The organism is Alsobacter sp. SYSU BS001988, assembly GCF_054796215.1.
Genome location: NZ_JBTAMK010000001.1, coordinates 791,524 through 846,731 on the forward strand (window position 1 = coordinate 791,524; position 55,208 = coordinate 846,731).

Here is a 55,208-nt window from a genome sequence, read left to right on the forward strand (position 1 = left end):
TGCGGGGCTTCGGCTCTTCGATGATGAAGGTCATCCTGCCCGCGCCTTCCGCCATCGCGGCGCGCTTCGCCTCGTCCCTGCCGACGCTGGGCGCCGACTTCGTCCAGACCTTCAAGGGCGTGACGGCGGGCTACGTGATGGGCTGCGGGTCGGGCATCCTGGCCGCGATCCTGATCGACCGCTCGCCCTTCCTGCAGCGCGGCCTGCTGCCGCTCGGCAACCTCGTGTCGGCCCTGCCGATCGTCGGCGTCGCCCCCATCATGGTGATGTGGTTCGGCTTCGACTGGCAGTCCAAGGCCGCCATCGTGGTGATCATGACGTTCTTCCCGCAGTTGGTGAACACCGTCGCGGGCCTCGCCTCGGCGGGCACGATGGAGCGGGACCTGATGAAGACCTATGCGGCGAGCTACGGGCAGACCCTGCTGCGCCTGCGCCTGCCCGCGGCCTTGCCGTTCATCTTCAACGGGTTGAAGATCAACTCCACGCTGGCGCTGATCGGGGCCATCGTGGCCGAGTTCTTCGGGACGCCCATCGTCGGCATGGGATTCCGCATCAACACCGAGGTCGGGCGCATGAACATCGACATGGTGTGGGCGACGATCGTGGTCGCCGCGCTGGCCGGCTCGCTCTTCTACGGATTGCTGGCGCTCGCCGAGCGCCGGGCCACCTTCTGGCACGCCAGCTATCGCGGGCGCGCCGGCTGATTTGTTCGTTCGGATGGGGAGGGATACGCGATGAAGAAGCACATCATGCTCGCCGGCCTGGCGCTTGGAGCGCTCGTGGCCGCCCATGCGGCGCAGGCGGCCGACAAGGTCACGATCCAGCTGAAATGGGTCACCCAGGCCCAGTTCGGCGGCTACTACGTCGCCAAGGACAAGGGCTTCTACAAGGACGCCGGCCTCGACGTCACCATCAAGCCGGGCGGCCCCGACGTCGCGCCCCCGCAGGTGATCGCAGGCGGCGGCGCCGACGTGATCGTGGACTGGATGCCGTCCGCGCTGGCCTCGCGCGAGAAGGGCGTGCCGCTGGTCAACATCGCGCAGCCGTTCAAGAAGTCCGGCATGATGCTGACCTGCCGCGCCGAGACCGGCATCAAGACGCCGGCCGATCTGAAGGGCCGCACGCTCGGCGTCTGGTTCTACGGCAACGAATATCCGTTCCTCAGCTGGATGGCGAAGCTCAAGATCCCGACCGACGGCTCGCCCCAGGGCGTGAAGGTGCTGAAGCAGGGCTTCAACGTCGACCCGCTCCTGCAGAAGCAGGCCGACTGCATCTCGACCATGACGTACAACGAGTACTGGCAGGTGATCGACGCCGGCATCAAGCCGGAGAACCTCGTGGTGTTCAAATACGAGGATCAGGGCGTCGCCACCACGGAGGACGGCCTCTACGTGCTGGAGGACAAGCTCAAGGACCCGGCCTTCGTGGACAAGATGGCCCGCTTCGTGAAGGCCTCCATGAAGGGCTGGGAATGGGCGCGCGCCAACCCGAAGGACGCCGCCAAGATCGTGCTCGACAACGACGCCTCGGGCGCCCAGACCGAGAAGCACCAGACCCGCATGATGGAGGAGATCAACAAGCTGACGGCCGGCTCCGACGGGACGCTCGACGAGGCCGACTACAAGCGCACCGTCGCGACGCTGCTCTCGGGCGGCTCCGACCCGGTGATCTCCAAGGAGCCCACGGGCGCGTTCAGCCATGTGGTGACCGAGAAGGCGAAGACGCTGAAGTAAGGCCGCCACGACGCCGGCGCAGCGCCCCGCTGCGCCGGTCCCGCCTCAGGACCGCCGGCCTCAGGCTCGCCAGCGCAGGCGCCGCACGCGCGGGGCGAGCCCTCGCGGCGCGGAGCGGCTCAACAGGGAACCCCATGTCACCCTTGACGATCCTCCTGCCGCTCGTCGCCCTGCTGGCCGCGACCGCGCTGCCCGTCCAGGCGGCCCTGAACGCTCAGCTGGCGCGCGGCGTCGGCAACCCCATCCTGGCGGGGGCCATCTCCTTCGCGGCGGCCGCGGTCCTGCTCGCCGGGATCGTCGGGCTGTTCGTCCGGGACTATCCCAGCGCCGAGCAGTGGGGCCGCGTCCCGCTCTGGCTCTTCGTGGTCGGCGGCGCGCTGGGGGCCGTCTATGTCTGCGCCAACATCGTGCTGGTGCCGCGCCTGGGCGCGGCGACGCTGATCGCCTTCGCGATCGCCGGCCAGCTCATCGCGGCCCTGCTTCTCGACCAGTTCGGCCTGCTCGGCCTCGCCATGCGCGAGATCTCGCTCGGGCGCGTCGCAGGCGTGGCGCTCGTGCTGATCGGGGCCGTGATGGTGCGGGCGCTGTAGGGCCGATCAGTTCCCGAACCAGACCGGGCCGCCGAAGGGCATGACCGCCGCCCCGGGCGGCGGCTCGTTCGGGCGCGGCTCCGGGCCGGCCAGGACCATGGCCCAATAGAGCGTGGGCCCGCGCGCGCCCTGGCCCGTGGCGCGCGCCAGGCCGATCCGGGTGGCGCCCTTCATCAGCAGGTTCTTGCGGTGTCCGGCCGAGGCTTTCCACGAGGCCATCGCGTCCGCGAGGTCGGTCTGCCCCATCGCGACGTTCTCGGAGGCCATGTAGGCGCGGACGCCGGCGGACTTCAGGCGCGACGGAAAGGACCCGACGACCTCATGCGACATCTCGCCACGGGCGGCCATCCCGTTCGCCTGGAACTCGGCCGCGCGCACCAGCGCCGGGTCGGACGTCACCGGTCCGAGGCCTTCGGCCTTGCGGAAGGCGGTCACCGCCTGGGCGGCGCGGGCCGACTCGGAGGTCGCCGCGGGCCGTTTCGCGTGGCCGGGTTTGGCGGGAGCGGGCGCCTGCGCGGCCGCGTCGGTCGCCCCGCCGGCCAGGATGAAGCAGAGCAGGGCGTGGGAGACGAGAGGTTTCATGCGGGTCTTCTGGCCGATGATCCGGGCGGGTTTGGGGCGCACAACCTTCAGTTGTAATGTTCAAAGCCGCTCGCGAAAACTTAGTTCTTTTCATCAAAGGTCGGTAAAAATGATACTTTGCAAGGGGGCGACTGAAGGTTATCTTATCGCATTGCCCGATGGCTCTGCGCGTTAACCAATATTCGTGGCGCCCGTCCGTGAGGACTCCTCATGGTAAAGAAAACGTTCTAGATTAACACCAATAAGCGGACTTCAGGGCAGCGTCGTTGAGAAGTTTAACTTGGCCGGCGCCGAGCGCGCCGCCACGCCTTGGAGCGGTTTGCGTATGAACCAGATCATTCAGCCTCGCGAGATCTCCGAAGCCGAGCGTCTCAAGCACGTCGATGCGGCCGATTCCGTGCCGCGGCGGGCCAAGCCGCGTTCGGACGTCGGCACGATCGTCCTGCACTGGGCGACCGCGGCGGCGGTGGTGGTCAGCCTCGCCACCGGCCTGCGCATCGGCGGAGACGGGCTCGATTCGGTCGTCGGCCGCGCGCTCTGGTCGGTTCTGCCCCAGGGCGAGGTGTGGACCTGGCACTTCGTCGGCAGCCTCGCGCTGTTCTTCTGCGCCACCGCTTATGCGGTCTACATGGCGCGGGCGGGGCTGCTGCAGCGCATCGCTCCGTCGCGCATGCGCGTCCTGACCATGCCGGCCTCCGCGCGGCTGCGCTGGAACGCCGTGAACGTGGCGCTGCACTGGGCGATCTACGCCATCCTGGCGGCCCTCACGGCGACCGGCGTCGCCATGTATCTGGGCTTCGGCGGCTGGGTGGTCACGGTCCACGGCCTGCTGGCCACGGTCACGCTCGTCTATATCGGCGTGCACGTCTTCACCCACTTCATGTATGGCGGCCTCGACCAGCTGCTGCGCCTGTTCAAGCCGAGCCGGCTGGCCAGGACGGCCGCCGCGCGGCCCCGGCCCTTCGTGGTCGCGGCCTTCGCCGGCCTGCCGATCGCCATCGGGGTCGCGGCGCTGGACTACGGGACCCGCGACACCCTGACCGTGGCGCATGTCGCGACGCCGCCCACGGCGGACGGCAAGCTGGACGACGCCGCCTGGGCCAACGCCCGGCCGGTGCGGGTGCGGACGGAGCAGGGCGCCAATCTGGGCGGGACCGGGACCTCCACCGTGGAGGTGCGGGCGGTCGAGGACGGGCGCAAGATCTACTTCGCCTTTTGGTGGGAGGACCCGACGCGCTCGCAGATGCGGCTGCCCCTGGTCAAGCGCGAGGACGGCTGGCGGTTGATCGGCTCGAAGGCCGACACGGCGGACGTGGTCGACTATTACGAGGACAAGCTCGCCGTCCTGTTCACGCGCTCGGACGCCTTCGGCAACGGCGGCTCGACCCATATGGGCCCCGCCCCGCTGCCGGGGCAGCCCAAGCCCCTCCACGGCCGCGGCTATCACTACACCGCCGACGGCCTCTACGCCGACGTGTGGCAGTGGAAGGCGTCCCGCGGCGGTCTCCTGGGCCGCGTCGACGACATGTATTTCGGCCCGCCCAACGAGGCGAACGAGGCCATGAAGGCCGGCAAGGCGCGCTACCAGGCCGGCTATGACAGCGATCCGGGGACAGGCTTCTACGTCTACAACTACAAGTCCGAGGCGCCGGGCGGCTATCGGGGGCCGGTCACGCTGAGCAAGCTGCCCAAGGACTATGCGGCGACCGTCAAGGCGATGGGGACGCTCCACCTCGACGTCAACAAGAGCAACGACGAGGGCTCGCGCTGGTGGATGACCGAGGACGAGGTCGTCCCCTACAGCAAGGAGGCCGACGACAGGATCCCGGTCGGGACCGTGATCCCGGGCGTGCTGATCCAGGGCCAGTATTCGGGCGACCGGGCCGACCTCATGGGGGCCGCCCAGTGGAAGGACGGGTACTGGACCTTGGAGACCAGCCGCGTCCTCGACACCGGGAGCAAATACGACATCCCCTTCAAGAAGGGAGAGCCGATTTACATGTATCTCTCGGTCTTCGATCACACCCAGACCCGCCACACCCGGCATATGCGGCCGATCGTGATCGCGCTGCCCTGACGCCCTGAACGATGCGGGACCGGCGGCGCGCCGGTCCGCCCTCTCGACCCCAGACGCCACGACCCGGGAGCGTATCCCGCTCTCCGAAGGAGGTTGCATGTCTTCGAAGTGCCAGCTCACCATCAACGGCAGGAGCGTTTCCGCCCTGGTCGGCGCCACCGTGCTGGACGCCGCCCTGGCCGCCAGAATCGCGATGCCGCATGACTGCTGCACGGGGCAGTGCGACAGCTGCCGCGTGAGCGTGGAGGGCGGCGTCGACGACCATGGCACCCGTGAAGGCGCCACCGTGCTGGGCTGCCAGGCGACCCTGACCGGACACGCCTCCATCACCTTCGAGGAAGCGCCCGCCGTCGGCGCCCGCATGGCGAGCGTCTCCTCCATCCGGCCGCTCTCGCCCGACATCGACGAGGTGACGGTGGAGCTCAACAGCCCGCTCCGCTACCTGCCCGGCCAGTATGTGAAGCTGTCCTTCAAGGGCCTGCCCGAGCGCGACTACAGCCCGACCGTGGGACTGGGCGGCGAGGCGGACGTGAACCGCCTCTACTTCCACGTCCGGCGCTACCCCATGGGCCGCTTCTCCTCCGCGATCGGCCAGACCATCAAGGTCGGCTCGCGGCTGAAGGTGCGCGGTCCTTACGGCCATGCGTGGCTGCGGCAGGGGACCGGCCCGCTGGTGCTCGTGGCCAGCGGCACGGGCTTCGCGCCGATCTGGTCGATCGCCGTCGCCGCCCGGCTCGGCCAGCCCGACCGGCCCATCACGGTGATCGCCGGGGCCCGCAATCCCGCCGACCTCTATATGCGCCAGGCCTTCGCCTGGCTGTCGGCCCGCGGCGTCCGGGACCTCGCCCTGACGACGAGCGGCGGCCCGGCCTTCGCCGACATGCGCGCCGGTCGCCCGACCGACGCGCTTCCGGCGCTCGGTCCCGACCACACCGTCTATGCGGCGGGCGCGCCCGCCATGGTGGCGGCGGTCAAGCGCATGGCCCAGGACGCCGGAGCGGTCTGCTACGCGGATCCGTTCGTCATGAACGAGACGCCCGCGTCGCTGACGCAGAAGCTCGGCCGCTTCTTCCAGATGACCAATTGGGGATCGCGTCCCGGCGAACCGGGCGCCGCCGCTACGCCGCGGCCACTTCGGTCAGGAACGATTTGACCGCGATGTCCATCTGCTTGGCCTCCTCGGCCATGCGGGCGGCCATCGCCACCATGTCGACCGTGGCGTCGCGGGCGTTCTCGACCGTGGAGCTCAGATTCTCGACGCTGGCGCACAGGGCGCCGGTGCCCTCGAAGGCGGAGGAGACGCTCTCGGCGATCTGCTCGGTCGCCTGAGACTGGTCGGCGACGACGTGCCGGATCGTGGTGGTCTCGGCCAGCACGTCCGAGAAGGACTGGGCGATCATGTCGATCGACCGGACCGCGTCATTGGTGGCCTCCTGGATGGCGGCCACTTTCCCGGCGATCACCTCGGTGGCCTTGCCGGTCTCGCCGGCGAGGGCCTTGACCTCGTTGGCGACCACGGCGAAGCCGCGCCCCGCCTCGCCCGCCCGCGCCGCCTCGATGGTGGCGTTCAGGGCCAGCAGGTTGGTCTGCGCCGCGATTCCCTCGATCATCCGCACCACCGCGCCGATCTGGCTGGCGGCCTCGAGCAGCCCTCCCACCTTGCGGGTGGCCACCAGGGCCGTGTCGTTGCCGCGCACGATGACCTCGGCCGCGAGGCTGACCTTATCGGAGACGCTGCGGATCGCCGTGCTGAGCTGCCCCGTGGCGGCGTCGACCACCATCACGGACGACGTCGTCTGCTTGGACGCCCGGACGGTCGAGCTCGCCTCGTCCTTGGCGTGGCGGGAGATGCCGTCCAGCCCCTGCGCCGAGGCGTTCATGGAGCTGACGCAATCCTGCACGCTGCGCAGGACGGAGCGCATCGTCCCGTCGAAGCGCTGGATCGCGGCGTCGAGCGCGGCGCTGCGGCGGCGCACCGCCTCCGCCCCGGCCACGTCCGAGCGCAGCTTGTCGCGCTCCTCCATGGAGCGCTGCAGCAGCAGCACGGCCCGCGCGATGGCGCCGACCTCGTCCCGGCGCTCGGATCCGCTGACCTCGGCCCGCCAGTCGCCCTGCGCCACCGCCACGACCGCGCCGGTGATCTGGGAGATCGCCCGGCTGACGCGCCGGGACACCATGAGGGCCAGTCCGCCGACGAGCCCCAGGGCCAGCAGGCCGGCCGCGACCAGCCACGCCTTGAGGTCGGCCGCATGGGCCTCGCCGATCCGCACCGTCTGGTCGCGCAGGGCGTAGACCTCGCCGCGCTGCGCCAGGGCGCAGATCCGGACGTCCTTCAGGAGGTCGACGCAGTTGGCCACGAAGCGGCCGCTCTCGCTCTCCAGCAGGGTGGTCTCGGGCATGCGGCGCAGGCGCAGGCCCTCATTGGGGGCGCCCGAGACCGACACGGCCTCGCCGTTGACCTGGATCAGCACGGCCGAGCCGGTCAGGCGGGCGAAATCCTCCAGCACGGCCTCGGACGGCTTGATGCTGCGCAGCCCGACCAGGGCCGCGACCGTTTCGCCGAAGTCGTCGAAGACCGGCTCCACGAACGCCATCACCAGGACGGAGGTGGACCCGATGTCCAGCTTGGCGGCCATGTCGGCCTCGATCCAGACGAGGTCCTGCCAGGTCGTCGGCTTGGAGCGGTCGTTCGCCGCCACGATGGAGCTGACGCGGGCCAGCACCGGGCTGGCGCGCAGCGCCTGGTCCATCTGCACCAGGTCGGCCCGCTTCGACGACGTCCCGATCACCCGCGACTTCAGGTCGATGACGGCGATCATGTCCAGGTTCGCGGCCCGGACGGCGGCGTCCAGCGGCTCGCTCATGGCGACGACGTTGCGCGACTGGATGGCGCGGAAGATGTCGACCCGCTGGGCCACCACGCCCAGCCGCCGGGCCGCGTCGCGCTGCAGCGTGTCGAGACGCGCCTTGGACAGGTTGGCCTCGGCGCGCAGCGTCTCCGACAGCTTGGCGACCGACAGGCGGGCCAGTTCCTGGGACTGCTCGCTCAACCCCCGCTCGACCCTGATCAGCGTGCCGCCCACGAGCGCGACGAGCGCGACGCTCGTCGCGATGAGCATCACGCTGATCAGTTTCGCGCTGAGGGAGCGGAACAGCATCCTGCTATTGCGCCATGGGCACGCCGCCCAGGTCGTTCACCACCTGCTTGGCCTTGTCGCTGGAGGCGAACTGGATGAAAGCCTTGGCGTCCGTCGTGACGGTCTGGGGCTTGTGGATGAGGCCGACCACGACCGCGCTCGGATAGTCCGGGGCGGTGGGCGCCTTGCCGTCGATGCTGAGCACGACGACGCTGTCCTTCAGGGCGGACGAGAACGGGCCGAAGCCGACCGCGCCTTCCACCGCCTGGACGGTCTCGACCGCCTCCTGGGTGGTCGTGGCGGTCTTCGACTTGCCGGTCAGGACGAGGTCCTTCCAGCCCGGCATGGAGCCGCGCAGCACGCCCAGCGTGCTGTCGCCGTCCTCGCGGCGGACCACCTTGATCTTCAGGTCGGCGCCGCCGACCTCCTGCCAGTTGGTGACCGCGCCGGAATAGATGTCGGCGATCTGCTTGCTGGTCAGCGCCGTCACCTTGGCGTCCGCATGGACGAAGAAGGCCGACGGGATCTTGACGATCGGCGTCAGCACCAGGCCCTGGGCCTTCTCGGCGTCCGACAGCGGCCGGGCCACGCGGCCGACGACCTCCTGGTCGGTCGAGACCGCCACGACGGCGCCGCCCGAACCGATGCTCGGCGGCACCTTCACGGCCACGGCCGGATGGTCGGCCGAGAAGGCCGCGCCCACCGCCTTGAGGATCTCGATGCCGTCGCCCGTTCCGGGCACGGTCAGGTCCGCGCTGAGGCCCGGCGCCACGAGGGCCGGGGTGAAGGCCGCCGCAATCGCGCCGGCGAGGAGCATACGAGGGAAGGTCATGGAAGCCTCGGCTAGCCAATTCTTGCCGAAGCATAAGACCCTCTGATTAAGAGAGCCTGAAAAGCACCCGTTCATCTGGCGCGGTTGCAACTTAAGGCTGTAACGCCACGATTGGCTCGCCCGCCGACAGCCAGTGGATGATCTCGACCAGCGCCAGCCCCAGCGCGGCCCCGATGACGACGCCGGCCAGTCCCACGGCCGCGGCCACCAGCAAGGGATGGGCCGCGAAGCCCCCTTTCGGCAAAAACCTGTGGGAATACAGCGCGCCGGTCGGCATGGTCCGCTCCACCGGCGGCCGAACGAGGCCGCCCGCTCACCATGGCCTGCGGCCGCGCCCCGGGGCGTGACGGATCGCACATCGTGCGGCCCGGGCGGACGCGGCGCCGGGGACGCGTCAATTCACCACGGTCAGGCGGCGGCCGCGGCGCGCCGGCGGGGCTTCGAGGGACGCAGTCGGGCCCAGACCCGCCAGCCCAGCAAGGCGGCCAGCAGGGCGGCGTAGATCACCGGCCAGGTGACGTCCCGCTTCACCAGCCACCAGTAGTGCACCACCCCCAGGATCGCGATGGCGTAGATGGCCTGGTGCAGCCGGGCCCAGCGGGGGCCGCCGAGCCGGCGCACCCAGCCCTTGGTGGAGGTGACGGCCAGCGGCGTCATGAGCACGAGGGCCGCGAAGCCCACGGTCACGAAGGGCCGCTTCAGGATGTCCTTGGCGATGGCCCCGGCCTCGAACACCATGTCGAAGCCCACATAGGCGAAGAGGTGGACCACCCCGTAGAAGAAGGCGAACATCCCCAGCATGCGGCGGAACTTGATGGGCCAGTTCCAGCCGCTCAGGCGCCGCAGCGGCGTCACCGCCAGGGTGATGAGCAGGAAATGCAGGCACCAGTCGCCGGTCGCGTGCTCGATGGTCTCGGCCGGATTGGCGCCGAGCATCTCCGGGTCGGCGAACACGCCATAGACCAGGCGCAGCGCCGGGATCAGCGCGGCGAGGAAGACGACGGGCTTGGCGAGGCGCACCCAGTCCCGGCGCCGCGCGGACGCCGGCGGGGCGGCCCGGGCCGGGGCCGCTGCGCGGGACGGGGTCTTCTCCGTGACGCTCATCAGTGGTCGATCTTCAGATCCATGCCCGCATAGAGCGAGGCGACCTGATCCGCGTAGCCGTTGAAGAGCTCGGTCTGCCGGCTGGCGAAGAGCGCCGGCAGCAGGCGTTCGCGCTTCTGGCTCCAGCGCGGATGGTCCACGTCGGGATTCACGTTCGAGTAGAAGCCGTATTCGTTGGCGGCGGCCTTGTTCCAGGCCGTCCCCGGCTGCTGCTCGACGAACTCGATCTTCACGATCGATTTCACGCTCTTGTAGCCGTATTTCCACGGCGTCACGATCCGCACCGGGGCGCCGTTCTGGTTGGTGAGGGTCTCCCCATAGGCGCCCACCGTCAGCAGAGTGAGCGGGTGCATGGCCTCGTCGATGCGCAGGCCCTCCACATAGGGCCAGTCCAGCACCGGGATGCGCAGGCCCGGCATGGTCTCCGGCTGCATCACGGTGGTGAACTTCACGTATTTGGCCTTGCTGGTCGGCCCCACCCGCTTGGCCAGCTCGTTGAATTCGAGCCCGACCCACGGCACCACCATGGACCACGCCTCGACGCAGCGGAACCGGTAGACCCGCTCCTGCAGCGACATCTTGAGGATGTCCTCGACGCCGATGGTCATCGGCTTTTCGACCTCGCCGCCGATCTCGATGGTCCAGGGGCGGATCTTCATCTGGTCGGCGGACGCCGCCGGGTCGTATTTTCCCGTGCCGAACTCGTAATAGTTGTTGTAGCCCGTCACGATCTTCTTGGTCGTGGGCTCGGCGTTGACGCTGAACTTGGCGTTGCGCGGCGCATCGAGCTTGTCCAGGGCGGGGGCCGCCGCGAAGGCCGGCGCCGGCAGTCCCATGGCGGCGGCCGCCCCGAGCCCCGCCGCGGACTGCACGAAGCGACGGCGGTCGAGAAACACGTCGCGGGGGGTGATCTGCGAAGGAGCGATGGTGGGATAGCGGAACGGCATCTTGGTTCTCCGACGCGCAAGGCGGCATTTGGCGGCGAGCGCGCCCTGCAGCCCATGGCAGATCGGGCTTGCCCGGTCGCAGTCAAGCGCCGTGCGGCGATCACGACAACTCACGATCCCGCGTGAGGCCGGGCGCCGGGAGGAGTTCGGTCAGCCGGCCCGGCCCAGGAAGGCCTCGACGGCCTCGCGCCGGGGCAGGGGCGCGACCGCCCCGTAGCCCAGGGTCGACAGGGCCGCGGCCGCATTGGCGTAGTCCGCGGCCTGGAACGCGTCGCCGCAGCGCAGCCACTCGGACAGGAACGCGCCGTCGAAGGCGTCGCCCGCCCCGGTCGCGTCCACGGCCTCGACCTTGTGGGCCGGAATGACCCGGCGCTCTCCCGGCAGCGCCACCATGGCGCCGTCGGTCCCCATCGTGAGGGCCACGATCCGGCACCCCAGGCGGAGGTAGAAGTCGCAGATCTCCTCCGGACCCTGCAGCCCGGTCAGCTGCCGGGCGTCGTCCAGGCCGGGACGGGCGATGTCGCTCATCGCCACCGCGGCGTGCGTCACCGCCCGGGCCCGCTCCAGCGGCCACAGGCGAAGCCGCAGATTGGTGTCGTAGCTGATGGTGGTCCCGGCCTCGCGGGCCAGCTTCAGCGCGTGGAACACGGCGTCGCAGGCGCAGGTCGAAATGGCCTGGCTGATCGCCGAGACGTGAAGAACCCGCGCCGACGCGATCTTCGCCGCCGGCACCTCCGACGCCATCACGAGGCTCGCGGCCGACCCCGCCCGGTAATAGCTGAAGTGGTGGCCCTTGGCGTCGTGGCTGATGAAATAGAGGCCGGTCGGCGCCCCGGCCCGGGTCAGGACGGACGAGCGGTCGACGCCCTCCCGGTCCCACAGGTCGGCGATCTGGCGGCCGAAGGCGTCGTCGCCCAGCGCCGTGAAATAGGCCGCCTTGGCGCCGTTGCGGGCCGCCGAGATCGCGGCGTTGGACGTATCCCCGCCATAGCCCGGCAGGAACAGCATCTCGCCCTGGCGTTCGACCTGGTTGAACTCTACGAGGGGCTCGCCCATCGCCAGCACGTCCAGGGTTTTCATCGGCTGTCCGCTAAATCGTTTGAAAGATCACGCATATTGCCCGTTGCGGCGCGCACGCGCAACTTCCGATCGAATGGCCGCATCGGAGAATGTGGCGGCGGAAGGGCGATTGCGCCGGGCTCCGAAAAGGGCTTTTCTACAGCCCACGCTGTCCAAAGACGGCCGCGGCCTCGCTGGCCGCGAAGAATGTGACACGAGGGGAAGTCGATGACACGCACTACGATCGCCAAGGGCCTCGTCGGCCTTGGGCTCGCCGCCCTGTTGATGGGCTCCACGGCCGTTTCGGCCAAGACGCTCGTCTACTGCTCGGAAGGCAGCCCGGAGAACTTCACCCCCGCCCTCAACACCACTGGCACCAGCTTCGACGCGGCGCGCCCGGTGTTCAACCAGCTGACCGAGTTCGAGCGGGGCTCCACCACGGTGGTCCCGGGCCTGGCGGAGAGCTGGACCTTCTCGGACGACGCCAAGACGATCACGTTCAAGCTGCGCAAGGGCGTCAAGTTCCACGCCACGAAGGACTTCAAGCCCAGCCGCGACTTCAACGCGGACGACGTGCTGTTCTCCTTCAACCGCCAGTGGAAGGAGAACCATCCCTATTTCAAGGTGTCCGGCGGGAAGTATGACTACTTCAACGACATGGACATGCCCAAGCTGCTGAAGAGCATCGAGAAGACCGACGACTACACCATCGTCATGACGCTCAACGAGCCGAACGCGCCGATCCTGGCCAATCTGGCGATGGATTTCGCCTCCATCCACTCCCAGGAATACGCCGACTTCCTCACCAAGCAGGGCAAGCCCGAGGTGATGGACCAGATCCCGGTCGGCACCGGCCCGTTCATGTTCGTGAACTACCAGAAGGACGCGGTGATCCGCTTCAAGGCCAACCCGGATTATTTCCACGGCAAGGCCGCCATCGACGACCTCGTCTACGCCATCACGCCCGATCCCACCGCCCGCCTCGCCAAGCTGCGCAAGGGCGAGTGCCACCACATGGCCTATCCGCGCCCGGCGGACCTGGAGGAGATCAAGAAGGACGCGGCCCTGCAGATGATGCAGCAGCCCGGCCTCAACATCGCCTACTGGTCGTTCAACGTGCAGAAGCCGCCCTTCGACAAGAAGGAAGTGCGTCAGGCGATGAACATGGCCGTCGACAAGGCCGCCATCATCCGCGACGTCTATCTGGGCGCCGGCGAGCCGGCCAAGAACCTGATCCCGCCGACCATCTGGTCCTACAACGACAAGGTCGTCGACTATAAGTTCGACCAGGCCAAGGCCAAGGAGCTGCTCGAGAAGGCCGGCGTCAAGACGCCGCTCGACATCGACCTCTGGTACATGCCGGTGCAGCGCCCCTACAACCCGAACGGCAAGCGCATCGCCGAGATGATGCAGTCCGACCTCGCCAAGATCGGCATCAACGCCAAGCTGGTGACCTATGAGTGGGGCGAGTACCGCAAGCGCATGCAGCAGGGCGAGCACATTACCGGCCAGCTCGGCTGGACCGGCGACAACGGCGACCCGGACAACTTCTTCTTCCTGCGCGGCTGCTCGGCGGCCCGTCCGGGCGGCCAGAACCTCTCCAAGTGGTGCAACAAGGAGTTCGACGACCGCCTGAAGAAGGCGGCCGCGATGGCCGACAACAAGGAGCGCGCCAAGCTCTACGAGGAGATGCAGCTCATCCAGAAGGAGGATGCGCCCGACATGACCATCGCGCACTCCGTCGTCTATGAGCCGATGCGCAAGGAAGTGACCGGCTACAAGATGAGCCCCTTCAACCGCCACGAGTTCTACGGCGTCGACATGAAGTGAGGCCGTCGGGAGGGCTGGGCCCTCCCGACTGAGGCGTCGGCGTCCGGGGACGGTGGTCTCCGGGCGCCCCATGCCGCTCTTGCGCGACGGCCCCCACGTCTTCGAGAGCCGCATCCACCCCTCCGCCGACATCCCCGGCGCGCCGCAGGCGCGGGATGGGGATCCAGCGGGACCGCGCCGAAAGAGTCTGGATCCCCTTCCCCTCCGCGGCTGCGCCGCTCCGGCCGGGGATGTCGGCGAGGCGGGCGTGCGACGCCGGCGTGACGCGCAGGACCCCATTGCGGCCAAGCCATTCTCAGCTGGGCTGAGCAGGACCCCATGATCAAATTTCTCCTGAAGCGTGCGGCGCTGACGTTGCCCACCTTCTTCGCGCTGATGTTCGTGACCTTCGTGGCGATCCGCATGGTGCCGGGCGACCCCGTGGAGGTGCGCACCGGCGAGCGCGGCATCTCGCCGGAGCGCCTGGCGCAGTTCCGGCACGAGCTCGGCCTCGACCAGCCGATCTGGAAGCAGTTCGCCGACTATGTGTGGGCGCTGCTGCACGGCGATTTCGGCACCTCGGTGGTGACCAACGAAAAGGTGCTGACCGAGTTCTTCACCCTGTTCCCCGCCACCCTCGAGCTGTCCGCCGCCGCCATGCTGTTCGCGGTGCTGCTCGGCGTGCCCGCCGGAGTCGTCGCCGCCGTCAAGCGCGGCAGCTGGTTCGACCACACCCTGATGGGCGCGGCCGTGACCGGCTTCTCGATGCCGATCTTCTGGTGGGGCCTGCTCCTGATCATGCTGGTGTCGGAGCGCTGGGGGCTGACCCCGGTGTCCGGCCGCATCGACCTGATCAACTACTATTTCGAGCCCGTGACCGGCTTCATGCTGATCGACGCGCTGAAATCGGACCAGCCGGGCGCGTTCTGGTCGGCGCTGCACCACCTCATCCTGCCCACCATCGTGCTCGGCACGGTGCCGCTGGCCGTCATCGCCCGCATGACGCGCTCCTCCATGCTGGAGGTGCTGAGCGAGGATTATGTGCGCACCGCCCGCGCCAAGGGCCTGTCGCCGTTCCGGGTCATCGGCCTGCACGCGCTGCGCAACGCCCTGATCCCGGTGGTCACCATCGTGGGCCTGCAGGTCGGCACGCTCCTGGCCGGCGCGGTGCTGACGGAGACGATCTTCTCCTGGCCCGGGGTGGGCAAGTGGCTCATCGAGGCGATCGGCCGGCGCGACTACCCGTCCCTGCAGGGCGGCATCCTGCTCATCTCGTCCATGGTGATCGTCGTGAACCTGGTCATCGACGTGCTCTACGGAGCCATCAACCCGAGGATCCGTCATGGCCGTTGACGCTCTCGCCTCGCCGGCCGCGCAGCCGGCGCCGCCCGGGCCGCTGCGGGCCTTCTGGGCCGCCTTTTCGGAGAACAAGGGCGCGGTGGGCGGCCTCGTCGTGCTGTCGATCATCGCCTTCCTGGCGATCTTCGCCGACCTGGTGTCGCCCTATTCGCCGTTCGAGCAGTTTCGCGACTTCACCAAGCTGCCGCCCGCCTGGGAGCAGGGCGGAAACTGGAAATTCGTGCTCGGCACCGACGCGCTGGGCCGCGACACGCTGACCAGGCTGATCTACGGCGCGCGCATCTCGCTGTTCATCGGCGTCGCCGTGATGGCCACCTCGGTGGTGATCGGCGTGCTGCTCGGGCTCGCCGCCTCCTTCATGGGCGGCGTGGTCGACACCGTGGTGATGCGGGTGATGGACCTGATCCTGTCCGTCCCCGGCCTCGTGCTGGCCATCCTGGTCGTCGCCGTGCTGGGGCCGAGCCTCACCAACACCATCGTGGCGGTCGCCATCGTGTATCTGCCGAGCTATGTTCGCCTGGTGCGCGCCTCGGCGCTGGGCGAGCTCGGCAAGGACTACGTCACGGCCTCCAAGGTGGCCGGCGTCGGTACGCTGCGGCTGATGTTCGTCACCATTTTGCCGAACTGCCTCGCGCCGCTGATCGTGCAGGCCGCGCTCGGCGTCTCCAACGCCATCCTGGAGGCGGCCGCCCTGGGCTTCCTCGGACTCGGGGCGCAGCCGCCCACGCCCGAATGGGGCTCCATGCTGGCCGACAGCCGCGAATTCATCCGCTCCAATCCCTGGATCGTCACGCTCCCGGGCCTCGCCATCCTGATCACCGTCGTGGCGATCAACCTGATGGGCGACGGCCTGCGCGACGCGCTCGATCCCAAGCTCAAGAGGAGCTGAGCCGTGGGCCTCCTCGACATCCGCAATCTCTCCGTCACCTTCGCGACCCGCTCGGGCCAGTTCCGGGCGGTGGACGGGGTCGACCTCACCGTCAACCAGAACGACGTCGTCTCCATCGTGGGCGAGTCCGGCTCCGGCAAGTCCGTCGCCATGCTGGCCGTGATGGGCCTGCTGCCCTGGACCGCCACCGTGACGGCCGACCGGATGAGCTTCGACGGGCGCGACCTCCTGACGATCTCGGACCGGGAGCGCCGCTCCATCGTCGGCCGCGACATCGCGATGATCTTCCAGGAGCCGATGACGTCGCTGAACCCGTGCTTCACGGTCGGGTTCCAGCTCGGCGAGACGCTGAAGACCCATCTCGGCCTCGACCGCGCCGCCCGCAAGAGGCGCGCGATCGAGCTCCTGGAGGAGGTCGGCATCACCGATCCGCAGCGGCGGCTGTCGGCCTTCCCGCACCAGCTCTCGGGCGGCATGAGCCAGCGCGTCATGATCGCCATGGCGATCGCCTGCCGGCCGAAGCTGCTCATCGCCGACGAGCCGACCACGGCGCTGGACGTCACCATCCAGGCCCAGATCCTCGACCTGCTGCTGCGCCTGCGCCAGGAGACCGGCATGGGCCTCGTGCTCATCACCCACGACATGGGCGTGGTGGCCGAAACCGCGCACCGGGTGGTCGTGCAATACGCCGGCCAGCAGGTGGAGCGGCAGGAGACGGTGGGCCTCTTCGCCGACCCGCACCATCCCTACACGGCCGCCCTGCTGGCGGCGCTGCCGGAGCGGGCGACCGGGCGCATCCTGCCCAGCATCCCGGGCGTGGTGCCCGGCCAGTTCGACCGGCCGGCCGGGTGCCTGTTCTCGCCGCGCTGCGCCTTCGCGACCGACTATTGCCGCGCCGTGCCGCCCAAGCCCGCCGCCCCCGAACTGGGCCATGCGCTGTGCCACTACGCGCTGGTCAAGGGCCAGCCCACCAACCGGGAGCGCGCCGCGTGACCGTCGTCCTCGAAGGCCGCAACCTGACGCGCGACTACAGCGCCCGGCGCGGAATGTTCTCCCCCGTCGCCACCGTCAAGGCGCTGTCGGGCGTGTCGTTCGACCTCGCCTCCGGCAAGACGCTGGCGGTGGTGGGCGAATCCGGCTCCGGCAAGTCGACGCTGGCGCGCCTCGTCACCATGATCGAGGAGCCGACAGCCGGGACGCTGAAGATCAACGGCGTCGACATGGTCGCCGCCACGGCGGCGGACCGCAAGCGCCTGCGCAGCGAGGTGCAGATCGTCTTCCAGAACCCCTACGGGTCGCTCAACCCGCGCCAGACCATCGGGGCCGCCCTGGAGGAGCCGCTGCTGGTCAACACGACGATGCCGGCCGCGCAGCGCCGGCAGGCCGCCCGGGACATGATGGCCCGCGTCGGCCTGCGGCCCGAATATGTCGAGCGCTACCCGCACATGTTCTCCGGCGGCCAGCGCCAGCGCATCGCCATCGCGCGCGCCCTGATGCTGCGGCCCAAGATCCTGGTGCTGGACGAGCCGGTCTCGGCCCTGGACGTCTCGATCCGGGCGCAGGTGCTGAACCTGCTGGCGGAGTTGCAGAACGAGTTCCAGCTCGCCTATCTGTTCATCTCGCACGACCTCTCGGTGGTGCGGCACATCGCCGACGACATCATGGTCATCTATCTCGGCCACGCCGTGGAGGTGGGCAGCCGCGAGGCGATCTTCTCCGCGCCCCAGCATCCTTACACGCGGGCGCTGCTGTCGGCGACGCCCGTGGCCGAGCCCGGCGCCAAGAAGGAGCGGATCGTCCTGCAGGGCGAGCTGCCCTCGCCCTTCAACCCGCCGAGCGGCTGTCCCTTCAACCCGCGCTGCCCGCTCGCCTTCGCGCCCTGCCCGGTGGAGATGCCGCCCTTGGAGCAGAAGCACGGCCGCAAGGTGGCGTGCTGGGCCGTGGAGGCCGGGTGAGGCTGCGCGCGCCTTCAGCTCCGCGGCCTTTCGGCCCGGAGGTGAAGGGTGGAGGGCGGCGCGGAACGGCGACGCTGATCAGCCCCACGGCGGATGTGGGGAGGTGTGGGGAGAACCGCGAGGCCGCCAGGCTCTCGCCGTTCCGCGCATGGCGTTTGAAGATCCACCGGAGCGCCTCGGGGCGCTGTCAGCCCCTTGGCGCTTCCGCTCGTCGGGCTCTCCGACGGATCGCCTCTGCGAAACGGCTGTCACCCCGCCTCGCCCAGGCCGCCACCCCCGGTCCCCATCCGTGACACTGCAGATGTCCCTCCGCGGACCGGAGCATGGTCAGAGATATAGGAATTTTATCCGATTGTCAAGGCCGCGCCCGCTCGCCACCTGAAGCGCCACCCCCCGTCATCCCCGGCCGGAGCGGCGCAGCCGCGGAGGGGAAGGGGATCCAGAGAGGGTCCGGAAGAAGGCGCCCCTCGCCCGGCCTCTCCGGATCCCCTTCCCGCGCCTGCGGCGCGCCGGGGATGACGGGGGAGCCGGCGCGCTTCGGGCTCGGTCGTCCCGGCGGGGCGGGGGACCCGGGGGTCCGCCGCCCTGGCCGGGGCGTCAGCCCGCGAAGGTGTAGGCGGTCTTCACGGTCGTGTAGAACTCCCGCGCATAGGCGCCCTGCTCGCGCGGGCCGTAGCTCGAGCCCTTTCGGCCGCCGAAAGGCACGTGATAGTCGACGCCCGCCGTCGGCAGGTTGACCATCACCATGCCGGCCTCGCTGTTGCGCTTGAAATGCGTGGCGTATTTCAGGCTCGACGTGCAGATGCCGGCCGACAGGCCGAACTCGGTGTCGTTGGCGAGGCTGAGCGCCTCGTCATAGTCCTTGACCCGGATGACGTTGGCGACGGGGCCGAAGACCTCCTCGCGGGAGATGCGCATCTGGTTGGTGGTCTCGGTGATCAGCGCCGGCTGGAGGTAGAAGCCAGGCGTTTCGCGGGTCAGGACCTCGCCGCCCCAGGCGAGCTTGCCGCCCTCCTCCTTGGCGATGGCGATGTATTTGAGATCCTGGTCAAGCTGGTTCTGGTCCACCACGGGGCCGATATGCGTGCCGGCCTTCAGGGCGTCGTCGATGACGAGGCCCTTGAGGCGCTCGACGCAGGCCTCGACGAAGCGGTCATGGATGCCGGCCTGCACGATGAGGCGGGACGAGGCCGTGCAGCGCTGGCCGGTGGAGAAGAACGCGCCGTTGACCGCCACCTCGACGGCGACCTTCAGGTCGGCGTCGTCCATGACCACGAGCGGGTTCTTGCCGCCCATCTCGAGCTGCAGCTTCTTCATGCGGGCGCCGCCGACGGCGGCCGCCGCGACCTTGCGGCCGGTCGGCACCGAGCCGGTGAAGGTGATGGCGTCCACGTCCTTGTGCTCGAGGATCGCCTGGCCCACCTCCGAGCCGCGGCCCATCACCAGGTTCAGCACGCCCTTGGGCAGGCCGGCGCGGTGCAGGATGTCGACGATCGCCCAGGCGCAGCCCGGCACGAGGTCGGCCGGCTTGAACACCACCGTGTTGCCATAGGCCAGGGCCGGGGCGATCTTCCAGGACGGGATCGCGATGGGGAAGTTCCAGGGCGTGATCATGCCGACCACGCCGACCGGCTCGCGGGTGATGTCGACTTCGACGCCCGGGCGCACCGAGGCGAGCTTCTCGCCCGACAGGCGCAGGCACTCGCCGGCGAAGAACGCGAAGATCTGGCCGGCCCGCACCGTCTCGCCGACGCCCTCCGGAAGGGTCTTGCCCTCCTCGCGCGACAGCAGCCGGCCGAGCTCGTCCTTGCGGGCGAGGATCTCGTCGGAGGCCTTCTTGAGGATCTCGTAGCGCTCCTGCGGGGTGGAGCGGGACCAGGCCGGGAAGGCGGCCTTGGCGGCCGCGATGGCCTCCTCGGCCTGCGCCTTGGAGGCGCGGACATATTCGCCGACCACGTCCTTGGTGTTGGACGGGTTGATGTTGGCGTTGGTGGAGGATCCCTCGACCCAGTCGCCGGCGATGAGGTTCTTGAAGGGAGCGTTCATGGGGATGTCCTGTTCTTGAAGTCGGGGCTTGGCGGGATCAGAGGACGCCGCGGCGGGCCAGGTTGCGCATCAGGTGCGAGGCGCCGAAGGTCCAGGGCGGGCATTTGTCGGTGTGCTGCATGCGGTTCACCAGACTGCCCAGCCAGGGCGTCGCGATCGTGACGATGTCGCCGATCTTGTGCGTGAAGCCCTTGCCGGGCGCGTCCCGGTCCTCGATGGGGGCGAACAGCGTGCCCGTGTAGAGGATGGCGCCGTCCGGATACTGGTGGTGCTCGCCCAGCATCTGGCCGGCCAGGTCCTCGAAGCTGCGGCTGATCTTGGCCAGCGAGGAGCGGCCCTCCAGACGATAGCCCTCCGGGCCCTCGACCACGAGCGTCAGCTCGGCCTGGCGCAGATCCTCGATCGAGAAGGTGTCGTCGAAGAAGCGGATGAACGGCCCCACGGTGGCGGAGGCGTTGTTGTCCTTGCACTTGGCGAGCAGCAGCGCCGAGCGGCCCTCGACGTCGCGCAGGTTGATGTCGTTGCCCAGCGTGGCGCCGACGATGCGGCCCTTGGAAGACACCACCAGAACGGCCTCGGGCTCGGGGTTGTTCCAGGTCGACATGGGATGCAGCCCGCCGTCGACGCCGGTCCCGACCGCCGACATCGGCGGGGCCTTGGTGAAGATCTCGGCGTCCGGGCCGATGCCCACCTCGAGATACTGGCTCCAGGCGCCCTGGTCGATGAGGGTCTGCTTCAGCCGCATCGCCTCCGGTGAGCCGGGCACGAGCTTGGAGAAGTCCTCGCCCACCATGGCGACGATGCCCTCGCGGATGCCGTTGGCGGCCGCCGGGTCGCCCTTGGCGCGCTCCTCGATGACGCGCTCCAGCATGCTGATCGCGAAGGTGACGCCGGCCGCCTTGATGGCCTGCAGGTCGTTGGGGGCCAGCAGCCAGGGCCGGCCCTCGTCGCGCCCGTCGGGCGGCGTGTTGGCAAGGAGGTCGTCCAGCGTGCAGACCAGCTCGCCGGGCTCCTCGGCCAGCGCCCGGGCGGGATCGGGCGACTCGCACAGGTCGCGCATCGTCGGATAGGCGCGGGTGACGTCGAAGACCCCGACGCCGCCGCCCTGGGGGCGGAGCGCCACGATCGAGGGGCCCGAAACCTCCGGCCGCCAGATGCGGGCGGCGAGCGCGCCACGGGCGCCGTCGCGCGGCAAGGTCGTGGCGCTGTCAAGCTTGAGGCGTGTCACGTGACGCTCCCTAAATCGGTTATTATCTGCGCGTAGTAGCACCACGCCCGCTCCGTGGCGAGGCGCCATCCCGGCCCGGGGCGCCACCCTGGCGTGCGCCGCATGGCTCTGGCCCGCGGCGCCAGGCTCCGCCGACCCCCTTCGATCCGCCTTACCGGACCTGCGCGCCGTCGCGCCGGCGGTTTCGGTACGTGAGCGACCCAGGACGCGAGTCTGATGGGCCGCCGGAACGCAAGCACAACCGGACTGTTGAAGACGAACATTCTACAATGAAAGATTCCCGCCGATGACCCTTCGCGCCGACCCACATTCGTCGTCTTTCGCCGCTTCTTGTGAAAAAAATCTCCAGACCGACAAAGCCGACGTCATCCTGTGCCTGTCGCATCTGCGCTGGAATTTCGTGACGCAGCGGCCGCAGCACCTGCTGACGCGGGCGGCGCGCGACTATGAGGTCGTGTTCGTGGAGGAGCCGATCTACCGCGAGGGCGCCGAACCCTCGCTCGAACGCTCCACGACTCCCGAAGGCGTCACGGTCGTGGCGCCGGTCCTGCCATGGGGGCTGGACTCGGTCCAGGTCACGCGGGCGCAGCGGCGGCTGATCACGGCGCTCGTCGACGGCTTCGACGCGGAACGCCTCATCGCCTGGTACTACACGCCGATGGCGCTGCCCTTCACGCGCCACCTCGCGCCCGACGTCGTGGTCTACGACAACATGGACGAGCTGTCCGCCTTCCTGGGGGCCCCGCCGCGCACGATCGCGCTGGAGCGCGAGCTGCTGCGCCGCGCCGACGTGGTGTTCACCGGCGGCGTCAGCCTCTACGAGGCCAAGAAGGGGAGGCATGCGAACATCCACCCTTTTCCGAGCAGCATCGACAAGGCGCATTTCGGCCAGGCGCGCGGCCATGCGGGCGAGGAGCCCGCGGACCAGAAGCCCATCCCCGGGCCCCGGCTCGGCTTCTTCGGCGTCGTCGACGAACGCATGGACCTCGACCTGCTCGCCCGGATGGCGGACCTGCGGCCGGACTGGTCCTTCGTGATGATCGGACCGGTGGTCAAGATCGACCCGGATAGCCTGCCGCGCCGTCCGAACCTGCACTGGCTGGGCGGCAAGTCCTACGCCGAGCTGCCGTGCTACCTGGCGGGCTGGGACCTCGGGATCATGCCGTTCGCCATGAACGAGGCGACGCGCTTCATCAGCCCGACCAAGACGCCGGAGTTCCTGGCCGCCGGCAAGCCGGTCGTGTCCACCCCGATCGTCGACGTGGTGCGCTCCTATGGTCGCCAGGGGCTGGTCGCCATCGCCGCGACGGCGGACGAATTCGTGCAGCGCGCCGAAGGCCTCATGTCCGCTCCGCGCGGCGAATGGCTCTCGGCGGTCGACCGCTGCCTCGCGACCCTCTCGTGGGACCGCACCTGGGCCGAGATGGACGACCTCATCCGCGCCGAAACGCGCATCGCCGTCCGGCCCCGCGCCGCCCGCACCGGAGAGGTCGCCGATGCCGTACGCCTATGACTGGCTCGTCGTCGGCGCCGGCTTCGCCGGGAGCGTCCTGGCCGAGCGCCTCGCCTCGCAGCGCGGCGAGCGCGTGCTCCTGATCGACCGTCGGCCGCATGTCGGCGGCAACGCCTATGACCGCCTCGACGAGGCGGGCGTGCTGATCCACCAATACGGCCCGCACATCTTCCACACCAATTCCGAGGCCATCTTCGACCACCTGTCGCAGTTCACGGCCTGGCGGCCCTACGAGCACCGCGTGCTCGCCAGGGTGGACGGGATGGAGGTCCCGATCCCGATCAACCTCGACACGGTGAACCGGCTCTACGGGCTCGACCTCACGTCGGAGGAGCTGGAGGACTGGTTCGCGGCGCGGGCCGAGCCGGTCGACGAGATCCGCACGTCCGAGGACGTGGTGGTGAGCAAGGTGGGGCGCGAGCTCTACGAGAAGTTCTTCCGCGGCTACACCCGCAAGCAGTGGGGCGTGGACCCGTCGCAGCTCGACAAGTCCGTGACCGCGCGGGTGCCCACCCGCACCAACCGGGACGACCGCTATTTCGGCGACGCCTTCCAGGCGATGCCGGCCGAGGGCTTCACGCGCATGTTCGAGCGCATGCTCGACCACCCCGCCATCACGCGGCGGCTCGGCGTCGACTACGCCGACGTGAAGGCCGAGAGGCTGGCTCCGCGCACCATCTTCACCGGGCCGGTGGACGAGTTCTTCGGGCATCGCTTCGGCAGGCTGCCCTACCGGTGCCTGCGCTTCGACCACCGCACCCTGGATCAGGAGCGGTTCCAGCCAGTGGCGGTGGTCAACTACCCGATGTCGGAGGACTACACCCGCATCACCGAATACAAGCACCTCACCGGCCAGAAGCACCCGATGACGAGCATCACCTACGAGTATCCGACCGACGTCGGGGACCCCTATTACCCGATCCCGCGTCCCGAGAACGCCGAGCTGTACAAGAAATACGAGGCGCTCGCGCTGCAGACGCCGGACGTGTGGTTCGTGGGGCGGCTGGCGACCTATCGCTACTACAACATGGACCAGGTGGTCGGCCAGGCGCTGGCGACGTTCCGCCGGATCGAGCAGGCCCTCCCCCGGTCGAACGCCGCCCAGGAGTCCGGGCCGGAGCCGGCCCTCTCGACGGCGCTCTGAGGAGGCCTCAATTCGCCTCGCCAGGCCCGTCCTCGCCCAGGGGCGAGCTGCCCCAGTGCATCATGGCCGGGTCGTCGTTGTCGACGCCGTGGGTCTGCAGGACGTCGTGGATGTCCTTCAGGCGCGCGTTGACCTGCGGGCCGCGCCGCAGCCCCACCATCACCATGACGATCTCGATGATGAGGAGCTGCACCACATAGGCTTCCGTGCCGACCCGCATGGTCGCGTCGCGCGGGACGTCGGTGCTGAGCACGACGTCGGCGAGATCCGCCAGCGGGGTGCGGGTGCGGGTGAGCGCCACCACGGTCGCGCCGCGCGCCTTGCCGAGCTGCACGGCCTCCAGCAGAGCCGGCATCCGGCCCACGAAGGAGATCGCGAAGAGCACGTCGCCCGGCCGCATCGTGGCCGCGCCGACGAGCTGGAAATGCGCGTCCGAGAAGGCGTTGGTGACGAGGCCCAGCCGGAACAGCCGGGCCTGCAGGTCCTGCGCCAGGAAGTTGGAGGTGGCGCCGGCGCCGTAGCAGTCCACCCGGCGGGCCCTGTGGATCGCCTGGGCGGCGCGCTCCACCTCGGCGGGGTCGAGCCGGCGCTGCCACTCGGCCAGCACCGAGGTGAGGCTGCCGACGACGTTGCGGACCACGTCCCCGGTGCTGTCGCCGAGCGCGACGCCCCGGTGCAGGTAGGGCGTGCCGAGCGCCAGCGCCCCGGCGAGCTTGAGCTTGAAGTCCTTGAGGCCGTCGCACCCCACCGCGCGGGCGAAGCGCACGATGGTGGGCGCGCTCACGCCGGCCCGGACCGCGAGATCCTCGACATTGGTCTGCACGGCCCAGCCCGGGTTCTCCAGGATCATGCGGCCGATGCGCCGCTGGCCCTCCGACATGCCGTCGAGGCCGAGCCGGATGGCGCGCAGGATGTCGGGCGCGCCGTGGTCCGGGCCGTCGCCGGCTCCCGCGGGGGCGCTCACGCCGCCCCCGGGGCGAGAGGCGCGTCGTCCAGGAGGCAGGCCGAGGCGCTTGCGTCCGGATGGCTGCGCAGGGGCGGGACGATCCGGGCGCAGGCCTCCATGGCGTGCGGGCAGCGCGTGCGGAAGACGCAGCCGGAGGGCGGCGCCACGGGGGACGGAATGTCGCCCTTCAGGACCCGGGCCAGACGCGGCGCGTCGGGATCCGCCTTCGGCGACGCGGCGAGCAGCGCCTGCGTGTAGGGATGGCGCGGCCGGGACGAGATCACCGCCGTGGGACCGATCTCCATCACGCGCCCGAGATACAGCACCGCGATGCGGTCGCACATCAGCTCCACGACGTCGAGGTCGTGCGAGATGAACAGCATCGCGAGGCCGAAGCGGGACCGCAGGTCCTGCATGAGGTTGAGCACCTGGGCCTGCACGGAGACGTCCAGCGCGGACACGGGCTCGTCGGCCACGATCAGCTCCGGCTCCACGGCGAGCGCCCGGGCGATGCCGATGCGCTGGCGCTGGCCGCCGGAGAACTCGTGCGGGAAGCGCGACATGTGGGCCGCCGGCAGGCCGACGGTCTCCAGGAGCTCGCCGACGCGCTCGCTGCGGCGGCCGCGGGCCAGTCCGTGCGCGTCCAGCGCCTCGCCGACGATGTCGCGCACCCGCAGGCGGGGGTTGAGGCTGGCGTAGGGGTCCTGGAACACCATCTGTGCCCTCCGGCGGAAGGCCTTCAGCCTGCGCGCGGGCGTCTGGGCGATGTCCTCGCCGCCGAAGCGGACGACGCCTCGCGTGGGATCCAGCAGCCGCAGGACCAGCCGGCCGATGGTGCTCTTGCCCGAGCCGGACTCGCCGACGAGGCCCAGCACCTCGCCGGGCTGGATCGCGAAGCTCACCTCCTCGACGGCGCGGACCGGATGCGGCCCGCCGCCGAAATGCTTGGTGAGCCCCTGGACGTCGAGAAGCGGCGCGCTCACGCGATCTCCCTCCAGCGCAGGCAGCGCACGACGCCGTCCGGGGCCGCCTCCAGCGCCACCGTTCCGACGCGGCACGCGTCGACCGCGTAGCCGCAGCGCGAGGCGAAGCCGCAGCCCTGCGCCGCCCGGGAGACCTGGCCCGGGATGGAGCGCACGACCCGGCGCCCGTCCTCGCCGCGGACGGCCCGCGCCGGCAGGCAGTCCAGCAAGGCCCGCGTGTAGGGATGCCTCGGCGCATGGAAGAGCGGCCGCACCGGCGCGCTCTCCACCACCTCGCCGGCGTACATCACCGCGACCCGGTCGGCGATCTCGGCCACGACGCCGAGATTGTGGGTGATGAACAGCATTCCCATCCCGATCTCGCGCCGCAGCCGCTCGATCAGCGCCAGGATCTGCGCCTGGATGGTGACGTCGAGCGCGGTCGTCGGCTCGTCGGCGATGAGCAGCGCCGGGTCGCACGCCATCGCGACCGCGATCATGACGCGCTGGCGCATGCCGCCCGACATCTGGTGCGGGTAGTTGTGCACGCGGCGCCGGGCGTCCGGGATCTCGACGAGGTCCAGCATCGCCTCCGCCCGGCGCATCGCCTCGCCGCGCCCCATGCCGAGATGCAGCCGGGCGGACTCGGCGATCTGCTCGCCCACCGTCATGACAGGGTTGAGGCTGGTCATCGGCTCCTGGAAGATCATGGCGATCTCCGAGCCGCGCAGGCGGCGCATGACGGGGGCCGGCGCCTGGGCGAGGTCGACGCGGTCGCCGGCGCGCCGCCGCAGCCAGATGCGCCCGCCGGAGACGCGGCCCGCCGGCTTCGGCAGCAGCCCCATGACGGCGAGGCTCGTGACCGACTTGCCGGACCCGGACTCGCCCACGAGCGCGACGGTCTCGCCCGGCCGCACCGCCAGCGTGACGCCCCGCACGGGCGTGACCACGCCCTCCTCGGTGCGGAAGCTGACTTCGAGGTCCTCGATGGAGAGCAGAGGCTCCGGGGTCGCGTCCATCTCAGAGCGCTTTCCGGAGCTTGGGGTCGAGCATGTCGCGCAGGCCGTCGCCGACGATCTGGAGCGACAGCGCGGCCAGCACGATGGCGACGCCCGGGAAGAGCACGACCCAGAAGGCGTCGTCCGCGAATTGCTGGCCGGAGGCGATCATGGTGCCCCAGGTCGGGGTCTCGGGCGGCACGCCCGCCCCCAGGAACGACAGGCCGGCCTCCGCCAGCACCGCATAGGCGAAGATGAAGGTGGCCTGCACCAGCACGGGGGACGCCACGTTGAGGAGCACATGGACGCCGAGGATGCGTCGGGTCGAGACCCCGAGCGCCCGCGCCGCCTCCACGAAGGGCAGCTCCCGGACGACGAGCGTCGAGGCGCGCACCACCCGCACCACGCGCGGCGTGTAGACGATCGACAGCGCGAACACGACATTGGCCGCCGAGGCGCCGAGCACGGCGACGAGGAAGATCGCCAGCAGGATGTCGGGCAGCGCCATCGTGGCGTCCACGACCCGCATCACGGGCGCGTCGAGGCGGCGGAAGTAGCCGGCGAAGAGCCCGATTGCGGTCCCGATCGACATCGAGATGGCGACCACCGCCGCCCCGATGCCGAGCGACGCGCGGGCGCCGAAGATGATGCGGGAGAGAATGTCGCGGCCGAACTCGTCCGTGCCCAGCCAGTTGGCCTCGCTTGGCGGCTTCAACCGGCGCGCCAGCCGCATGGCGTCGGGCTTGAAGGGCGTGATCCAGGGGGCGAACAGGGCGCAGAGCAGCAGCAGGGCCAGCGTCAGCGCGGCGGCCAGCACCAGCTTGCGGCGGAAGAGGCGGCGGAAGAACAGCAGCGCGGGCGAGAGCATCGGCTCAGGTCCGCACGCGCGGGTCGACCAGGGTGTAGATCAGGTCGATCACGAGATTGATGAGGACGTAGACGCCCGCCACCACGATCAGGGCGCCCTGGATCACCGGGTAATCGCGCCTCAACACGGCCGAGACCACGAGATTGCCGATTCCGGGCAGGCCGAACACCGTCTCGGTGACGATCGCGCCGCCGACCAGCAGCGCCGCCGTGAGGCCGACCACCGTGACGATCGGGATCAGCGCGTTGCCGAAGGCGTGGCGCATCACCACGCGGGCTTCCGAGACGCCCTTCGACCGGGCGGTGCGGACATAGTCCTCGTTCAGCACGTCCAGCATGCTGGCGCGGGTGAAGCGGGTGATCAGGGCGGAGTTCACCACCCCCAGCACGCAGGACGGCAGGATGAGGTGGCCCAGCCTGTCGGCCAGCGGCGCGCCCGGGTCGCCATAGCCGGCCACCGGGAACCAGCCGAGCCGGACGGCGAACAGCTGGATGACGATGAGCCCGAGCCAGAAACTTGGAACATTGGCGGCCAGCATGGCCAGGCCGCTCACGACCTGGTCCACCGCCCTGCCCCGCCACACGGCGGAGGCGACGCCGGCCGGGATGCCGATCAGGGCCGCGATCGAGACCGAGAAGAGGGTGAGGAAGAAGGTGGGCTCGGCCCGCTCGGCCAGCGCCTGCGTGACGGGCCGCTGCAGGAAGATGGACTGGCCCAGATTGCCGCTGGCGAGCTCCTTCAGCCAGAGCGCGAACTGGACGAGCACGGGGCGGTCCAGCCCGTAGACGGCCCGCAGCCGCGCGATGTCCTCGGCCGTCGCCTGGTCGCCCAGCATCAGGGAGGCCGGATCCCCCGGCGCGAGGCGGGTGAGGAAGAACACCATCGCGGCGACCAGCAGCATCACGATGATGAGCCCGCCGATCCGCCGCCCCAAGGTCAGCCACATGGCTCGCGCTCTCCGTACTCGCCAGGTTGCGCCGAAGCGCTCGCATTCGAGGGGGCGCCCCCTCATCCGGCGCTCCGCGCCACCTTCTCCCCGTGCGCGGGGAGAAGGGCGAAACGCCGCCGCAGCCGCGATGGACCCCCTCTCCCCGGAACGGGGAGAGGGCTGGGGTGAGGGGCGTTCGCGCCGAAGCGGCGCCCCGCCTCAGTTCAGCTCGACGTTCCAGAAGGCCGGGAAGGGCATCGGGGTGTAGCCCTTCATCTTGGCCGAGACGCCCGAGAGCGCGCCGAAATTCCCGGCCCGGATATAGGGGACCTCGTCATAGACGACCTGCTGCACCTTGGCCCAGAGCGGGCCGCGCTTGGCCGGGTCCGGCTCGCCGTTGAAGGCGGCCAGCGCCGCGTCCTTTGCGGGCGTCTTCCACCAGCCGGGCGCGCCGTCGCCGAGCTGCGGGGGCGACAGCATCGGCTCCGGGAAGAAGGCCGAGTGCGTGATGTAGACGTCCCAGAGCGCCGGGTCGCCGCGGCGCTGCACCAGCGTCGCCCAGTCGACGACGTCCAGCGTCACGGTGAAGCCCGCGGCCTTGAGCTGCTCGGCCATCACCAGCGCCATGCGGTGATGGAAGTCGTACTGCTTGGAGTTGAGGATGCGGATCGGCGCGCCGTCGTACTTGGCCTCCGCCAGGAGCTTCTTGGCGCCGGCGGCGTCGCCCTTGCTGTAGCGCTCCGCGCCGGCTTCCGAGAAGAAGGGCGAGCCCTTGGGGAAGTGGGACGGCGCCAGGGCGAAGAACTTGGGATCGCCGAAGCCGGCGAGCAGGATCTCCTCCTCGTCCAGCGCCATCTGGAAGGCCTGCCGCACCTTCAGGTCCGCCATCGGGCCCTGCTTGGTGTTGGTCGGGAAATAGGGGAAGCCGTACGGCATGGTCAGCACCGCCTTGGCGGCGCTGGAGGACGACAGCTTCTTGCTGGCCTCCACCGGCAGCTGGTCGGCGAAATGGTACTGGCCCGCCACCACGCCCTCGACGCGCGTGTTGGCGTTCGGCGCCGGGATGAAGCGCAGCTCGGCGATCTTCGCTTCCTTCTTGCCCGCGTAGCCGTTGGCCGGCTCGGAGCGCGACACGTAGCCGTCGAACCGGGTGAGCACCACGAACTGGTCGGGCTTGCGCTCGCGGAACTTGTACGGGCCGGTGCCGACGAACTCGACCAGCGGATTGGCGATGCTCTCCTTGGCCATGATGCCCGCATAGCCGGACGGCAGCGCCAGATGGGCGAGCAGCGCCGGCTGCAGGTCGCTGAGCGCGATCTCGACCGTGCTCGGGCCCTTGGCGGCGATCGACGTGATGCTCTTGGCCAGCGCCTTGCCGCGCGGCGTCATCTCGACCCAGCGCTTCAGCGACGCGACGACGTCCTCGGCGTCCAGATCGCGGCCGTTGTGCAGCTTCACGCCCTTGCGCAGCTCGATGGTGTAGAGCTTGCCGTCGGCCGTGATCTTGGGCGTCTCGGCGGCGAGCATCGGCTGCACGGCCCCGTTCGCGTCGAAGGTGAAGAGCGGCTCATAGACGTGCTGCATGATGATGCTGACGAGGTCGGCGGTCGACGCCATCGGGTCGAGCGACTGGGGCTCGCCCACCATCGCCAGGTTGGCGCTCTGCGCCCCCTGCGCGGCCGCCATCTCGGGCGCCAGGAGGGTCGCCGCAAGCGCGCCCATGCCCGCCTGGAAGCCGCGGCGCGTTGGCGCCCAGCCGAATGATCCGGAATCCGTCATGCGTCCCTCCCATTCCCGCCAAGGCCCGCCGTTCCCGCAGCGGGCTCTACCCTGAATGAAAGTTTATTAAGCGGCAAATTGGCCTGTCAACGCCTGTTTGCAGGGCCGGGCCCTGCCGTTACCGTTCACGACAGAACCAAACAGATCGCCGTTGACCCCCGGGCGGCGGTCAATGTAACTTTTTTCCGCCTGCGCTCCGGCGCGCGATCAAGGTTGAGGCCATGGACTACGAACTCGTCGTAAGCGGGGGCCGGGTGATCGACCCGTCCCAGGGCGTCGACCGCGTCACCGACGTCGCCTTCTCGGGCGGCAAGGTCGCGGCCGTGGGCGACGGCCTGGCGTCGCGCGCGGCGCAGCGCGTCGACGCCGCCGGCCGGATCGTCACGCCGGGCCTGATCGACCTGCACACGCATGTCTACTGGGGCGGCACCTCGCTCGGCGTCGATCCGCTGATCCTGGCCCGCGGCGGCGCGACCACGCTGGTCGACACCGGCAGCGCCGGGCCGGGCAATTATCCGGGCTTCCTGGAGCACGTCATCAAGCCCGCGCCGATGCGCATCATCGCCTATCTCAACGTGTCCTTCGCGGGCATCTACGGTTTCTCCAAGCGCGTCATGGTGGGCGAGAGCGGCGACCTGCGCCTGATGGCGCCGATCGACGCCGTGGAGGTCGCGGAAGCGAACCGCGACACGCTGGCGGGCATCAAGGTGCGGGTCGGCATGAACGCGTCCGGCGCTTCCGGCCTCGTGCCGCTGCAGATCGCCCGGCAGGTCGCCGACCGCATCAAGATGCCCATGATGGTGCATATCGACGTGCCGCCGCCGACGCTGGAGGACGTGCTCGCCCTGATGCGGCCGGGCGACGTGCTCACCCATTGTTTCCGTCCGTTCCCGAACACGCCCGCCACCGGCGACGGCAAGGTCCTGCCGGCCGTGCTGGAGGCGCGCCAGCGGGGCGTGCTGTTCGACATCGGCCACGGCATGGGGTCTTTTTCGTTCAAGACCGCTCGGGTGATGCTGGCCAACGGCTTCATGCCGGACACGATCTCGAGCGACGTCCATGCGCTGTGCATCCAGGGGCCGGCCTTCGACCTGCTCACCACGATGTCCAAGTTCCTCTGCCTCGGCGTCGATCTCCCGGCCGTGGTGAAGGGCGCGACGCAGAACGCCGCAGCGGCCCTCCAGCGGGAGGATCTGGGCACGTTCAGGGCCGGCGCCGCCGGCGACGCCTCGATCCTGTCGCTCGACCACGGCGCGCATGATTATGTCGACTCGACCGGGGAGCATCTGCGCGGCGAGCAGCGGCTCAACGCCCGGGGCGTCGTGATCGCCGGGAGGCTCTGGCACACGGCCTGATCAGGCGGCGGCTTCAGCGGCGTCCCCGACGGCGCGGCGCTCCTGGAGCAGCTGCGCCGCGAAATCCTCGTCGGGGGAGCGGCGGTCGGTCCCGCAGAACAGGCCGACCCGGCAGGTCCGATCGTCCTCCCACCCCGGATAATCGAGGATCGGGTACAGGCAGACGGCCTGGAGAGGGACGCCCGCCCGGCGGGCGGCCCGGGTCTCGAGCCCGACATAATGGAGCCAGCTCGCGCGCGCCGTGCCTTCCGCGCCGGTCTCGGCCAGCAGCATCGGCCGGCGATAGCGCTCGTGCGCCTCCTTCAGAAGGGTCCGCAAGGGCCGATAGGCGTGGTTGCCGAGGGGGATCACGTCGCCGCCCAGGCGCCACTGGTTGTCCGGGTAGTAGTTCAGGCCGACGATGTCGAGCATGGCGGGGGAGCCCCCGAGCTCCGGCTCCAGCGCGCCGCCGAGCATGTCGAGCGCCTCGAACTGGGCCGCGTGATAGGCGTCGGCGGCGTCGACGGCGGCCCTGTCGCGGCCGTTCGGGGCGACGTGGATCAGCGGCTCGGCGGTGATGAAGCGCGCCTGCGGGGCGACGGACCGGATCGCCGCGACCGCCTCCACGCAGGCCCGGACGAGCTGGCGCTTCAGCTCCGCCCCGCGGCCGAACGCGACGGGATGGAAGCGGCCCTGGTCGCCGCCGGCCCAGGCCCAATAGGAGATCTCGTTGACCGGACAGAAGAACGGCGCGCCCGCCGTCTCGCGCCGCACGACCTCGGCCGCCCGGGCCGCGAACGCCGCGAAGCGCCGCGGGAAGTCCGGGCTCCAAACGTCCACGTGATCGGGCAGGCCGTAATGGCACAGGTCCCAGACGACCTGGACGCCATGGCGGCGCGCGGCCTCCAGCATCGGGAGGAGGCTCGACCAGTCGTAGCCGCCGGGGCGCGTCTCGATCAGGTGCCAGCGGACGCCGTCGCGCACGCTCCTGAGGCCATGCGCGGCGGCCAGTGCGTAGTCCCGGTCGACATGGGCGTCGTGGCGCGTCGCGGCGATCAGATCGAGGCGCCGGCCGTCCGCCCGGCGATGCGTCGAGCACTCGAAGCCGGCCATGAAGGCGCTCCGGAAGGGTCCGTCATTCGCCATGGGCGGCCACCACGCGGAGCCGGGCCTGGCCGGCGGCCGCCGGCGGCGCGGACAGCCCGCCGCTCTGGCGCCGCCACATCGCCCGGAACGGGCCCTCGCGGGCGAGCAGCGTCGCGGGCTCGCCGTCCTCCACGATCGCGCCGTCCATCATCACCAGCACCCGGTCGAAACCCGCGATGGTGGAGAGCCGGTGGGCGACGGCGATCACGGTGCGGCCGCGCATCAGCCTCTCGAGCGCCGCCTGCACCTCCTGCTCGGACTTGGTGTCCAGCGCCGACGTGGCCTCGTCCAGCAACACCACCGGGGCGTCCTTGAGGAGCACGCGCGCGACGCCGATGCGCTGGCGCTGCCCGCCGGAGAGCTTCACGCCGCGGTCGCCCACATGGCTGTGGTAGCCATGCGGCATGCGCCGGATGAAAGCGTCGCACTGCGCCGCCGCCGCGGCTTCGCGCACCTCCTCGTCGGTCGCCTCCGGCCGGGCGAAGCGGATGTTCTCCATGATGGTGCGGTGGAAGAGGGCGACCTCCTGCGGCACCACGCCCAGATTGGCCCGCAGGCTGTCCTGGGTGAGGTCCCGGATCGGAACGCCGTCGAGCAGGATGCGGCCGGATTGCGGGTCGTGCAGCCTCTGGATGAGGTTGACGAGCGTCGACTTGCCCGCGCCCGACGGGCCGACGACGCCGACCCTCTGGCCGGCCGGGATGGCCAGGGCGACGCCGCTCAGCGCCTCGCGCCCGTCCGGATAGGAGAAACGGACGTCGCGCAGGGTCAGCTCGCCCCGGCAACGCGGCGCGGCCACGGCCCGCGGACGGTCCTCCACGGCTCGCGGCGCGCCGAGGAAGCGCAGCGTCTCGCCGATGAAGCTGAATTGCTGGGCCGTGTCGACGAATGCGAGAGCCAGGTCGCGGGAGCCGTGCAGGATGCGGAAGGTGAGCGCGCTGACCACCACGACGTCGCCGGGCGTGACGCGCGACTGCGACCAGAGCCAGACCACCCAGGCCAGCATGCCGGCCGCCATCGCCGTCAAGGCGAGGTCGTGCAGGGCTCGCGCCTTCTCCAGAAACATCCAGCTGCGCCGCTGCGCGCGGGCCTCGGCGTCGAAGGCCCGCGCCAGGCGCGCCCGCTCGCTGCGGGCCGCCGAGAACGCCTTGACGTTCCAGATGTTGGCCAGCACGTCGACGAGCTCGCCGCCCGCCTCGCCGGCCCGCTCGGCGTAGGCCTGGTGGACGGGCCGTCCGCGCCGGCCGAGCGCGACGAGGCTCGCCGTGGTCCCGGCGGCGAAGAGCGCCATCGCGGCGGCCATGCGCCAGTCCACCATGGAGAACACGATCAGCGCGCCGACGAAGTCGACGCAGGGCGGCGCGACCCGCCACACCATGGCGTTGACCAGGGCGCCGAAATGTCCCGCCACCGCGGTGATCCGGTGCCCCAGGGAGCCGGCGAAGCGCTCGGCGAAGAAGTCCATGCCGTGACGGCCGAGATGGGCGAAGAGATCGAGCCTGATGTCGCGGCCGGCGGCGATCGTGACGCGGCATCCCGCCCAGCCGCTGGCGCGCCAGAGCAGGCTCTCCACCAGCACCAGGCCGAGAAACGCGGCCAGGGCGGTCCAGACCGCCCCGCTCCGGGCCGGCCCGCCCGCCATGCCGTCGACCAGGAGCTTCATCATGACCTGGACGCCCACCGCGCAGGAGGCGGCCGACAGCGCGAGAGCGCCCAGGGCGGCGAACCAGAGCGCACGGGCCCTGACATAGCCGCCGATGAAGGCGAGCGGAGACCGCGTCAGGTCGGACCGGGCGGGGTCCGTCCGATGGGTCGAAGTCTCCAGCATGAACGTCCTCGGGGCCGGGGGGTCGACAGGGCGCGGTCGTCCGCCGCGGCGGATCCAGCCGGTCTAATGCGTGGCGGGAAGCCGCGGCGCAAAGCCCCGTCGTGAGGTCCGAAAGCGCGCTCTGCCGCCCCGCAGGCGAGTGGGACGGGCCGGCGCCGCGCGCCGGCGCCTCAGGAGCCTTGCGCAAACGCCACGTGCGCGCTCCGGCCGTTCATGCATGATCCCGCTCTCCGTCGACAGAGGACAGACCCCCATGCCCGACCTCTCCACCTTCCCGATCACGAAGCGCTGGCCCGCCCGGCATCCCGAGCGGCTGCAGCTCTACTCCGTGCCCACGCCCAACGGCGTGAAGGTCTCGATCATGCTGGAGGAGATCGGCCTCCCCTACGAGGCCCACGCGGTCAATATCGGCCAGAACGAGACCTGGACGCCCGAATTCCTGTCGCTCAACCCGAACGGCAAGATCCCGGCGATCATCGATCCGGACGGGCCGGGCGGAAAGCCGCTGGGCCTCTTCGAATCCGGCGCGATCCTGCTCTATCTGGCCGAGAAGTCGGGGCAGCTGCTGCCGGTGGACCCGGCGCTGCGCTACGAGACGATCCAGTGGGTGTTCTGGCAGATGGGCGGCCTCGGGCCGATGTTCGGCCAGCTCGGCTACTTCCACAAATTCGCCGGCCGCGAGATCGAGGACAAGCGGCCGCTGGAGCGCTACAGGACGGAGTCGAAGCGCCTCCTGGGCGTGCTGGAGACCCGCCTGGCCGGGCGCACCTGGATCATGGGCGAGGCCTTCACGATCGCGGACGTCTCGATCCTGGGCTGGGTGCGCAACCTCATCGGCTTCTACGGCGCCGGCGACCTCGTCGACTACGGCTCCCTGTCCCAGGTCCCGGCCTGGCTCGAGCGGTGCCTGGCCCGCCCGGCCGTGGAGCGCGGCCTCAACATTCCGCCCCGGCCCTGAACGAGGCGCGGGGCCGGGCGCGGCTCATGAGGCCGCGCGCCGGCCCTGGGCCGTCGAGACGCGAAGACGGAGCGCCGGGTCAGGGATTGCGGCGGATGCGGTCCTGGTGCTCGGACTCCTCGACCGTCTTGAGGATCAGGCCCAGGCGCGTGACGTCGCTGGGGGTGATCTCGTCGAGCGGCCGATTGCACACCGAAGACAGGTAATTGTAGTAGGCGTTGACGATGCGCGTCACCGCGAGCAGGCGCTTGTGATCCTGCTGGTTCGTCCTGCCGAACTCGCCCGGTCCCTGCTTCACGTCCGAGAACAGGGCCCGGCTCAGCCCGTCGATGATGTTGGAGTCCTGCACGCCGGGGGCCGGGCGGTGCATCGGCGCGTCGGTCCCGGAGCTGACCGGCAACGCATGGGCGTCGGTCTTCACGGTGGCTTGATCAGGCATGGGGGGTTCCTTCGAGAGAGCGATCACAATCAGCGGTTGATATCATCCAACTTGGACAAGTTCAGCTTGACAAGCAACTCGAATCATCCGCAGGGGCCGCGAGCGCTAGCGTACGCCTCAGTCGGGAGGGGGTCCGGCGGGCCCGGGCCCGCTCCTCGGCGGGTGCATGGCGCGTCTGCGCGCTGAACTTTCCTGCTCCATGAACCATCGTCCTCATCGCGAATTGCTGTCTTGTGCGTTGCAAAAAAGGTGAGCCACGATGCTGAACTGGATGAAATACTCGCTCGACGCCGCCATGCTTACGCTCGACGCCCAGCGGGTCATCGGGTTGCGGCTCGCCAAGCTGGGCGCCGGCGGACCCACGGCGGCCGCCGAGGCGTCGCTGATGGTGAACGAGAAGATCGCCGCGGCCCTGGAGGCCGGGGCCACGATGGCGGGCGGCGGGTCCGCCCACCAGGTGGTGCGCGGCTACCGCAAGCATGTCAGCGCCAATATCAGGCGGCTGGGCCGCAGCCGCTGACGCGGGCGAGCTCGTCGTCGCACGAAGAAAGGGCCCGCGTCATGGACGCGGGCCCTTCGTGTGTCGACCGGGATGGGCGGCTTAGCGCAGGGTGTAGGCCGGCGCGCCCTTGAGCTGGTCCTTGGTCATGCTGATCTTGCCGTGGTCCGGATAGGACCGCTCGGCCGACCCGGCGCGCGCGACGGTGCCGGTGGTGTCCGTGCTCGGAGCCGTGGCGCCGGCGCCCGCGGCGGTCGAGTTCGTCGGAGCCGCGGCGGTGTTGTTGGCCGTGTTCACGCCGGCCGACGTGCCCGCCGCAGTCCCGCTGGCGCTGCTGCCCGAGGCCATGGAGGCGTTGCGGGGCGTGTCGCTCCACTGGATGGAGCTGAACGGCACGGCGACGTCCTTCTCGCCCATGCCCAGGAAGCCGCCGACGCCGATCACCACGCCCTTGATGGCGCCCTGGTGGTCGAGAATGATCTCGTTGACGTCGCCGACCTTCTCGTCATTGGGGCCGTAGATGTCGACGCCCATCAGCTTGGAGGCGCGCCACTGGGAGCCCTGCTCGTTGCTGATGAACTGCATCGAGCCGGAGCCCGAGGCCGAGGTGGACGGGGCCACGGTGGCGGACGGAGCCGTCGAGTTCATCGTGCCCGAGCTCGTGCCCGAACTCGTCTGCGCCATGGCGGTCCCGGCCAGAAGGGCTGTGGCGATGACGCTGGCGGCGATCTTGGTCTTCATCATGATGGTTCTCCCAAATCATTGAAATCGGATGCGCATGTGGCGCTCTCTCCATAACGTCGACCTTGGGGCGATGGTTCGGGGATGATTTCGATTCATTCCGTAATTCGTCGAGCGGCTACAAAAAACTTGAGCTTCACCGCGCTGTTCTTGAGCTTCACTTTGCGCATCACTGCGAAGTCGTGGTCGGCGCCGGCCGCCGTCCAGGCGTTCAGGCCACGCTCGCGCGGCGTCTCCGACGGACGGAACCCGCCGGAGGCGCTGGCGTTCTCGATCCAGCGGGGGCTTGACGACACACGAGGATTCTCATGGACACGGATCGGATTGGCGGAGCCGTCACCAACATCGCCGGCAAGATCGAAGGCGCGGCGGGCCGGGTCACCGGGGATCTCGGGACGCAGGCCCAGGGCCTGGCGGACCAGGCGTCGGGAACGGTGCAGAACGCCTATGGGCGGGCCAAGGACGCCGTCCGCGACGCGGCCGAGGACGCGCCCGAAACCGTTCGCCAGGGCGCGGACGCGCTCGCCAGGCAGGTCCAGGCCAACCCGCTCGGCGCGATCGCGATCGCGGCGGTGGCCGGATACGCCCTCGCGGCGCTGATGCACGGCCGCCGCTGAGGCGCGCCGGCGCGGCGGCCGTCCTCAGAGGGCGGCCACCTTGGCTTCGTACTCGCCGCGAAGGGCCCGGTAGAACCCGGTCTGCACCGGCCACCACCAGATGTCCTCGATGACGCCCGGGTTGGGGTAGATGCTGTGGAACGACGCCTTGGCGCCGGGCGACAGGAACATCTCCGACCCGGCGGCGCAGCTGTTGTAGCCGGTCGATTCGGCGAAGGCGGCCCCGGTCTGCGGCTCCAAGAGGAAATCGATCAGCGCATAGGCCTGCTCGAGATTGGCCGCGCCGGAGGGGATGCCGATGGTGTCCGTCCAGCCGAGGCCGCCCTCGCGCGGCATGCCGTAGCGCCAGCGGCTGTCGACGGTGCGGTTGAGCAGCACGCCCGTCGTGTCCCAGGTCTGGCCGATCAGGCAGCCGTCCTGCGTGAAGCCCTTCATGGCTTCGTTCGCGTCGTTCCAGCGCGCCCCGATGGCGCCACGGCGCTCCGTCATGAATTTCAGGCACGCCTCCATCACGCGCCGGCAGTCCGCCTCGCTGCGGTACATGTCCATGCCGCGGTTCGACCGCTCCTGCCCGGTCGCGTCCAAATGAAGGGCCACCCCGGTGAGGGCGGATTTGGGCCGGATCATCGCCTTGCGGCCGAGGGACGGATCCCAGAGCATGCCGTAGGACAGCTCTCCCGAGCGGTACGGGAACCGCTCGCTGTCATAGGTGATCCCCTCCGTGCCCCAGTCGAACGGGATCAGGTAGCGGCGACCGCGATTGGTCGCGCCCAGCGTCACGGACGTCTTGTAGATCGACGGGATGACGCGGTCCCCCTGGAAACGCCTTTCGTCGATGGGTTGCAGCAGGTTGGCCCGGTAGTAGTTCGGGGCCGTGTCGATGGACGGGAACACGATGTCGTAGCCCCGCCCCTTGCTGGCCGTGAGCGTCGCCTCCAGGTCCTCGTTCGACCCGAAGACGGAGAGCTCGGGCTGGATGCCGGTCTTCGCCATGAAGTCGTTCAGGATGGCGTTGCGGTCGAAGAAGCCCTTCCAGGCGTGGACCTTGACCCGGCCCGACGTGGCCAGCGCGTCTGCGGCGCGCAGGATCGCCGGCGCGGCCAGCGCGAGGCCGAGGCCGCGGAGGACGCCGCGCCGGCTGGTCGGGGGAGTGCGTTTCGGATCCACCATTCGGGTCTCCGGGTGCGCGCGGGCTCGCGCCGGTTCGGCCGCCGCACCCTATCCAGTCCTCACGCCTAGGTTATGTGAACACGTTCACACAACCCTGCCGTCGCCTGCAAGCGATCGGGCTTCGGCGCCGGGGTTCCACAACCAGATCCGCATCGGCTCGTCGACGTTCTTGAGCACGCGCTGTCCGGCGTCGATCAGGGGCGCGTCGACGCGGCCGCGGACGAACTGCCGGACGATGCCGGTGAGCGCGATGCAGCCGGGCTCGGCGTTCTCCTGGATGCGCACCGCGATCGTCACCGTCTCGCCGAAGCGGTCGGCGTGCTTGAACACCACCTCGCCGGCCGCGATCCCGATGCGGAACCGGATGTCCCCGGCGGCCAGCCGCGAGGCGGGATCGCGCGCGATGGCCTCCTGGAAGCTGACCGACCACTCCACCGCGTCGACGGCGCTCTGGAACTCCACCAGCGCGCCGTCGCCCAGCACCTTGAACAGCGTCCCGCGCCGTTGCGCGATGGTGGGCGTCATGACCTGGCCGAAGATCCGGTCGATGGCCGCCAGGGTGGCGGGCTCGTCGTCATGGATGAAGCGGCCATAGCCGACGAAGTCGAGCGACACGATGGCGGCGAGCCGGCGCCCGGTCTGGGCGTTGCGGGTCCATTTCTGCCGGCGCAGGACCGAGCGGATGCGCGCCAGCAGCTCGCGCAGCTCGCAGGGCTTCGACACGTAGTCGTCGGCCCCCATCTCCAGACCGATGACGCGGTCGACGGAGCTCGCCGTCGCGGTCAGCATGATCACCGGCGTCGGGAAGGTCTGCTTCACCCAGCGCAGGGTGGAGAGCCCGTCCTCGGCCGGCATGTTCAGGTCGAGCACCACGAGGTCGGCGGCGCGGCTGACCAGCACGGAGCGCAGCGACGCGCCGCCGTCGCACAGCGTCACCTCGAAGCCCTGCATGCGCAGGTAGTCCCCCACCATCTCGCGGGCCGGCGCCTCGTCGTCGACCACCACGATGTGCTGGCGCTGCGTCATTCGCGCATCCCGGACGACGGCAGGCTGACCACGAAGGTGCTGCCCCTGGCGGGGCCCTCGCTGGAGGCTTCGAGGCGGCCCTCGTGCAGCTCGACGATGCGCTTGGCGATCCACAGCCCCAGCCCGGTCGAGCCCTCGCCGGCGGTGGGCTTGGCGGAGAGCCGCTGGAAGCGCCCGAACAGCCGGCCGACATCCTCGCTGGAGAGGCCCGGCCCGTTGTCGCGGACCCGGATCACCGCCTCGCCGTCCTCGATCCGGCCGGAGACCTGGATGCGCTCGCCGATCGGCGAGTATTTGATGGCGTTGCTGACGAGGTTGTCGATCGCCTCCTCGAGCCGGTCGGGATCGAAGCGCGCCGGCAGGGAGAGCGGCACGTCGACCTGGATGGCCTGCTGCTTGCGCTCGGCCATCGGCCGGTTGGCGTCCACGACCTGCCGCAGCAGCGTGGCGAGGTCGTGGGGCTCGCGGCGGATGCTGATGTCGAGCGCATCCGTCATGGCGTCGGCGATGAGGCGGTCGACCAGCGTGGTCAGGTAGCGCGCCGACTTGCGGATGTGCTCGACCTGCATCTCCACCGCGCCGGCCGGCGGCTGGTCGGCGGCCAGCAGCTCGCCCAGGATCTCGGTCCGGCCCAGGATCACGCTGAGCGGGTTCTTGAGGTCATGCGCCACCGTGCCGAGGAGCTCGGACTGGAAGGCGTTGGCCCGCCGCAGCCGCGCCCACTGGGCCTGCAGGCGCTGGTTGGCGGAGGTGAGCTCGCGCGTGCGCTGCTTGACGCGCTCGTCCAGGAGGGCGTTGGCGTCCTGGAGCTGCTGGTAGAGCAGCACGTTGTCGAAGGCGATGGCGAGCCGGCTGCAGAACACCTCGACGAGAGCCCGGTTGGTGCTGGAGAGCTCCTGCCCGGCGTCGAGCAGCACCACCACCTCCCGGCCGCTCGCGGTGCGGATGTAGATCAGGAAATGGCGGGGCAGGTATTCGGTGCGGCCGCACGCGAAGGCGTGCTCCACCAGCTCCCGGACTTCGGGGTCGAGGGAGGCGAGGCCGCCCTGCCGCACATATTGGCGATAGCACCCCGAGCCGGCCAGCACGCTGACGCCGCCCTGGTCGGAGCCCGTGTCGCGCAGCACCAGGATGCCGGCGCAGTCCACGTTCAGGATCGACCCGATCTGCGTCAGCACGCCCTCGGCCAGCCGCTGCATGGACTTGAAGTCGAACAGCGTGGAGGCCGCGTCGACGATGATCTCCAGCCCGCGCCGGGTCTCCTCCATGCGCTGGATCTGCTGGTGGCTGCGCAGCGCCGCCGTGAGCGAGGTGAAGAGCTTGTCGGCGGTGAGCTCGGTCTTGGCCTTGTAGTCGTTGATGTCGTAGTCGAGGATGACGCGCTTCTCCGGCGCCTGGCCCGGCTGGCCGGTGCGCAGGATGATCCGGATGGAGTCGTTGCCGAGGTCGCGGCGGATGAAGTCGACCAGCTCGAGCCCGGCGGTCTCGCTCTCCATGACGACGTCGAGCAGCACCGCCGCGATGTCGGGATGCGCCCGCAGCAGGGCGCGGCCTTCCTCGGCCGAGCGGGCCGAGACGATCTCCAGCCCCATGCCGCCGAGCGAATAGTCGGCGAGGGCGAAGCGCGTGCCCTCGTGCACGGCCTCGTCGTCGTCGATGACGGCGATCTTCCAGCGCTTGCCGCGCTGGTCCGGCGCCGGGGCGTCCCGGTCGTCGATGAGGGTGAGCAGGTCGTCGCTGTCAGCCATGGAGGGCGCCTTTCGGATCCGGCGTCTCGTTGTGCGCGTCGAGGGGGGCGGCGGCGTCGCGGACAAGCTCGCCGGGGGCGACCCGCGGCAGCGTCAGCTGGAAGGTGGCGCCCCGCCCGGCCTTGGAGGTGAGCGTGATGCGCCCGCCCAGCCTTTGGGTCACGACGTTGTAGACGATGTGCAGGCCGAGCCCGGTGCCGCCCTGGCCGCGCCGGGTCGTGAAGAACGGGTCGAAGGCCTGGCGCAGCACGTCGTCCGGCATTCCGACGCCGTCGTCCGAGAACAGGACCTGGACGTTGTCGGGCCCCATCGCCCGGCCGGTGACGCGGATCGTCCCGCCGCGCCCGTCCGGATAGGCGTGCGTCATGGCGTTGAGGAAGAGGTTGGTGAGCACCTGCCCGTAGGCGCCGGCGTCGCCGTCCATGGCGAGCCCGTCGGAGATGTCGACGTCCAGCGCCAGGCGCCGCAGCCGCAGCCCGGGACGCAGGCTGGCCAGGATGTCCTCGGTGGCGAGGCGCAGGTCGAACCGGCGCCGGTCGGCGTGGCTGCGGTCCACCGCGACCTGCTTGAAGGACTGGATGAGGTCGCCGGCGCGCTGCAGGTTGGCCACGAGCTGCCGGGCGGCGTCGCGGTTCTGGTCCACGAAGGCGGCGAGCTGCGAGCGCCGCAGCTGGCCGGCGGCGAGGTCCTGCTCGAAGGCTGAGCAGCGCTGCGCCAGCGCCGAGGCGACGGTCAGGCTGATGCCGACGGGGTTGTTCACCTCATGCGCCACCCCGGCGACGAGCCCGCCCAGGGCGGCGAGCTTCTCCGCCTCGATCAGGCTCTGCTGCGTGGCGCGCAGATTGGCGAGCGCCTGCTCGGCCTCCTCCTTGGAGGCGCGAAGATCGGCCTCGGCGCGCTGCTTGGCGATGGCGTTGGCGCGGAACACCTCCACGGCGCGGGCCATGACGCCGATCTCGTCCCGGGCGCCGAGGCCCCGCACGCGGCGGGTGAGGTCGCCCGCCACGATCGCCCCCATGGCGTCGCCGATATGCTCCAGCGGACGGCTGACGCTGCGGGCCACGATGGTGCCCAGCACGACGATGACGCAGACCAGCGCCAAGGTGAGCACCCCCACCCAGGCGAACACCTCGCGCAGCACCCGGTCGAGCCGGCCCTGCGCCTGCGCCTCGCGCTCGGCCGTGCGCTGGGAGATCGCCTGCGAGGCCTTCTCCATCTCGGCTCCGCTGCGGTCCACGGTGTCGCGCAGCAGCCGCGCCTGCAGGTTGAACGCGGTGGCGAGCTTGTCGAGGCCCTGCGCCAGCTTGTCGGCGCGGTCGCCGAGCGCCCGCAGAGCGTCCTTCTGGAAGTCGGTCTCGGCCAGGTCGAGCATGACCGGCACGGTCTTCTCGATGGTGGCGATGTTGCGGAACGCCTCCTCGGCCGAGTCGTAGGCCAGCGAGAAATAATAGGCGTTCGCCGCGACCAGCGTCGCCGAGAAGGCCTCGCGCGACTTGCCGAGGGCCGGCAGAACGAGCGAGCCCTTGCCGTCCGTCGCGCCCTGCAGGATGGCGTAGAGGCCCGCCATCTCGCGGGCCGAGCGCAGCACCTCGTCCTCGTAGATCTGCGAGATCTGCTGGCGCACGTCGCGCAGGGCGTCGAACCCGGCCAATAGCCGCTCGGTGATGAGGGTCAGCGACCTCGCTTGCTGGGTGATCGCCGGATCGGCCCCTTCGTGGCTTCCGAGCGCCTCGGTCAGCGTCGCCTTGCGGCGCTCGATCTCGGTCAGGACCTCGGGATTGGGCTGGGTGAAGTAGCGGTGGATGAGGCTCTGCAGCTTGCCCGCCTCGCTCTCGACGGTCAGCAGCAGCCGGTCGGACTGGCGCACCTGGACGAGCTGCTTCCAGGTGGCGTTCAGCACCTGCGCGCCGTCCCAGATGACGACGGCGAGCACCACCACGATGGCGGAGTTGATGCCCGCGATGGACAGGATGCGCCAGCGGATCGGCAGGCGGCGGATGAGGGATTCGAGCCGCGTGCGCTGCGCCGGGGGCTGGTTGGCGGCGCGCGGCGCGGTCGCGTCGGCTTGCACCGTCATGGGACCTGCCGGATGCGTTCGACGAGGCTCTTCAGGGCCGGGTCCGCCATGGTCGTGTCGAGAAGCCCGGCCGTGGCGGCCTGGAACTCCGCCTTGTCGACGTCGTCCACCACCGCGTTGCCGGCGTCCAGCGCCTGCCTGCGGGCGCGCTCCTCCCAGACCGTCCAGAGCTCGTGCATGAAGGCGCTCGACTCCCGCGCCGCCTGCCGGAACACGGCCTGGTCGGCCGCGTCGAGGCTGCTCCAGGCCTTCTTGGACATCACCAGGACCTCCGGCCCCATCGTGTGCTCGGTGAGGGTGATGAACCGCGCCAGGTTGAAATGCGTCGTGGACACGTAGGAGGGCCAGTTGTTCTCCGCGCCGTCGATCAGATGCGTGGCGAGAGCCGGCGTGACCTGGCCGTAGGGCAACGGGACGGGCTCGGCGCCGAGCGCCCGGATCATGGCGATCGCCATGTCGGACTGCTGCACCCGGATGCGCAGCCCCTTCATGTCGGCCACGCGGCGGACGGGCCGCACGCTGTTGTAGATGGACCGGGCGCCGGAATCGTAGAAGGCCAGGCCGACCAGGCCGTAGGGCTCCAGCGAGGCGAGGAGCTCTTCGCCGATCGGACCGTCCAGGACCCGGCGCAGGTGATCGCCCGACCGGAACAGGAAGGGCAGGACCAGGACGGAGAGCGGCGCGGCCAGCCCCGCCAGGGGGGCCACATTGGTGCGGTTGATGTCGATCGCGCCCGCGCGGGTCTGCTCGATCGTGTCCTTCTCCTCGCCGAGCTGGCTGGAGGCGAAGACCTTGACGCCGTGGCGGTCTCGCGTGCGCTCCGCCACGAGGCGGCTCATGAACTGCAGCGCCTGGACGGTGGGATAGGTCTCGACCTGGTTGTCGGCGGCGCGGAACTCACGCGCCTGCGCGGCGGGGCCGGCGCTCAGCGCCAGCCCCGTCAGGACCAGCGCGACCGCTGCTCGGCGGCCAAGGCCGGCGGCGGGCCGCGTGGCGCTCGACATTCCTGTTCCCCGGTTCATTGCAACCGAGGATAGTACTGGGGTTCGGGATCGCCAAGCGCGCCGATCGAACGCGAAACGGCGGCCGAAGCCGCCGTTCGCCGCGCCTCCGCGGTGCGGAGATGGCGGTCAGTCGCAGACGCGGACGCGCTGCATGCGGCTGTAGCCGTAGCCGTCATAGACCTCGCGGGTCGTCCAGTAGCAGTCGCCGCCGCGCGAGCCGGCCGCCAGCGCGCCGAGCGCCAGGCCGCCGATGGCGCCGGCCGCAGCCGCGCCGCCCCAGTTGCCGCCGCGATGGCGGTTGTAGTAGCGCGGGCCGCCGCCATAAGCGTGACGGCCATAGCCGCCGCCATATCCGCCGCGATAGACGCCGCCCGGATAGGCGCGCCAGGTCCCGGTGCTGGCGCCGGCCTCGGCCGGCGTCACGGTGGCGGCGGAGACGCCGAACAGCGCCGCGGCGGCGGCGACGGCCGTCAGAAGGGGCTTGCCGAAAGTGCTCATGGACATCGTCATCCTCCTTTGCACGCAAGTGAGTGCTTCAGTTGAGAAGACAACGCGGTCAGGGCGAGTCCGTTCCGGCCCAGCCCAAGTTCGCGACCAGACGCCGCCTCGGATCGTGGCGCTCCGGACCCGTTAAGCGTGATCGGCGTCAGGGTCGCGCGGGATGCAACACTTGAGGCGGAGATCGCGTTGACGGGGTGATCTTCACCTCACCATCGGAGAACGCGCATGAGAGTTCCGTCGATTAAGTCGTCCGCCGTGGCGGTCGCGGCCGCCGCGGTCGCTGTGTTCCTCGGCTTCGCCGGTTCGGCCGAGGCGCGGCCTCATGGCCATCATGGCTGGCGCGGCCACGGCCACCACTATGGCTGGCGCGCCCATCCGCCGCGCCACTATGGCTGGCGCCGCGGCCATCATTATGGCTGGCGCCACCACGGCCCCCGCCGCCACTACTTCTAAGCTTCTCGATTTCCGACATCCCGACAGCGAGGCCCCGGACGCGTTCCGGGGCCTTTCTTGTCGGCGGGTCAGGCGCTCTGGGCCTCTTTCAGGGCCGGCCGCGCCTCGGGCGCGCCGTCCGCCTTGGCGGCGGTCTCCGGCGTGGGCGCATGCAGCACGCCCTGGGCGACCGCCACGGCGTCGGCCAGCGTCGTGACCAGGGTGGCGGGCGCGACCACCTCGCGCAGGCTCTCCAGGTGCTCGCCGTTCTCCTGCAGCCAGTAGCCGACCACGAAGGCCGCCTTCGGCGCCTTGCGCCGGAGCCGGCGCAGGGCGTAGCGGATGTGGACGGGCGAGGACGTCTCGAACACCGACAGGCAGATCACGTCGACGCCGCGGGTGTCGAGCCGAAACAGGTTCGCCATGGCCATGGACTCCAGCCCCAGCGCCTGGGTGGGCAGGTTGCGGCGCGTGGCCAGCAGCCGGAACAGCTGCGCCGCCGCCTCGTCGAGCGGGTTGCGCACGCCGATGCAGAGCACGCGCGGCCGCACGGGCTCGTCCGGCTCACCCTCGGTCCAGGCGTCCGGGATCGCCGACGCGTCCGCGTCGACGACGCTCAGCTCCTCCAGGTCCTCGACGAGCTCGGCCACCGAATCCCGCACCACAGCCATGCGCTCGGGCTCCAGGGCGCCGCGCGTGGCGTCCTGCGCGCCGAGCCGGATGCCGGGCAGCGCCACCGTGTCGAGATAGTCCGCCATGCTGGACTCCTCGAGGCAGATCTCCGCCTGCTCGACCGCCTCGGTGGGGTCGGCGGCCAGCATGCGCTGGTAGAACATCTCGGGCGCCGACAGCACGGGCTGGTCGCCGAACATCACGTCGAAGACGGCGAACTGCTCGATGTGCCGGCCGAGGACGACGAGGCAGACCGTGAGGGGCGTCGCCATCACGAGCCCGATCGGCCCCCAGAGCCATGTCCAGAAGGTGGCCGCCGTCACCACCGCCACCGGCGACAGCCCGGTGCTCTGGCCATAGACCAGCGGCTCGATGACATGGCCGACGATCGGCTCGACGAACAGGAACAGCGCCCCGGCGGACAGGAACATGGTCCAGCCCGGATCCACGGCCGCGGCCAGCGCCATCGGCAGGATCGCCGAGATGGCGGCGCCGATATAGGGCACGAAGCGCAGGATCGCGGCGATGATGCCCCAGAGCGCCGGGCTCGGCACGCCGATGAAGAACAGCCCCACCCCGATGACCACGCCGAAGCTGGCGTTGAGGGCGAGCTGGACGAGGAAATAGCGGCTGAGCCGGTGCGCCGCGTCGTCGATGGCGGCGGTCGTTCGATGCAGGTCCTGCGCGCCGGCGAGGCGGATCAGGCGATTGCGCAGGTCCTCGCGCCGCATCAGGATGAAGATGACGAAGATGATGATGATGCCGGTCGTGGCCAGCGGGTGCAGCAGGGGGCCGACGAGGTCGGTCATGGTCCGGAAGGCGCTCGACTCGGGCGCGCGCAGCTCCACCGGGATGGGCTTGCTGTCCGCCGGCTCGCGGCTCAGCGCCGGGTTGGACACCGCCTCGGGCTTCTGCAGCTCCTTGCCGAGGTCCTGCAGCACGTCGGCGGCGCGCTCCAGCGTGCCGTTGCCGGCCGCCATGCCCCGGATGCTCTTGATCTTGTCGCGGATCGTCCGCTCGTAGGACGGCAGGTCGCTGGCGAGCCGGGTGACCTGGCTGGCCATGATCGTCCCGAGGCCGGCGATCAGCAGGAACGCCATCAGGACGACGCCGATGACGGACAGCGCCCGCGGGACCTTGACGCGCTGGAGCAGCCTGACCAGCGGCGCGAGCACGAAGCTGAGCAGCACCGCGAGCGCCAGCGGAATCAGGATCTCGCGGCCGAAATAGAGGGCGCACGTCACCACGACGGCCACCAGGATCGCCAGCATGACCGACATCGTCCGCTGGATGTCGGTCGCCGAGCTCGTCGGGACGGGAGTGGGGGCCATGATGTTTCCGCCGGCGCAGGACGATGCGCGCAACATCGAACAACGATGTCCAGCCCAAGGTTCCCGGGCGTCCCCTGATGCGCGCCCGCGCGCCGACACAGGAACGCCGCAAGGGAGGGTCAGCATCCCGGGCGGTTCACCACGAGGGAGGCCGACATGGACGATCCATCCTGGACGCTGGAGAGCGTGCACGCCCTGAAGCGGCTGGCCGAGGAGCGGGCGCCCGCCTCGGTGATCGGCTTGAAGCTGGGCCGGGAGGCGCACGAGGTCCGCGCCAAGCTGCTGCAGCTCGGCCTGTCGGCGGGGCCTGACGCGGAGAGCCCCGAGCAGGCCGGCCCCGAGCGCGCCGCCGACGAACCGCGGATGCACAACCTGTAGAATCGCCGATGTGCTGAGCTGCAAGGCTCTAGGCGCCGGCGCCGTTTTGCGCTCCGATGCGCCGGACGGACAAGGACCGTTCCGGAGCCGCCGTGTCGATCGCTTTGATGTCCGACATCCATGGCAACCGGGAGGCCTTCGAGGCCTGCCTGGCGGACGCGCGCCGGCGCGGCGTGGAGCGTTTCGTGCTGCTGGGCGACTATGTGGGCTACGGCGCCGACCCGGGCTGGGTGGTGGACGAGGTCCGCGACCTCGTCCACCATGGGGCGATCGCCCTGAAGGGCAACCACGACGCGGCCGTGCGCGACCCCGAGATCCGCATGAACCCCGTGGCCGAGGCCGCGATGGCCTGGACGCGCGGGCGGCTCGACGAGGGGCAGGGCGCCTTCCTGGCCGGGCTGCCCCTCTCCGCCATCGACGACGACCGGCTCTATGTGCACGCCAATGGCTGGGCTCCGGGCGACTGGGGTTACGTGCTGACGCCCGTCGAGGCGGAGCGCAGCATGCGCACCACGCCCCAGCGCTACACCTATTGCGGGCACACGCACTGCCCGATGCTCTACCACATGTCGCCCCAGCGGCCGGCGGGCGAGTTCCAGCCGCTGTCGGGCAAGCCCGTGCCGCTGTCGCCGTCGCGCTGCTGGCTCACCGTTCTGGGCTCGGTGGGGCAGCCCCGCGACGGCAATCCGGCCGCCTGCTACGGGCTCCTGGAGTTCGCGCCGCTGCGGTTCACCTCGGTGCGCGTCCCCTACGCCACGACGGCGGCCGCGGCCAAGATCCGGGCGGCGGGCCTGCCCGAGAGCCTCGCCCAGCGCCTGCTGGAAGGGCGCTGACCGTCATGGGTCCGATGCGACAGCAGGTCGGCGACGTCATCGACGGATTCGTCCTGGAGGAATGCGTCCACCGCACCGTGATGAGCAGCCTGTGGCGGGTGAGCCGCCCCGACGCGGGCGAAGGGCAGCCCCGGCTGGTGATGAAGATTCCGGCGCTGAAGCCCGGCGACGACGTGTCGGCGATCGTCGGCTTCGAGCTGGAGCAGATGATCCTGCCGCGGCTGAGCGGCCCGCATGCGCCCCGTTTCGTCGCCGCAGGCGATTTCACCCATGTGCCCTACGTGGTCATGGAGTGGGTGGAGGGAGAGAGCCTGCTGGCCATCGCCAGGACGGCGCCGCTCCCGGCCGACCGCGTGGCGGAGATCGGCGCCCGGATCGCCCGGGCCCTGCAGGACCTCCACCGCCAGCACGTGATCCATCTGGACCTGAAGCCCGCCAACATCCTGCTGCGCCCGTCGGGCGAGGCGGTGTTCATCGATTTCGGCCTGTCCCGGCACGACGAGCTGCCCGACCTGCTGGGCGAGGAATCCGACGTCCCGATGGGCACGAGCCCCTATATCTCGCCCGAGCAGGTGCTGGGCGTGCGCAGCGAGCCCAAGAGCGACCATTTCGCGCTCGGCTGCATCCTGTACGAGCTCGTGACCGGCAAGCAGCCCTTCGGCGAGCCGAGCGGAAAGGCAGGGATGATGCGCCGGTTCTGGCGCGACCCCACGCCGCCGCGGGCGATCGCGCCGGACTGCCCGCCCTGGCTGCAGGACGTGATCCTGCGCTGCCTGTCGGTGGATCCGGCCCGCCGCTTCGCCAGCGCGGCGCAGCTCGCCTTCGCGCTGGAGAACCCCGAGAAGGTGGAGCTGACCTGGCGGGCCGCCAAGCAGCAGCGCGACGGCTTCTGGACGGTCCTCCGCCGCCGGCTGGCGACGCGCCGCAGCGCCGCGCGGCCGCAGGCGCGCATCGCGGCCCAGCTCGACTCCGCCCCGATCGTGCTCGCGGCGGTGGACCTGCAGTCCGGGCACGACGAGCTGGCGCTGCGCCTGCGCACCCACGCCGAGAGGATCTTCGCGGCCGAGCCGGGCGCCAGGCTCGTCTGCGTCACGGTGCTGAAGACGGCGCTGCTGTCGCTGGAGGATTCCGCGCCGCGCAACGGCGGCAACGCCTATGTGCAGCGCCTCGTGGAGCTGCAGGACTGGGCGCGGGGGCTGAAGGCGCCCACCGACTCGATCAGCTTCCACGTGCTGGAGGCGGTCGACCCCGCGGCCGCGCTGATCGAATACGCCCGCAAGAACCAGGTCGACCACATCGTCATCGGGGCGCGGGGGAGCTCGGCGCTGCGGCGCTATCTCGGCAGCGTGTCGTCGCAGGTGGTCGCCGAGGCGCCCTGCACGGTGACGGTGGTGCGCCTGCACGACTGAGCGCGCCTTCGGCGGGACGAGGCGGAACCCGATCGCCCGAGCGCCGTTCCGGGGAGGCGCAACAGCCCGGAACCAGCGTCATGACGACAGGCTCGCCCGAAGCCCACCGGCTGGAGCCGAATGGCGGGATCCCGAACTCCCGCCTGCCGCTCCTCGTCTACCGGGAGGCCTTCCCGCCGGCGGGCGACGTCGCCCGGGCGTTCGAGCGCATCTTCGCCGCCAACGGCTGGGGCGCGTCCTGGCGCGACGGGATCTTCGACTATCATCATTTCCACAGCACCGCGCACGAGGTCCTGGGCGTCGCGGCGGGCCGGGTCAGCGTCCAGTTCGGCGGCGAAGGCGGGCCCGTGGTGGCGCTCGAGGCCGGCGACGCGGTCGCGATCCCGGCCGGCGTCGCCCATTGCAACCGGGGCCAGTCCGACGAACTCGTGGTGGTCGGGGCCTATGACCGCAGCCGCGACTGGGACGTGCGGCGCGGCGACCCGCGGGAGCGGGCCGAGGTGGACGCCGCGATCCGCTCCGTCCCGGCGCCCGACACGGACCCGCTGCACGGGGAAGCCGGGGCGCTTCCGAGCCTCTGGGCCGGCGTGCCCGAAGCCCCTCCGGGCGTCGCATGAGCGACCTGTTCTCCCGCATGGAGCCCCACCCCGCCGGCCAGGAGCGCGAGCCCGCCACGCTGGCCGAACTCTACGACCTGATGGCGTCCGCCGAGCCGCCCGGCCCGGGCGTCGGCCGCTTCGTGCCGGGCGAAGGACCGGAGGGCGCGCCGATCCTGTTCGTGGGCGAGCAGCCGGGCGACCAGGAGGACGTGCAGGGCAAGCCCTTCGTGGGTCCGGCCGGCCAGCTCCTCGACCGGGCCCTGGCGGACGCCGGCGTGCCGCGCGGCGAGGCCTATGTCACCAATGCGGTGAAGCGCTTCCACTTCACCCAGCGCGGCAAGCGCCGCATCCACGAGAAGCCGTCGACGGGCGAGATCCGCAAGGAGCGCTGGTGGCTGGACAAGGAGATCCGGCTGGTGAAGCCGCGGATCGTGGTGGCGCTCGGCGCGACGGCCGTGCAGGCGCTGGCCGGCAAGGCGCTGCCGATCACGCGGTCCCGCGGGCCCTATCGCTGGCCGGACGAGCGCGACGGCTACATCACGGTGCATCCGTCCTACCTGCTGCGCCTGCAGGATGCGGATGAGCGACGCACCGCCTACGAGGCCTTCGTGGGCGATCTGCAGCGCATCGGCGAGATCGCCGGCGCCTAGCCCCGCCCCGGCTTCTTCACGGCCTCCGGCGCGGGCGGGAAGCGCGACAGGATGTCGGTCTCGGTCACGTCCCGGTGGTTGCGGGTGTATTGCTCCGAGGCGTCGCGCAGGGGCTGGAAATCCCACGGGAAAACGTGGCCCTTGGTCAGCGCCTTGAACACCAGCAGCCGCTGCCGCTGGCTGGAGACGACCTCGTCCCGGATGGCCCCGGCGTCGAAGCCGGCGAGCGCCTGCTTCAGCATGGCCAGCCGCGGCGCATGGGCGGGATCGTCCGCCAGGTTGCGGTTCTCGTGCGGGTCGGCGGCGAGGTCGAAGAGCTGGTCCGGATCCGTCGCGCAGGCGATCAGCTTCCAGTCGCCCTGGCGCACCATGTACATCGGCGCGTGGACGCCCTCGGCGAGGTACTCGCCGACCACGATGCGTTCGGGCTCGTCGCGGCCTTCCAGCGCCGGCATGAGGCTGGCGCCGTCCACCGGGCGGGCCAGCGCGGCCGAGCCGCCCGGCCTGGCGATGTCGACCAGCGTCGGCAGGAGATCCGCGATGGAGGCCGGGGCGGCGACGCGGCGCGGGGCGAAGCGCCCGGGCGCATGCACGATCAGGGGCACCCGCGCCGAATGCTCGCGATAGCTCATCTTGTACCAGAGGCCGCGCTCGCCCAGGAAGTCGCCGTGGTCGGACGTCACCAGCGTGACGGTGTCGTCCGCGAGCCCGCAGGTCTGGAGCGTCTCCATCAGGCCGCCGATCAGGTCGTCCACATAGGTGACGTTGGCGTAGTAGCCGTGGCGCGAGGAGCGGATGTCGGCCTCCGTCACGTCGTAGTCGTCCATGGCCGACATGTCGTGCAGGCGCCGGCTGTGCGGGTCCATGGCGGAATACGGGATGGCGGGCGTGGCCGGCAGGTCGATGTCGGCGTCGCGGTACTGGCTCCAGTACTTCGCCCGGGCCGCGTAGGGATCGTGCGGGTGGGTGAAGGAGACCATCAGGCAGAAGGGCAGCGTGTCGCGGTAGCGGGCGAAGTCGAACAGGCGCCGCCGGGCCAGGAACGCGACCTCGTCGTCATACTCGAGCTGGTTGGTGATCTCGGCAATCCCGGCCTGCTTCACCGAGGTCATGTTGTGGTACCACCAGTCGATCCGCTCCTGCGGCTTCGACCAGTCCGGCGTCCAGCCGAAATCGGCCGGGTAGATGTCGGTCGTCAGCCGCTCCTCGAAGCCGTGGAGCTGGTCCGGGCCGACGAAATGCATCTTGCCCGACAGGCAGGTGCGGTAGCCCTCCAGCCGCAGGTAATGCGCGAAGGTCGGGATCGAGGAGCGGAACTCGGCGGCGTTGTCGAAAGCGCCGGTGCGCGAGGGCAACAGGCCGGACATCATGGCGGCGCGCGCCGGGGCGCAAAGCGGGCTGTTGGTGTAGGCGCTCTCGAACACGACGCCTTCGGCGGCCAGCCGGTCGAGCGTCGGCGTCTTGACCACCGGATGGCCATAGGCCGGCAGGAACGGCGCGGAGAGCTGGTCGGCGACGATCAGCAGGATGTTGGGCTTCTTGTCGGCCATTCGGGGGCTCCTCGTCGAAACGCGCCAAAGTGGCGGGACCGGGCGATCGGCGCTTTTCCCCCAACGACTGTCGCTTCTGCAAGGGCGCGCTTGCGCCGGACGGCCTTGCCGTTTGCGCCGCACAGGCCGAATTGTGCAGCGCAGGCCATTCCGGCCCCCTGTTTCCCTCCCCCGCCGCGGAGCTTCCGATGACCAAGGTCCTCGTCCTGTACTACTCGTCCTACGGCCATATCGAGACGATGGCCAAGGCCGTCGCCGAGGGCGCCCGCGAGGGCGGCGCCGAAGTGGTGGTGAAGCGCGTCCCCGAGACGGTGCCGGCCGAGGTCGCCAAGACCTACGGGTTCAAGACCGAGCACGAGTTCCCGGAGGCCACGGTCGCCGAGCTGCCCGAATACGACGCCATCATCTTCGGATCGCCCACCCGGTTCGGCAACGTCGCCAGCCAGATGCGCAGCTTCGTCGACCAGACCGGCGGGTTGTGGGCGCAAGGCAAGCTGGTCGGCAAGGTCGGCTCGATCTTCACGTCCTCGGCCACCCAGCATGGCGGCCAGGAGTCGACCATCCTGAGCTTCGTGCCCACTCTGCTGCATCACGGCATGGTGGTGGTGGGCCTGCCCTACTCCTTCGCGGGCCAGATGGGCCTGGAGGAGATCAAGGGCGGCTCGCCCTACGGCGCCTCCACCATCGCGGGCGGCGACGGCTCCCGCCAGCCTTCGGCCGCCGACCTCGCCGGCGCCCGCTTCCAGGGCAAGCACGTCGCCCAGATCGCCGCCAAGCTGGCCGGCTGAGCGCGTTCTTCTCCGCTTCGAAACGGCGTCGCCCCCCTCCGCCGCTTCGTCTAGACGGCCTCCGAGCCCCCCTCTCGGAGGCCGTTTCCGTTTCGGTTCAGCCTCTGAGCGCCTGGGCCATGTAGCCCTGGATGCGCGCCCAGGGCCTGCCCGCGGCCGTCGCGGCCCGATACGAGGCCACGATTTCGCCGGCGATCGGCGTCTTGGCGGCGACGCGGTCGAGCACAGCGTCGGCCGCCTTGCGGGCGGCGGCGAGCACGTCGGGCGGGAACGGGGTGGGCCTGGCGCCCAGCGAGACCAGCTGGACCACCGCGTCGGCGTTGGTGCGCTCGGCGTCGGCCAGCCCCGCCGCGTGCTCGGCCAGGCAGGCGGCCTCGACGATCCCGCGCAGGTCCGGCGCGAGCGCCTCCCAGGCCCGCCGCGACACCAGCGCCTCGGCGGCGCCGTTGGGCTTGTTGAATCCCGGCATGTAGTAGACGGGGGCCACGCGGTGGAAGCCGAGCGGCAGGTCGTTGGCCGGCGAGAGGAGCTCGACCGCGTCGATGACGCCGCGCTCCAGCGCCGGATAGACGTCTCCCGGCGGGATCGCCTGCGGGACGGCGCCGAGCTCGGCGTAGACCTCGCCGCCCAGGCCCTGCACGCGGATGCGCAGCCCCTTCAGGTCGGCCGCCGAGGCCAGCTCCTTGCGGAACCAGCCGCCCATGGACGGCCCGGTGTTGCCGGCCAGGAGGCCTCGCACGCCGAAAGGTTCGTAGAGCCTGTCCCACAGGTCCTGGCCGCCGCGTTCGGACAGCCAGGCCTGGTGCTCGATCGCGGACAGTCCAAAGGGCGCGGTGGTGAACAGCGAGGCCCCGGGCGCCTTGCCTTCCCAGAAGAAGGAGGCGGTGTGGCCCATCTCGACCGTGCCGTTGGAGACCGCGTCCAAGACCGCGAAGGCCGGCACGATCTCGCCGGCGGCGAAGACGTCGATCTCCAGCCGGCCGGCCGACATCG

52 protein-coding genes and 1 pseudogene (2 of these 53 only partly in view) are annotated in these 55,208 nt (G+C 70.4%); 23 read left to right on the forward strand and 30 right to left on the reverse strand.

What is annotated here, in order from left to right; all coding sequences use genetic code 11:
- From ACYVO7_RS03335 to ACYVO7_RS03345, 3 genes are all read left to right on the forward strand, one after another.
- Positions 1 to 704: the 3' portion of an ABC transporter permease gene (locus ACYVO7_RS03335; protein ID WP_460448552.1), read on the forward strand. Its footprint begins 241 nt before the window's first position; the window shows 704 of its 945 coding nt (coding positions 242-945); the start codon falls outside the window, past its left edge; the stop codon is at positions 702 to 704.
- Between the two features lie 30 nt (positions 705 to 734).
- Positions 735 to 1,733, forward strand: coding sequence for an ABC transporter substrate-binding protein (locus ACYVO7_RS03340; RefSeq protein WP_460448410.1), 999 nt, complete (start codon positions 735 to 737; stop codon positions 1,731 to 1,733).
- A gap of 134 nt (positions 1,734 to 1,867) precedes the next feature.
- Positions 1,868 to 2,323 (forward strand): DMT family transporter, encoded by a 456-nt coding sequence (locus ACYVO7_RS03345; RefSeq protein WP_460448411.1) that lies wholly within the window; start codon positions 1,868 to 1,870, stop codon positions 2,321 to 2,323.
- Between the two features lie 6 nt (positions 2,324 to 2,329).
- On the opposite strand, the gene ACYVO7_RS03350 is transcribed toward ACYVO7_RS03345, so the two are convergent.
- Entirely contained in the window at positions 2,330 to 2,905 is a 576-nt protein-coding gene (locus ACYVO7_RS03350; RefSeq protein ID WP_460448412.1) for a CAP domain-containing protein, read from the reverse strand.
- 325 nt (positions 2,906 to 3,230) lie between these two features.
- On the opposite strand from ACYVO7_RS03350, the gene ACYVO7_RS03355 reads away from it, so the two are divergent.
- Both ACYVO7_RS03355 and ACYVO7_RS03360 read left to right on the forward strand, forming a co-directional pair.
- Entirely contained in the window at positions 3,231 to 4,982 is a 1,752-nt protein-coding gene (locus tag ACYVO7_RS03355) for an ethylbenzene dehydrogenase-related protein (protein WP_460448413.1), read from the forward strand.
- Positions 4,983 to 5,079: 97 nt separating this feature from the next.
- Positions 5,080 to 6,135, forward strand: coding sequence for an FAD-binding oxidoreductase (locus tag ACYVO7_RS03360; RefSeq protein WP_460448414.1), 1,056 nt, complete (start codon positions 5,080 to 5,082; stop codon positions 6,133 to 6,135).
- Here ACYVO7_RS03360 and ACYVO7_RS03365 read toward each other — a convergent pair.
- The 6 genes from ACYVO7_RS03365 to ACYVO7_RS03390 all read right to left on the reverse strand — a co-directional run bounded on the left by ACYVO7_RS03365 (position 6,101) and on the right by ACYVO7_RS03390 (position 12,082).
- Entirely contained in the window at positions 6,101 to 8,101 is a 2,001-nt protein-coding gene (locus tag ACYVO7_RS03365) for a methyl-accepting chemotaxis protein (RefSeq protein WP_460448415.1), read from the reverse strand. The two genes, ACYVO7_RS03360 and ACYVO7_RS03365, sit on opposite strands and share 35 nt — an antisense overlap.
- A 43-nt stretch (positions 8,102 to 8,144) precedes the next feature.
- Positions 8,145 to 8,951: a PstS family phosphate ABC transporter substrate-binding protein gene (locus ACYVO7_RS03370; RefSeq protein ID WP_460448416.1), complete on the reverse strand. Its 807-nt coding sequence runs from the start codon at positions 8,949 to 8,951 to the stop codon at positions 8,145 to 8,147.
- Positions 8,952 to 9,042: 91 nt separating this feature from the next.
- Positions 9,043 to 9,228: a hypothetical protein gene (locus ACYVO7_RS03375; RefSeq protein ID WP_460448417.1), complete on the reverse strand. Its 186-nt coding sequence runs from the start codon at positions 9,226 to 9,228 to the stop codon at positions 9,043 to 9,045.
- Between the two features lie 131 nt (positions 9,229 to 9,359).
- Positions 9,360 to 10,055, reverse strand: a complete 696-nt coding sequence (locus ACYVO7_RS03380) for a protein-methionine-sulfoxide reductase heme-binding subunit MsrQ (protein ID WP_460448418.1) — start codon at positions 10,053 to 10,055, stop codon at positions 9,360 to 9,362.
- Positions 10,055 to 11,002: a protein-methionine-sulfoxide reductase catalytic subunit MsrP gene (gene msrP / locus ACYVO7_RS03385; RefSeq protein WP_460448419.1), complete on the reverse strand. Its 948-nt coding sequence runs from the start codon at positions 11,000 to 11,002 to the stop codon at positions 10,055 to 10,057. Before msrP ends, ACYVO7_RS03380 begins: the two co-directional genes overlap by 1 nt.
- 150 nt (positions 11,003 to 11,152) lie before the next feature.
- Positions 11,153 to 12,082 (reverse strand): sugar kinase, encoded by a 930-nt coding sequence (locus ACYVO7_RS03390; protein ID WP_460448420.1) that lies wholly within the window; start codon positions 12,080 to 12,082, stop codon positions 11,153 to 11,155.
- 207 nt (positions 12,083 to 12,289) lie between these two features.
- Between ACYVO7_RS03390 and ACYVO7_RS03395 the strand changes: the two genes are divergently transcribed.
- The 5 genes from ACYVO7_RS03395 to ACYVO7_RS03415 all read left to right on the forward strand — a co-directional run bounded on the left by ACYVO7_RS03395 (position 12,290) and on the right by ACYVO7_RS03415 (position 18,073).
- The gene (locus ACYVO7_RS03395) at positions 12,290 to 13,891 is read left to right on the forward strand and encodes an ABC transporter substrate-binding protein (protein ID WP_460448421.1); all 1,602 of its coding nucleotides are present in this window, start codon (positions 12,290 to 12,292) and stop codon (positions 13,889 to 13,891) included.
- Between the two features lie 318 nt (positions 13,892 to 14,209).
- The gene (locus ACYVO7_RS03400; protein ID WP_406855862.1) at positions 14,210 to 15,223 is read left to right on the forward strand and encodes an ABC transporter permease subunit; all 1,014 of its coding nucleotides are present in this window, start codon (positions 14,210 to 14,212) and stop codon (positions 15,221 to 15,223) included.
- Positions 15,213 to 16,118, forward strand: coding sequence for an ABC transporter permease subunit (locus tag ACYVO7_RS03405; protein WP_406855863.1), 906 nt, complete (start codon positions 15,213 to 15,215; stop codon positions 16,116 to 16,118). The genes ACYVO7_RS03400 and ACYVO7_RS03405 overlap by 11 nt, the downstream gene beginning before the upstream one ends.
- Positions 16,119 to 16,121: 3 nt before the next feature.
- Entirely contained in the window at positions 16,122 to 17,111 is a 990-nt protein-coding gene (locus ACYVO7_RS03410) for an ABC transporter ATP-binding protein (RefSeq protein WP_460448422.1), read from the forward strand.
- Positions 17,112 to 17,164: 53 nt separating this feature from the next.
- On the forward strand, positions 17,165 to 18,073 hold the full coding sequence (locus ACYVO7_RS03415) for a dipeptide ABC transporter ATP-binding protein (RefSeq protein WP_460448553.1): 909 nt from the start codon (positions 17,165 to 17,167) through the stop codon (positions 18,071 to 18,073).
- A gap of 597 nt (positions 18,074 to 18,670) precedes the next feature.
- Here ACYVO7_RS03415 and ACYVO7_RS03420 read toward each other — a convergent pair.
- Both ACYVO7_RS03420 and ACYVO7_RS03425 read right to left on the reverse strand, forming a co-directional pair.
- Complete coding sequence (locus tag ACYVO7_RS03420; protein ID WP_460448423.1) at positions 18,671 to 20,119, reverse strand: aldehyde dehydrogenase family protein; 1,449 nt, start codon at positions 20,117 to 20,119, stop codon at positions 18,671 to 18,673.
- Between the two features lie 37 nt (positions 20,120 to 20,156).
- On the reverse strand, positions 20,157 to 21,347 hold the full coding sequence (locus ACYVO7_RS03425; RefSeq protein WP_460448424.1) for a fumarylacetoacetate hydrolase family protein: 1,191 nt from the start codon (positions 21,345 to 21,347) through the stop codon (positions 20,157 to 20,159).
- 286 nt (positions 21,348 to 21,633) lie between these two features.
- Between ACYVO7_RS03425 and ACYVO7_RS03430 the strand changes: the two genes are divergently transcribed.
- Positions 21,634 to 22,860 (forward strand): glycosyltransferase family 1 protein, encoded by a 1,227-nt coding sequence (locus tag ACYVO7_RS03430; RefSeq protein WP_460448425.1) that lies wholly within the window; start codon positions 21,634 to 21,636, stop codon positions 22,858 to 22,860.
- A complete protein-coding gene (gene glf, locus ACYVO7_RS03435) occupies positions 22,844 to 24,004 on the forward strand; it encodes a UDP-galactopyranose mutase (protein WP_460448426.1) in 1,161 nt (386 codons plus the stop codon). Before ACYVO7_RS03430 ends, glf begins: the two co-directional genes overlap by 17 nt.
- A gap of 7 nt (positions 24,005 to 24,011) precedes the next feature.
- Here the strand turns inward: glf and ACYVO7_RS03440 are convergent, their stop codons facing one another.
- From ACYVO7_RS03440 to ACYVO7_RS03465, 6 genes are all read right to left on the reverse strand, one after another.
- Complete coding sequence (locus ACYVO7_RS03440; protein ID WP_460448427.1) at positions 24,012 to 24,968, reverse strand: MurR/RpiR family transcriptional regulator; 957 nt, start codon at positions 24,966 to 24,968, stop codon at positions 24,012 to 24,014.
- Positions 24,965 to 25,933, reverse strand: coding sequence for an ABC transporter ATP-binding protein (locus ACYVO7_RS03445; protein WP_460448428.1), 969 nt, complete (start codon positions 25,931 to 25,933; stop codon positions 24,965 to 24,967). The genes ACYVO7_RS03440 and ACYVO7_RS03445 overlap by 4 nt, the downstream gene beginning before the upstream one ends.
- Positions 25,930 to 26,931 (reverse strand): ABC transporter ATP-binding protein, encoded by a 1,002-nt coding sequence (locus tag ACYVO7_RS03450; RefSeq protein WP_460448429.1) that lies wholly within the window; start codon positions 26,929 to 26,931, stop codon positions 25,930 to 25,932. The genes ACYVO7_RS03445 and ACYVO7_RS03450 overlap by 4 nt, the downstream gene beginning before the upstream one ends.
- 1 nt (position 26,932) lies before the next feature.
- Complete coding sequence (locus ACYVO7_RS03455) at positions 26,933 to 27,778, reverse strand: ABC transporter permease (RefSeq protein WP_460448430.1); 846 nt, start codon at positions 27,776 to 27,778, stop codon at positions 26,933 to 26,935.
- Between the two features lie 4 nt (positions 27,779 to 27,782).
- Positions 27,783 to 28,724, reverse strand: a complete 942-nt coding sequence (locus ACYVO7_RS03460) for an ABC transporter permease (RefSeq protein WP_460448431.1) — start codon at positions 28,722 to 28,724, stop codon at positions 27,783 to 27,785.
- 201 nt (positions 28,725 to 28,925) lie between these two features.
- Positions 28,926 to 30,485 (reverse strand): ABC transporter substrate-binding protein, encoded by a 1,560-nt coding sequence (locus ACYVO7_RS03465; protein WP_460448432.1) that lies wholly within the window; start codon positions 30,483 to 30,485, stop codon positions 28,926 to 28,928.
- Between the two features lie 221 nt (positions 30,486 to 30,706).
- On the opposite strand from ACYVO7_RS03465, the gene ACYVO7_RS03470 reads away from it, so the two are divergent.
- Complete coding sequence (locus ACYVO7_RS03470; protein WP_460448433.1) at positions 30,707 to 31,840, forward strand: amidohydrolase/deacetylase family metallohydrolase; 1,134 nt, start codon at positions 30,707 to 30,709, stop codon at positions 31,838 to 31,840.
- Here the strand turns inward: ACYVO7_RS03470 and ACYVO7_RS03475 are convergent, their stop codons facing one another.
- Both ACYVO7_RS03475 and ACYVO7_RS03480 read right to left on the reverse strand, forming a co-directional pair.
- Positions 31,841 to 32,965 (reverse strand): beta-glucosidase, encoded by a 1,125-nt coding sequence (locus tag ACYVO7_RS03475; RefSeq protein ID WP_460448434.1) that lies wholly within the window; start codon positions 32,963 to 32,965, stop codon positions 31,841 to 31,843. It abuts the gene before it with no gap.
- Positions 32,955 to 34,793 carry an ABC transporter ATP-binding protein gene (locus ACYVO7_RS03480; protein WP_460448435.1) on the reverse strand — a complete coding sequence of 613 codons (1,839 nt, stop codon included), beginning with the start codon at positions 34,791 to 34,793 and terminating at the stop codon, positions 32,955 to 32,957. The genes ACYVO7_RS03475 and ACYVO7_RS03480 overlap by 11 nt, the downstream gene beginning before the upstream one ends.
- Before the next feature lie 253 nt (positions 34,794 to 35,046).
- On the opposite strand from ACYVO7_RS03480, the gene ACYVO7_RS03485 reads away from it, so the two are divergent.
- Positions 35,047 to 35,751 (forward strand): glutathione S-transferase N-terminal domain-containing protein, encoded by a 705-nt coding sequence (locus ACYVO7_RS03485; protein ID WP_460448436.1) that lies wholly within the window; start codon positions 35,047 to 35,049, stop codon positions 35,749 to 35,751.
- 79 nt (positions 35,752 to 35,830) lie between these two features.
- On the opposite strand, the gene ACYVO7_RS03490 is transcribed toward ACYVO7_RS03485, so the two are convergent.
- The gene (locus ACYVO7_RS03490; RefSeq protein WP_460448437.1) at positions 35,831 to 36,190 is read right to left on the reverse strand and encodes a hypothetical protein; all 360 of its coding nucleotides are present in this window, start codon (positions 36,188 to 36,190) and stop codon (positions 35,831 to 35,833) included.
- 259 nt (positions 36,191 to 36,449) lie between these two features.
- Between ACYVO7_RS03490 and ACYVO7_RS03495 the strand changes: the two genes are divergently transcribed.
- A complete protein-coding gene (locus ACYVO7_RS03495; protein WP_460448438.1) occupies positions 36,450 to 36,710 on the forward strand; it encodes a hypothetical protein in 261 nt (86 codons plus the stop codon).
- Between the two features lie 81 nt (positions 36,711 to 36,791).
- Here ACYVO7_RS03495 and ACYVO7_RS03500 read toward each other — a convergent pair whose 3' ends face one another.
- The gene (locus ACYVO7_RS03500) at positions 36,792 to 37,433 is read right to left on the reverse strand and encodes a PRC-barrel domain-containing protein (protein WP_460448439.1); all 642 of its coding nucleotides are present in this window, start codon (positions 37,431 to 37,433) and stop codon (positions 36,792 to 36,794) included.
- Between the two features lie 92 nt (positions 37,434 to 37,525).
- Positions 37,526 to 37,726 (reverse strand): hypothetical protein, encoded by a 201-nt coding sequence (locus ACYVO7_RS03505; RefSeq protein ID WP_460448440.1) that lies wholly within the window; start codon positions 37,724 to 37,726, stop codon positions 37,526 to 37,528.
- Between the two features lie 12 nt (positions 37,727 to 37,738).
- Between ACYVO7_RS03505 and ACYVO7_RS03510 the strand changes: the two genes are divergently transcribed.
- Positions 37,739 to 38,047 (forward strand): CsbD family protein, encoded by a 309-nt coding sequence (locus ACYVO7_RS03510; RefSeq protein WP_460448441.1) that lies wholly within the window; start codon positions 37,739 to 37,741, stop codon positions 38,045 to 38,047.
- A gap of 24 nt (positions 38,048 to 38,071) precedes the next feature.
- Here the strand turns inward: ACYVO7_RS03510 and ACYVO7_RS03515 are convergent, their stop codons facing one another.
- The 7 genes and pseudogenes from ACYVO7_RS03515 to ACYVO7_RS03545 form a co-directional block, all read right to left on the reverse strand.
- Complete coding sequence (locus ACYVO7_RS03515) at positions 38,072 to 39,217, reverse strand: extracellular solute-binding protein (protein WP_460448442.1); 1,146 nt, start codon at positions 39,215 to 39,217, stop codon at positions 38,072 to 38,074.
- Positions 39,218 to 39,301: 84 nt separating this feature from the next.
- Positions 39,302 to 39,742, reverse strand: a complete 441-nt coding sequence (locus tag ACYVO7_RS03520; protein ID WP_460448554.1) for an adenylate/guanylate cyclase domain-containing protein — start codon at positions 39,740 to 39,742, stop codon at positions 39,302 to 39,304.
- Between the two features lie 138 nt (positions 39,743 to 39,880).
- Positions 39,881 to 40,243 (reverse strand): annotated as a pseudogene (locus ACYVO7_RS03525) (response regulator transcription factor); the annotation flags it as partial.
- Positions 40,240 to 41,991, reverse strand: coding sequence for an ATP-binding response regulator (locus ACYVO7_RS03530; protein WP_460448443.1), 1,752 nt, complete (start codon positions 41,989 to 41,991; stop codon positions 40,240 to 40,242). The gene ACYVO7_RS03530 and the pseudogene ACYVO7_RS03525, both read right to left, overlap by 4 nt.
- Complete coding sequence (locus ACYVO7_RS03535; RefSeq protein WP_460448444.1) at positions 41,984 to 44,068, reverse strand: sensor histidine kinase; 2,085 nt, start codon at positions 44,066 to 44,068, stop codon at positions 41,984 to 41,986. Before ACYVO7_RS03535 ends, ACYVO7_RS03530 begins: the two co-directional genes overlap by 8 nt.
- Positions 44,065 to 45,072, reverse strand: a complete 1,008-nt coding sequence (locus ACYVO7_RS03540) for a TRAP transporter substrate-binding protein (protein WP_460448445.1) — start codon at positions 45,070 to 45,072, stop codon at positions 44,065 to 44,067. The genes ACYVO7_RS03535 and ACYVO7_RS03540 overlap by 4 nt, the downstream gene beginning before the upstream one ends.
- A 126-nt stretch (positions 45,073 to 45,198) precedes the next feature.
- On the reverse strand, positions 45,199 to 45,576 hold the full coding sequence (locus ACYVO7_RS03545; protein WP_460448446.1) for a hypothetical protein: 378 nt from the start codon (positions 45,574 to 45,576) through the stop codon (positions 45,199 to 45,201).
- A gap of 222 nt (positions 45,577 to 45,798) precedes the next feature.
- Here ACYVO7_RS03545 and ACYVO7_RS03550 point away from each other — a divergent pair, with 222 nt between their 5' ends.
- Positions 45,799 to 46,026 (forward strand): hypothetical protein, encoded by a 228-nt coding sequence (locus tag ACYVO7_RS03550; RefSeq protein ID WP_460448447.1) that lies wholly within the window; start codon positions 45,799 to 45,801, stop codon positions 46,024 to 46,026.
- A gap of 68 nt (positions 46,027 to 46,094) precedes the next feature.
- Here the strand turns inward: ACYVO7_RS03550 and ACYVO7_RS03555 are convergent, their stop codons facing one another.
- Positions 46,095 to 48,008: an AI-2E family transporter gene (locus ACYVO7_RS03555; RefSeq protein WP_460448448.1), complete on the reverse strand. Its 1,914-nt coding sequence runs from the start codon at positions 48,006 to 48,008 to the stop codon at positions 46,095 to 46,097.
- 156 nt (positions 48,009 to 48,164) lie between these two features.
- Here ACYVO7_RS03555 and ACYVO7_RS03560 point away from each other — a divergent pair, with 156 nt between their 5' ends.
- The 5 genes from ACYVO7_RS03560 to ACYVO7_RS03580 all read left to right on the forward strand — a co-directional run bounded on the left by ACYVO7_RS03560 (position 48,165) and on the right by ACYVO7_RS03580 (position 51,877).
- A complete protein-coding gene (locus tag ACYVO7_RS03560; RefSeq protein ID WP_460448449.1) occupies positions 48,165 to 48,386 on the forward strand; it encodes a hypothetical protein in 222 nt (73 codons plus the stop codon).
- Between the two features lie 92 nt (positions 48,387 to 48,478).
- The gene (locus ACYVO7_RS03565; protein WP_460448450.1) at positions 48,479 to 49,219 is read left to right on the forward strand and encodes a metallophosphoesterase family protein; all 741 of its coding nucleotides are present in this window, start codon (positions 48,479 to 48,481) and stop codon (positions 49,217 to 49,219) included.
- Between the two features lie 5 nt (positions 49,220 to 49,224).
- Positions 49,225 to 50,628, forward strand: coding sequence for a serine/threonine protein kinase (locus ACYVO7_RS03570; RefSeq protein ID WP_460448451.1), 1,404 nt, complete (start codon positions 49,225 to 49,227; stop codon positions 50,626 to 50,628).
- Positions 50,629 to 50,708: 80 nt separating this feature from the next.
- Positions 50,709 to 51,245: a cupin domain-containing protein gene (locus ACYVO7_RS03575; protein ID WP_460448452.1), complete on the forward strand. Its 537-nt coding sequence runs from the start codon at positions 50,709 to 50,711 to the stop codon at positions 51,243 to 51,245.
- A complete protein-coding gene (locus ACYVO7_RS03580) occupies positions 51,242 to 51,877 on the forward strand; it encodes a UdgX family uracil-DNA binding protein (RefSeq protein WP_460448453.1) in 636 nt (211 codons plus the stop codon). The genes ACYVO7_RS03575 and ACYVO7_RS03580 overlap by 4 nt, the downstream gene beginning before the upstream one ends.
- Here the strand turns inward: ACYVO7_RS03580 and betC are convergent.
- Positions 51,874 to 53,427: a choline-sulfatase gene (betC, locus tag ACYVO7_RS03585; RefSeq protein WP_460448454.1), complete on the reverse strand. Its 1,554-nt coding sequence runs from the start codon at positions 53,425 to 53,427 to the stop codon at positions 51,874 to 51,876. The two genes, ACYVO7_RS03580 and betC, sit on opposite strands and share 4 nt — an antisense overlap.
- A gap of 188 nt (positions 53,428 to 53,615) precedes the next feature.
- Between betC and wrbA the strand changes: the two genes are divergently transcribed.
- Positions 53,616 to 54,215, forward strand: coding sequence for an NAD(P)H:quinone oxidoreductase (gene wrbA, locus ACYVO7_RS03590; RefSeq protein ID WP_460448455.1), 600 nt, complete (start codon positions 53,616 to 53,618; stop codon positions 54,213 to 54,215).
- Between the two features lie 97 nt (positions 54,216 to 54,312).
- Here wrbA and ACYVO7_RS03595 read toward each other — a convergent pair whose 3' ends face one another.
- Positions 54,313 to 55,208, reverse strand: partial view of a TRAP transporter substrate-binding protein gene (locus ACYVO7_RS03595; protein WP_460448456.1) — the 3' portion only. 169 nt of this gene lie beyond the right edge of the window; the window shows 896 of its 1,065 coding nt (coding positions 170-1,065); the start codon falls outside the window, past its right edge; the stop codon is at positions 54,313 to 54,315.

Coding starts and splice junctions, on each gene's coding strand:
- ACYVO7_RS03500 (WP_460448439.1), bottom strand. CDS start 37,433: ATGATGAAGACCAAGATCGCCGCCAGCGTCATCGCCACAGCCCTTCTG.
- ACYVO7_RS03365 (WP_460448415.1), bottom strand. CDS start 8,101: ATGCTCATCGCGACGAGCGTCGCGCTCGTCGCGCTCGTGGGCGGCACG.
- glf (WP_460448426.1), top strand. CDS start 22,844: ATGCCGTACGCCTATGACTGGCTCGTCGTCGGCGCCGGCTTCGCCGGG.
- ACYVO7_RS03415 (WP_460448553.1), top strand. CDS start 17,165: ATGTTCTCCCCCGTCGCCACCGTCAAGGCGCTGTCGGGCGTGTCGTTC.
- ACYVO7_RS03370 (WP_460448416.1), bottom strand. CDS start 8,951: ATGACCTTCCCTCGTATGCTCCTCGCCGGCGCGATTGCGGCGGCCTTC.
- ACYVO7_RS03520 (WP_460448554.1), bottom strand. CDS start 39,742: ATGACGCCCACCATCGCGCAACGGCGCGGGACGCTGTTCAAGGTGCTG.
- ACYVO7_RS03405 (WP_406855863.1), top strand. CDS start 15,213: ATGGCCGTTGACGCTCTCGCCTCGCCGGCCGCGCAGCCGGCGCCGCCC.
- betC (WP_460448454.1), bottom strand. CDS start 53,427: ATGGCCGACAAGAAGCCCAACATCCTGCTGATCGTCGCCGACCAGCTC.
- ACYVO7_RS03570 (WP_460448451.1), top strand. CDS start 49,225: ATGGGTCCGATGCGACAGCAGGTCGGCGACGTCATCGACGGATTCGTC.
- ACYVO7_RS03395 (WP_460448421.1), top strand. CDS start 12,290: ATGACACGCACTACGATCGCCAAGGGCCTCGTCGGCCTTGGGCTCGCC.
- ACYVO7_RS03535 (WP_460448444.1), bottom strand. CDS start 44,068: ATGACGGTGCAAGCCGACGCGACCGCGCCGCGCGCCGCCAACCAGCCC.
- ACYVO7_RS03560 (WP_460448449.1), top strand. CDS start 48,165: ATGGACGATCCATCCTGGACGCTGGAGAGCGTGCACGCCCTGAAGCGG.
- ACYVO7_RS03340 (WP_460448410.1), top strand. CDS start 735: ATGAAGAAGCACATCATGCTCGCCGGCCTGGCGCTTGGAGCGCTCGTG.
- ACYVO7_RS03420 (WP_460448423.1), bottom strand. CDS start 20,119: ATGAACGCTCCCTTCAAGAACCTCATCGCCGGCGACTGGGTCGAGGGA.
- ACYVO7_RS03575 (WP_460448452.1), top strand. CDS start 50,709: ATGACGACAGGCTCGCCCGAAGCCCACCGGCTGGAGCCGAATGGCGGG.
- ACYVO7_RS03465 (WP_460448432.1), bottom strand. CDS start 30,485: ATGACGGATTCCGGATCATTCGGCTGGGCGCCAACGCGCCGCGGCTTC.
- ACYVO7_RS03350 (WP_460448412.1), bottom strand. CDS start 2,905: ATGAAACCTCTCGTCTCCCACGCCCTGCTCTGCTTCATCCTGGCCGGC.
- ACYVO7_RS03380 (WP_460448418.1), bottom strand. CDS start 10,055: ATGAGCGTCACGGAGAAGACCCCGTCCCGCGCAGCGGCCCCGGCCCGG.
- ACYVO7_RS03355 (WP_460448413.1), top strand. CDS start 3,231: ATGAACCAGATCATTCAGCCTCGCGAGATCTCCGAAGCCGAGCGTCTC.
- ACYVO7_RS03540 (WP_460448445.1), bottom strand. CDS start 45,072: ATGTCGAGCGCCACGCGGCCCGCCGCCGGCCTTGGCCGCCGAGCAGCG.
- ACYVO7_RS03470 (WP_460448433.1), top strand. CDS start 30,707: ATGGACTACGAACTCGTCGTAAGCGGGGGCCGGGTGATCGACCCGTCC.
- ACYVO7_RS03495 (WP_460448438.1), top strand. CDS start 36,450: ATGCTGAACTGGATGAAATACTCGCTCGACGCCGCCATGCTTACGCTC.
- ACYVO7_RS03450 (WP_460448429.1), bottom strand. CDS start 26,931: ATGGACGCGACCCCGGAGCCTCTGCTCTCCATCGAGGACCTCGAAGTC.
- ACYVO7_RS03430 (WP_460448425.1), top strand. CDS start 21,634: ATGACCCTTCGCGCCGACCCACATTCGTCGTCTTTCGCCGCTTCTTGT.
- ACYVO7_RS03550 (WP_460448447.1), top strand. CDS start 45,799: ATGAGAGTTCCGTCGATTAAGTCGTCCGCCGTGGCGGTCGCGGCCGCC.
- ACYVO7_RS03510 (WP_460448441.1), top strand. CDS start 37,739: ATGGACACGGATCGGATTGGCGGAGCCGTCACCAACATCGCCGGCAAG.
- ACYVO7_RS03390 (WP_460448420.1), bottom strand. CDS start 12,082: ATGAAAACCCTGGACGTGCTGGCGATGGGCGAGCCCCTCGTAGAGTTC.
- ACYVO7_RS03460 (WP_460448431.1), bottom strand. CDS start 28,724: ATGTGGCTGACCTTGGGGCGGCGGATCGGCGGGCTCATCATCGTGATG.
- wrbA (WP_460448455.1), top strand. CDS start 53,616: ATGACCAAGGTCCTCGTCCTGTACTACTCGTCCTACGGCCATATCGAG.
- ACYVO7_RS03375 (WP_460448417.1), bottom strand. CDS start 9,228: ATGCCGACCGGCGCGCTGTATTCCCACAGGTTTTTGCCGAAAGGGGGC.
- ACYVO7_RS03480 (WP_460448435.1), bottom strand. CDS start 34,793: ATGCTGGAGACTTCGACCCATCGGACGGACCCCGCCCGGTCCGACCTG.
- ACYVO7_RS03555 (WP_460448448.1), bottom strand. CDS start 48,008: ATGGCCCCCACTCCCGTCCCGACGAGCTCGGCGACCGACATCCAGCGG.
- ACYVO7_RS03485 (WP_460448436.1), top strand. CDS start 35,047: ATGCCCGACCTCTCCACCTTCCCGATCACGAAGCGCTGGCCCGCCCGG.
- ACYVO7_RS03545 (WP_460448446.1), bottom strand. CDS start 45,576: ATGTCCATGAGCACTTTCGGCAAGCCCCTTCTGACGGCCGTCGCCGCC.
- ACYVO7_RS03345 (WP_460448411.1), top strand. CDS start 1,868: ATGTCACCCTTGACGATCCTCCTGCCGCTCGTCGCCCTGCTGGCCGCG.
- ACYVO7_RS03475 (WP_460448434.1), bottom strand. CDS start 32,965: ATGGCGAATGACGGACCCTTCCGGAGCGCCTTCATGGCCGGCTTCGAG.
- ACYVO7_RS03530 (WP_460448443.1), bottom strand. CDS start 41,991: ATGGCTGACAGCGACGACCTGCTCACCCTCATCGACGACCGGGACGCC.
- ACYVO7_RS03455 (WP_460448430.1), bottom strand. CDS start 27,778: ATGCTCTCGCCCGCGCTGCTGTTCTTCCGCCGCCTCTTCCGCCGCAAG.
- ACYVO7_RS03490 (WP_460448437.1), bottom strand. CDS start 36,190: ATGCCTGATCAAGCCACCGTGAAGACCGACGCCCATGCGTTGCCGGTC.
- msrP (WP_460448419.1), bottom strand. CDS start 11,002: ATGCCGTTCCGCTATCCCACCATCGCTCCTTCGCAGATCACCCCCCGC.
- ACYVO7_RS03400 (WP_406855862.1), top strand. CDS start 14,210: ATGATCAAATTTCTCCTGAAGCGTGCGGCGCTGACGTTGCCCACCTTC.
- ACYVO7_RS03515 (WP_460448442.1), bottom strand. CDS start 39,217: ATGGTGGATCCGAAACGCACTCCCCCGACCAGCCGGCGCGGCGTCCTC.
- ACYVO7_RS03360 (WP_460448414.1), top strand. CDS start 5,080: ATGTCTTCGAAGTGCCAGCTCACCATCAACGGCAGGAGCGTTTCCGCC.
- ACYVO7_RS03580 (WP_460448453.1), top strand. CDS start 51,242: ATGAGCGACCTGTTCTCCCGCATGGAGCCCCACCCCGCCGGCCAGGAG.